General features: G+C 40.6%; 59 protein-coding genes, 3 tRNA genes and 2 pseudogenes (2 of these 64 running past the window's edge). 39 read left to right on the top strand and 25 right to left on the bottom strand.

What is annotated here, in order from left to right; all coding sequences use genetic code 11:
- The 3 genes and pseudogenes from secA to CVS89_RS04395 form a co-directional block, all read left to right on the top strand.
- A pseudogene (gene secA / locus CVS89_RS04390) lies at positions 1-353 on the top strand (preprotein translocase subunit SecA); its annotated part reaches 2044 nt to the left of the window's first position; the annotation flags it as partial.
- Positions 354-461: 108 nt separating this feature from the next.
- A pseudogene (locus CVS89_RS10295) lies at positions 462-563 on the top strand (SEC-C metal-binding domain-containing protein); the annotation flags it as partial.
- A 51-nt stretch (positions 564-614) separates the two neighbouring features.
- Positions 615-1814, top strand: a complete 1200-nt coding sequence (locus tag CVS89_RS04395; protein ID WP_107847806.1) for an ABC transporter permease — start codon at positions 615-617, stop codon at positions 1812-1814.
- A gap of 269 nt (positions 1815-2083) precedes the next feature.
- Here CVS89_RS04395 and CVS89_RS04400 read toward each other — a convergent pair whose 3' ends face one another.
- Genes CVS89_RS04400 through CVS89_RS04410 form a run of 3 tightly spaced genes read right to left on the bottom strand, consistent with a single transcriptional unit; the run spans position 2084 to position 4987 of the window.
- Positions 2084-3709, bottom strand: a complete 1626-nt coding sequence (locus CVS89_RS04400; RefSeq protein ID WP_103643176.1) for a cation:proton antiporter — start codon at positions 3707-3709, stop codon at positions 2084-2086.
- Positions 3710-3712: 3 nt separating this feature from the next.
- A complete protein-coding gene (locus CVS89_RS04405) occupies positions 3713-4087 on the bottom strand; it encodes a heat shock protein transcriptional repressor HspR (RefSeq protein ID WP_009293705.1) in 375 nt (124 codons plus the stop codon).
- 3 nt (positions 4088-4090) lie between these two features.
- The gene (locus tag CVS89_RS04410; RefSeq protein WP_107847807.1) at positions 4091-4987 is read right to left on the bottom strand and encodes a DnaJ C-terminal domain-containing protein; all 897 of its coding nucleotides are present in this window, start codon (positions 4985-4987) and stop codon (positions 4091-4093) included.
- Positions 4988-5142: 155 nt separating this feature from the next.
- On the opposite strand from CVS89_RS04410, the gene CVS89_RS04415 reads away from it, so the two are divergent.
- From CVS89_RS04415 to CVS89_RS04430, 4 genes are all read left to right on the top strand, one after another.
- Complete coding sequence (locus CVS89_RS04415; RefSeq protein WP_107847808.1) at positions 5143-6546, top strand: Do family serine endopeptidase; 1404 nt, start codon at positions 5143-5145, stop codon at positions 6544-6546.
- Positions 6547-6643: 97 nt separating this feature from the next.
- Positions 6644-7321: a response regulator transcription factor gene (locus CVS89_RS04420; RefSeq protein ID WP_107847809.1), complete on the top strand. Its 678-nt coding sequence runs from the start codon at positions 6644-6646 to the stop codon at positions 7319-7321.
- On the top strand, positions 7321-8562 hold the full coding sequence (locus CVS89_RS04425; protein WP_103575996.1) for an ArsS family sensor histidine kinase: 1242 nt from the start codon (positions 7321-7323) through the stop codon (positions 8560-8562). The genes CVS89_RS04420 and CVS89_RS04425 overlap by 1 nt, the downstream gene beginning before the upstream one ends.
- 30 nt (positions 8563-8592) lie before the next feature.
- Positions 8593-9030 carry a hypothetical protein gene (locus CVS89_RS04430; protein WP_021085477.1) on the top strand — a complete coding sequence of 146 codons (438 nt, stop codon included), beginning with the start codon at positions 8593-8595 and terminating at the stop codon, positions 9028-9030.
- A 221-nt stretch (positions 9031-9251) separates the two neighbouring features.
- Here the strand turns inward: CVS89_RS04430 and CVS89_RS04435 are convergent, their stop codons facing one another.
- Entirely contained in the window at positions 9252-9443 is a 192-nt protein-coding gene (locus tag CVS89_RS04435) for a hypothetical protein (RefSeq protein WP_107847810.1), read from the bottom strand.
- 383 nt (positions 9444-9826) lie between these two features.
- Here CVS89_RS04435 and CVS89_RS04440 point away from each other — a divergent pair, with 383 nt between their 5' ends.
- A complete protein-coding gene (locus CVS89_RS04440) occupies positions 9827-10018 on the top strand; it encodes a hypothetical protein (RefSeq protein WP_199907213.1) in 192 nt (63 codons plus the stop codon).
- 38 nt (positions 10019-10056) lie between these two features.
- Here CVS89_RS04440 and CVS89_RS04445 read toward each other — a convergent pair whose 3' ends face one another.
- Positions 10057-11328: an O-acetylhomoserine aminocarboxypropyltransferase/cysteine synthase family protein gene (locus CVS89_RS04445; protein WP_103602449.1), complete on the bottom strand. Its 1272-nt coding sequence runs from the start codon at positions 11326-11328 to the stop codon at positions 10057-10059.
- 108 nt (positions 11329-11436) lie between these two features.
- Here CVS89_RS04445 and CVS89_RS04450 point away from each other — a divergent pair, with 108 nt between their 5' ends.
- From CVS89_RS04450 to CVS89_RS04495, 10 genes are read left to right on the top strand one after another with little or no spacing between them, the layout of a single operon-like run.
- Positions 11437-11769, top strand: a complete 333-nt coding sequence (locus CVS89_RS04450; protein WP_087581825.1) for a hypothetical protein — start codon at positions 11437-11439, stop codon at positions 11767-11769.
- Positions 11766-12389, top strand: a complete 624-nt coding sequence (locus tag CVS89_RS04455) for an HAD family hydrolase (protein ID WP_107847811.1) — start codon at positions 11766-11768, stop codon at positions 12387-12389. The genes CVS89_RS04450 and CVS89_RS04455 overlap by 4 nt, the downstream gene beginning before the upstream one ends.
- 48 nt (positions 12390-12437) lie before the next feature.
- Entirely contained in the window at positions 12438-12692 is a 255-nt protein-coding gene (locus CVS89_RS04460) for a DUF2018 family protein (RefSeq protein ID WP_103637946.1), read from the top strand.
- Entirely contained in the window at positions 12685-13116 is a 432-nt protein-coding gene (locus tag CVS89_RS04465; RefSeq protein WP_107847812.1) for a hypothetical protein, read from the top strand. Before CVS89_RS04460 ends, CVS89_RS04465 begins: the two co-directional genes overlap by 8 nt.
- Positions 13117-13126: 10 nt before the next feature.
- Entirely contained in the window at positions 13127-14020 is an 894-nt protein-coding gene (locus CVS89_RS04470) for a polyprenyl synthetase family protein (protein WP_107847813.1), read from the top strand.
- The gene (hemA, locus tag CVS89_RS04475) at positions 14020-15303 is read left to right on the top strand and encodes a glutamyl-tRNA reductase (protein ID WP_002940193.1); all 1284 of its coding nucleotides are present in this window, start codon (positions 14020-14022) and stop codon (positions 15301-15303) included. Before CVS89_RS04470 ends, hemA begins: the two co-directional genes overlap by 1 nt.
- Positions 15293-16993, top strand: coding sequence for a proline--tRNA ligase (locus tag CVS89_RS04480; RefSeq protein WP_107847814.1), 1701 nt, complete (start codon positions 15293-15295; stop codon positions 16991-16993). The genes hemA and CVS89_RS04480 overlap by 11 nt, the downstream gene beginning before the upstream one ends.
- Positions 16990-17421 (top strand): FxsA family protein, encoded by a 432-nt coding sequence (locus CVS89_RS04485; protein ID WP_021089852.1) that lies wholly within the window; start codon positions 16990-16992, stop codon positions 17419-17421. The genes CVS89_RS04480 and CVS89_RS04485 overlap by 4 nt, the downstream gene beginning before the upstream one ends.
- An 8-nt stretch (positions 17422-17429) precedes the next feature.
- Entirely contained in the window at positions 17430-18359 is a 930-nt protein-coding gene (gene hemC / locus CVS89_RS04490) for a hydroxymethylbilane synthase (RefSeq protein WP_107847815.1), read from the top strand.
- Positions 18360-18361: 2 nt separating this feature from the next.
- Positions 18362-18727, top strand: a complete 366-nt coding sequence (locus CVS89_RS04495; protein WP_107847816.1) for an Imm10 family immunity protein — start codon at positions 18362-18364, stop codon at positions 18725-18727.
- 180 nt (positions 18728-18907) lie between these two features.
- Here CVS89_RS04495 and CVS89_RS04500 read toward each other — a convergent pair whose 3' ends face one another.
- Complete coding sequence (locus tag CVS89_RS04500) at positions 18908-19630, bottom strand: lecithin retinol acyltransferase family protein (RefSeq protein ID WP_021085578.1); 723 nt, start codon at positions 19628-19630, stop codon at positions 18908-18910.
- A 116-nt stretch (positions 19631-19746) separates the two neighbouring features.
- On the opposite strand from CVS89_RS04500, the gene CVS89_RS04505 reads away from it, so the two are divergent.
- A complete protein-coding gene (locus tag CVS89_RS04505) occupies positions 19747-21555 on the top strand; it encodes a menaquinone biosynthesis decarboxylase (protein ID WP_107847817.1) in 1809 nt (602 codons plus the stop codon).
- 59 nt (positions 21556-21614) lie between these two features.
- Here the strand turns inward: CVS89_RS04505 and CVS89_RS04510 are convergent, their stop codons facing one another.
- From CVS89_RS04510 to CVS89_RS04540, 7 genes are all read right to left on the bottom strand, one after another.
- Entirely contained in the window at positions 21615-22733 is a 1119-nt protein-coding gene (locus CVS89_RS04510; protein ID WP_107847818.1) for a M20/M25/M40 family metallo-hydrolase, read from the bottom strand.
- Positions 22734-22742: 9 nt separating this feature from the next.
- Entirely contained in the window at positions 22743-23198 is a 456-nt protein-coding gene (locus CVS89_RS04515; RefSeq protein ID WP_002942766.1) for a YjiG family protein, read from the bottom strand.
- A 3-nt stretch (positions 23199-23201) separates the two neighbouring features.
- Positions 23202-23834, bottom strand: coding sequence for a nucleoside recognition domain-containing protein (locus tag CVS89_RS04520; protein ID WP_103558114.1), 633 nt, complete (start codon positions 23832-23834; stop codon positions 23202-23204).
- 257 nt (positions 23835-24091) lie between these two features.
- Positions 24092-26209: an RNA degradosome polyphosphate kinase gene (locus CVS89_RS04525; protein ID WP_256372124.1), complete on the bottom strand. Its 2118-nt coding sequence runs from the start codon at positions 26207-26209 to the stop codon at positions 24092-24094.
- 163 nt (positions 26210-26372) lie between these two features.
- Complete coding sequence (locus CVS89_RS04530; RefSeq protein WP_107847819.1) at positions 26373-26957, bottom strand: NUDIX domain-containing protein; 585 nt, start codon at positions 26955-26957, stop codon at positions 26373-26375.
- On the bottom strand, positions 26942-28309 hold the full coding sequence (gene mgtE / locus CVS89_RS04535; RefSeq protein WP_103578624.1) for a magnesium transporter: 1368 nt from the start codon (positions 28307-28309) through the stop codon (positions 26942-26944). The genes CVS89_RS04530 and mgtE overlap by 16 nt, the downstream gene beginning before the upstream one ends.
- A gap of 9 nt (positions 28310-28318) precedes the next feature.
- Positions 28319-29488 carry a peptidoglycan DD-metalloendopeptidase family protein gene (locus CVS89_RS04540; protein ID WP_107847820.1) on the bottom strand — a complete coding sequence of 390 codons (1170 nt, stop codon included), beginning with the start codon at positions 29486-29488 and terminating at the stop codon, positions 28319-28321.
- Positions 29489-29602: 114 nt separating this feature from the next.
- On the opposite strand from CVS89_RS04540, the gene CVS89_RS04545 reads away from it, so the two are divergent.
- Both CVS89_RS04545 and CVS89_RS04550 read left to right on the top strand, forming a co-directional pair.
- A complete protein-coding gene (locus CVS89_RS04545; RefSeq protein ID WP_002942758.1) occupies positions 29603-30325 on the top strand; it encodes a plasminogen-binding N-terminal domain-containing protein in 723 nt (240 codons plus the stop codon).
- A gap of 3 nt (positions 30326-30328) precedes the next feature.
- Positions 30329-31150: a YihY family inner membrane protein gene (locus CVS89_RS04550; protein ID WP_035142438.1), complete on the top strand. Its 822-nt coding sequence runs from the start codon at positions 30329-30331 to the stop codon at positions 31148-31150.
- 77 nt (positions 31151-31227) lie between these two features.
- Here CVS89_RS04550 and CVS89_RS04555 read toward each other — a convergent pair whose 3' ends face one another.
- From CVS89_RS04555 to CVS89_RS04605, 11 genes are all read right to left on the bottom strand, one after another.
- Positions 31228-32253 carry a hypothetical protein gene (locus CVS89_RS04555; protein ID WP_107847821.1) on the bottom strand — a complete coding sequence of 342 codons (1026 nt, stop codon included), beginning with the start codon at positions 32251-32253 and terminating at the stop codon, positions 31228-31230.
- A complete protein-coding gene (locus CVS89_RS04560) occupies positions 32240-32956 on the bottom strand; it encodes a metallophosphoesterase (RefSeq protein ID WP_107847822.1) in 717 nt (238 codons plus the stop codon). The genes CVS89_RS04555 and CVS89_RS04560 overlap by 14 nt, the downstream gene beginning before the upstream one ends.
- A gap of 127 nt (positions 32957-33083) precedes the next feature.
- Entirely contained in the window at positions 33084-34559 is a 1476-nt protein-coding gene (locus CVS89_RS04565; RefSeq protein ID WP_107847823.1) for an aldehyde dehydrogenase family protein, read from the bottom strand.
- Between the two features lie 126 nt (positions 34560-34685).
- Complete coding sequence (locus CVS89_RS04570) at positions 34686-35855, bottom strand: sensor histidine kinase (RefSeq protein WP_107847824.1); 1170 nt, start codon at positions 35853-35855, stop codon at positions 34686-34688.
- Entirely contained in the window at positions 35848-36510 is a 663-nt protein-coding gene (locus CVS89_RS04575; protein WP_002940533.1) for a response regulator transcription factor, read from the bottom strand. Before CVS89_RS04575 ends, CVS89_RS04570 begins: the two co-directional genes overlap by 8 nt.
- A 9-nt stretch (positions 36511-36519) precedes the next feature.
- A complete protein-coding gene (locus tag CVS89_RS04580) occupies positions 36520-36846 on the bottom strand; it encodes a hypothetical protein (RefSeq protein WP_021085558.1) in 327 nt (108 codons plus the stop codon).
- A gap of 63 nt (positions 36847-36909) precedes the next feature.
- Complete coding sequence (locus CVS89_RS04585) at positions 36910-37815, bottom strand: AEC family transporter (protein ID WP_103610693.1); 906 nt, start codon at positions 37813-37815, stop codon at positions 36910-36912.
- A gap of 94 nt (positions 37816-37909) precedes the next feature.
- A complete protein-coding gene (locus tag CVS89_RS04590) occupies positions 37910-39670 on the bottom strand; it encodes a response regulator (RefSeq protein ID WP_107847825.1) in 1761 nt (586 codons plus the stop codon).
- Positions 39671-39735: 65 nt separating this feature from the next.
- Positions 39736-39822 (bottom strand) — tRNA-Leu (locus tag CVS89_RS04595).
- Positions 39823-39893: 71 nt separating this feature from the next.
- A complete protein-coding gene (locus CVS89_RS04600; protein ID WP_012001719.1) occupies positions 39894-40196 on the bottom strand; it encodes an HU family DNA-binding protein in 303 nt (100 codons plus the stop codon).
- A 124-nt stretch (positions 40197-40320) separates the two neighbouring features.
- A complete protein-coding gene (locus CVS89_RS04605; protein ID WP_107847826.1) occupies positions 40321-41067 on the bottom strand; it encodes a YaaA family protein in 747 nt (248 codons plus the stop codon).
- A 141-nt stretch (positions 41068-41208) separates the two neighbouring features.
- Here CVS89_RS04605 and CVS89_RS04610 point away from each other — a divergent pair, with 141 nt between their 5' ends.
- The 6 genes from CVS89_RS04610 to CVS89_RS10140 all read left to right on the top strand — a co-directional run bounded on the left by CVS89_RS04610 (position 41209) and on the right by CVS89_RS10140 (position 46471).
- The gene (locus CVS89_RS04610) at positions 41209-43524 is read left to right on the top strand and encodes a flagellin (protein WP_107847827.1); all 2316 of its coding nucleotides are present in this window, start codon (positions 41209-41211) and stop codon (positions 43522-43524) included.
- Between the two features lie 143 nt (positions 43525-43667).
- A complete protein-coding gene (locus CVS89_RS04615; protein ID WP_429827712.1) occupies positions 43668-45770 on the top strand; it encodes a DNA translocase FtsK 4TM domain-containing protein in 2103 nt (700 codons plus the stop codon).
- 119 nt (positions 45771-45889) lie between these two features.
- A tRNA-Gln gene (locus CVS89_RS04620) sits at positions 45890-45964 on the top strand.
- A gap of 27 nt (positions 45965-45991) precedes the next feature.
- Positions 45992-46066, top strand: a tRNA-Met gene (locus CVS89_RS04625).
- A gap of 59 nt (positions 46067-46125) precedes the next feature.
- The gene (locus CVS89_RS04630) at positions 46126-46320 is read left to right on the top strand and encodes a hypothetical protein (RefSeq protein ID WP_103613974.1); all 195 of its coding nucleotides are present in this window, start codon (positions 46126-46128) and stop codon (positions 46318-46320) included.
- Positions 46321-46348: 28 nt separating this feature from the next.
- Positions 46349-46471, top strand: a complete 123-nt coding sequence (locus CVS89_RS10140; RefSeq protein ID WP_258030881.1) for a hypothetical protein — start codon at positions 46349-46351, stop codon at positions 46469-46471.
- 130 nt (positions 46472-46601) lie between these two features.
- Here the strand turns inward: CVS89_RS10140 and CVS89_RS04640 are convergent, their stop codons facing one another.
- Positions 46602-46904, bottom strand: a complete 303-nt coding sequence (locus CVS89_RS04640; RefSeq protein ID WP_087582377.1) for a c-type cytochrome — start codon at positions 46902-46904, stop codon at positions 46602-46604.
- Between the two features lie 35 nt (positions 46905-46939).
- Here CVS89_RS04640 and gmhB point away from each other — a divergent pair, with 35 nt between their 5' ends.
- The 12 genes from gmhB to hemE form a co-directional block, all read left to right on the top strand.
- Entirely contained in the window at positions 46940-47512 is a 573-nt protein-coding gene (gene gmhB / locus CVS89_RS04645; RefSeq protein WP_343218509.1) for a D-glycero-beta-D-manno-heptose 1,7-bisphosphate 7-phosphatase, read from the top strand.
- Positions 47509-48498, top strand: a complete 990-nt coding sequence (gene rfaD, locus CVS89_RS04650) for an ADP-glyceromanno-heptose 6-epimerase (protein ID WP_103589400.1) — start codon at positions 47509-47511, stop codon at positions 48496-48498. The genes gmhB and rfaD overlap by 4 nt, the downstream gene beginning before the upstream one ends.
- Positions 48491-49909 (top strand): D-glycero-beta-D-manno-heptose-7-phosphate kinase, encoded by a 1419-nt coding sequence (gene rfaE1 / locus CVS89_RS04655; RefSeq protein ID WP_107847828.1) that lies wholly within the window; start codon positions 48491-48493, stop codon positions 49907-49909. The genes rfaD and rfaE1 overlap by 8 nt, the downstream gene beginning before the upstream one ends.
- Positions 49884-50453 (top strand): D-sedoheptulose 7-phosphate isomerase, encoded by a 570-nt coding sequence (gmhA, locus tag CVS89_RS04660; RefSeq protein ID WP_103639896.1) that lies wholly within the window; start codon positions 49884-49886, stop codon positions 50451-50453. Before rfaE1 ends, gmhA begins: the two co-directional genes overlap by 26 nt.
- 1 nt (position 50454) lies before the next feature.
- Positions 50455-50850 (top strand): SseB family protein, encoded by a 396-nt coding sequence (locus CVS89_RS04665; protein WP_107847829.1) that lies wholly within the window; start codon positions 50455-50457, stop codon positions 50848-50850.
- Positions 50851-50947: 97 nt separating this feature from the next.
- The gene (gene gyrA, locus CVS89_RS04670) at positions 50948-53569 is read left to right on the top strand and encodes a DNA gyrase subunit A (protein ID WP_107804905.1); all 2622 of its coding nucleotides are present in this window, start codon (positions 50948-50950) and stop codon (positions 53567-53569) included.
- Positions 53570-53613: 44 nt separating this feature from the next.
- Positions 53614-54114 carry an LPP20 family lipoprotein gene (locus CVS89_RS04675; protein WP_002939671.1) on the top strand — a complete coding sequence of 167 codons (501 nt, stop codon included), beginning with the start codon at positions 53614-53616 and terminating at the stop codon, positions 54112-54114.
- Complete coding sequence (locus CVS89_RS04680) at positions 54090-54482, top strand: hypothetical protein (protein ID WP_021083593.1); 393 nt, start codon at positions 54090-54092, stop codon at positions 54480-54482. The genes CVS89_RS04675 and CVS89_RS04680 overlap by 25 nt, the downstream gene beginning before the upstream one ends.
- 12 nt (positions 54483-54494) lie before the next feature.
- Complete coding sequence (locus CVS89_RS04685) at positions 54495-55649, top strand: sigma-54-dependent transcriptional regulator (protein ID WP_107847830.1); 1155 nt, start codon at positions 54495-54497, stop codon at positions 55647-55649.
- 70 nt (positions 55650-55719) lie between these two features.
- Positions 55720-56745: an aspartate-semialdehyde dehydrogenase gene (locus CVS89_RS04690; RefSeq protein WP_107847831.1), complete on the top strand. Its 1026-nt coding sequence runs from the start codon at positions 55720-55722 to the stop codon at positions 56743-56745.
- Between the two features lie 100 nt (positions 56746-56845).
- Positions 56846-57352: a YqhA family protein gene (locus CVS89_RS04695; RefSeq protein ID WP_021087398.1), complete on the top strand. Its 507-nt coding sequence runs from the start codon at positions 56846-56848 to the stop codon at positions 57350-57352.
- A 92-nt stretch (positions 57353-57444) separates the two neighbouring features.
- On the top strand, positions 57445-57671 hold the start of the coding sequence (hemE, locus tag CVS89_RS04700) for a uroporphyrinogen decarboxylase (protein WP_107847832.1). The gene runs 796 nt beyond the window's last position; 227 of the gene's 1023 nt are visible here — the first part of the coding sequence; it begins with the start codon at positions 57445-57447; its stop codon lies off the right edge, out of view.

The raw sequence follows: 57671 nt of genomic DNA on the forward strand, positions 1-57671 counted from the left end.
CAGACTGTGGCGAAGAGATCGACGAGAGCGAGCTAAAAGGACTAGAGTATAATGAACTAGTAGAAAAAATAGCGCAAATTTTAGAGGTTAGATATAACGAAAAAATGAGCGTGCTAAATGAAGAGCAAAGAAAAGATATAGAGAAAATTTTATACCTTCAAGTGCTTGATAATGCGTGGAGAGAGCACCTTTATCAGATGGATATCCTAAAAACTGGTATAGGTCTAAGAGGGTATAACCAAAAAGATCCGCTAGTTGAATATAAAAAAGAGAGCTACAACCTCTTTATGGAGCTAGTTGGCAGACTAAAAACTGAGAGCGTTAAAACGCTTCAAATCGTTAGATTTAAGAGCCGTGAGGAGCAAGAAGAGCAAGCTAGGATGATGCTTGAAGCTAGTCAAAATGCTGAAAATGAGCCTCTAAACTACAACAACCAAGGCGAAGATGAAAATTTCACGTCAGAAAAAAAGATACCAAGAAACGCTCCATGCCCTTGCGGAAGCGGTAAAAAATATAAAGATTGCCACGGCAAAAGTGGCCCTAAAAAAGGCATATTTGCTTAAAATTTCTACTTTTAAGGCGCCAAAGCGCCTTAATCTTTTAAAGGCTATTTGATGACAAGCTTACCAAAGTATCTACTTTTTAAATATTTAAGATTTGATAAAACTCAGCCATTTATCGCTCTAAGCGCCTTGCTCGCCTTTCTTGGTGTTAGCATTGGTCTTATGGTTTTAATAGTTGCTATGGCTATCATGAATGGGTTTGATAAAGAATTTGAGCGCAAACTTTTTACTATGAACTACCCTATAACCGTTCAAAGCGCCTTTAAGGGCTCGATCGATGATAACTTTGTGGATGAGCTAAAGGCTAAATTTAGTGACCTTAAATTTAGCCCATTTATTAGCACGCAGGTCATTTACCGCTCGCCAAATGCGCTTGAGGGCGGGCTGGTTTATGGCGTAAATTTTAAAGATGAAAAGCAGATAAACTCAGTCGTAAATGAAGCTTTAAAAGACAAAGAGTTAGAGGGCTTTGAGATACTTGTGGGAAGCGGCATAACGAGTGAGTTTAGACTAAGAGATGATGAAAAACTAACGCTTATCTTTACAAAGGCTGATCCAGCTGGCTTTTCACTAACACCAAAGATGAAGCGCTTTGACATAGGCGGCTCATTTACATCTGGACTAATCGCCTACGATAAGGCGTTTTCATATACTTCAGTTGATGCATTAAGGAAAATTTTGGACTATCCAAAGGGCGTTTATGATGGAATTCACATCTTTTCAAGTAAGCCATTTGATGATATAAAAAGAGTGCGCGAGGGGCTTCCAGCAGGCACGGTTGCCATTGGCTGGTGGGAGCAAAATGGCAACTTTTTCTCAGCGCTTGCACTTGAAAAAAGAGCACTTTTTATCGTTTTGATGCTCATTATCCTTGTGGCGTCGCTAAATATCATAAGCTCACTGCTAATGACTGTAATGAACCGCAGGCAGGAGATCGCCTTGCTTCTAGCACTTGGAGCTAGCAAAGGCGAGATAAAAAGAAGCTTTTTTTATCAAGGGCTAGTAATAGGTGGTGGCGGCATTATATTTGGCCTAGTGCTTGGCTTTTTGGGGCTATTTTTACTTGGAAATTTCAACATCATAGACCTGCCAGCTGACGTCTATGGCTCAAGCAAACTACCGCTTGAACTCTCAACTCTTGATCTTGTGCTTATCGTAGTTGGAGCTGTGTTTATCGTGGCTATCTCGTCTTACTATCCAGCTAAAAAAGCCACAGAGGTAAATGTCCTTCAAACTTTAAGAAATGAGTAAAAGCCTGGCAAAGCTAGGCTTTAAATTTAGTTTTTAAAAGCATATTATTTTCTAATATGCTTTTATTTTAATTTGCAATAAATTCTATTTTTTATCTTTTAATAGTTCTTCAATTTTTACTTCTTTGCCATTTATATCTAAATGATACTGCGGCTAGACAAATTTTTAGCTTCTTATTGTTTCTTATATAATCAAAAATATTGCTAATAGTTTTATCAATTTATTTAAACGAACTTAACAAAAAAGCGTGTTTTAAGAAGTTAAATTTACTACGCTCTTACGTCGTGGTCGATCTTGCACTGAAGGGCTTCATGAACAAGGGTTTTTGCCATGACGCGCTCCTCACTTATAAGGTGGAAATTCTCGCCTAGCTCGCCAAAGATATCTTTGTTGCCCTCGCCATTTGCTTTGATGATCGTTTGGATATTTGCTCCGTAGTCTTTGATCTTTTGCGCGATTAGCTCAACTCTTTGCTCGTTATTTACAGTTATGATGACAGCGGCTGCATCGTCTAAGCAAGCATTTTCAAGAGTGTTGCTTTGAAGCACGTTTCCTAAAAATACATTTTCCCCGCGGCTCCTACCAAGCTCAACTAGGCTGATGTCGTTATCAAGCACGATGTATAAAAGCTTTGTCTCCTTTAGCCTTAAAACCACCTCTTGACCAAGCCTATCATAGCCAAAGACTACGATGTGATTTTTTAGTTTTTGTGGCTTTAATGTCTCATTTGACTCGACTACCACCTCACGCTCTACAAGATCAGCTAAGACATCAAGCTTTTTAAGTATAAAAGGTGTTGCAAACATCGATATAACAGAGGCTGCGATGAAAATTTGAGCAGTTTGGACATCAAGTAAATTTCTAGTAGTCATCAGCCCAAATACAGCCAGTGCAAATTCTCCGATCTGGCAGACGCTAAGTGCGGTCTTAGCAGCTACCCTGCGTTTTAAGTAGATATTTAAAACGGCAAAAACGACGATGGCTTTTACGACCATTATGCTAAAGACTAGACCTAGAACTAGCCAGATGTTTGAGAGTACGACTACAAAATTTATCTGCATGCCAACGGTTATGAAAAATAGTCCAAGAAGCAGATCTCTAAAAGGTATGAGATCGACCTCGATCTGGTGCTTGTACTGCGTCTCTGCCATCATCATACCAGCTAAGAATGCGCCAAGCGAGTATGAAAAGCCAAAGAGGTGAGCCAGTGTACTAGAGCCAACAACCATGAAGAGAATGGTAGCTATGAAAACCTCTTGCGAATTTGTCTGAACGACCTTATAAAATATCCAGTTGATGACATATTTGCCGAGCAAAAATAGCACAACTATAAGTATAACCGCACTCGTAAATGTCTTTAGTAAAAGCTCATTTATCGAGGCATCTTGCGAGCTAAACATATCTATCATAAGCAAAATAGGGATGACGGCGATATCTTGAAATAGCAAAATTCCAAGCGCTTTTCTACCATAAATTTTACTCACATCGCCGTTGTCATTTAGGGTTTTTAGCACGATCGCAGTTGAAGATAGAGCAAAGGCAAGACCTGCAATAAGCGCTGTCTCGTCCTTTAGATGAAGCGCGTAGTAAAGCATCACGCCCATCACAAAGCCGCTTAAGCAAACTTGCAGACCGCCATTTAGAAAGACCTCTTTTTTCATGCTCATCAGGTGCTTAAAGCTAAACTCAAGTCCGATCGTAAACATCAAAAATGCAATACCAAACTCAGCTATATGAGAAATTTCATCGTTGCTTTTTAGGTTGAAAAATTCTGATATAAGCGTGCCTGTTACGATGTAGCCGATGATAGTTGGTATCTGAAATTTCTTAAAAATAACATTTAGCGCAACTGAGATCGCAGCTACAAGCAAGAAGCCTTCTAAAATTTGTTCCATAAATTATTTTTTGCCTTCGTAAAATACAAGATCAAAGCTACTTTTTCTCTTCACAAGCGATCTTTTGGTGCTAGTTTGACTGGTAGCTTCGTGTAATTTTTTATTTAACTCATCAATAGTTGCTTCTAAATCGTCAATTTTTTCTTTTAGCTGAAGTATCACATCAACACCTGCTAAATTTACACCAAGTTCTCGGGTTAAATTTAGTATCGTTTTGACGCGATCAACGTCTTTTTGTGAGTAGAGCCTCATCTTGCCATCTGTTCTTGATGGCTCTACTAGCCCCTCTCTCTCGTATTGTCTTAAAGTTTGTGGATGTATGCTTAAAACCTTTGCTACAACGCTTATTAAAAAAAGTGGTTCTTCATAATTTTGCATTTTTTACTCCGGTAATTTTTCTTTTAACTCTTTGACTAAGCCCTCGTCAAGCTCACTGATATTTGGAAGTTTTACCCTGGCTTTTAAGTAAAGATCGCCATAAATTCTGCTCTTTCTGTTTTGTACGCCATATCCTTTCAAGCGGATCTTCGTGCCTGTTTTTGAGTTTTCAGCGATCTTGATGGTTACATCTTTTTTATATGTATGCACCTCGATCTTACCGCCAAAGAGCATAGTTTTTAGTGGAATTTCTATATCTTTATAAAGATCGTCGCCAACTCTTTCATATTCGTCGCTTGGCTCAACGCTAATGGCAAGTATAAGATCGCCAGTTTGACCGCCAGCACTCTTGCCTTTGCCTTTTATGCGAAGTTTTTCGCCGCCTTCTATGCCGCTTGGGATCTTTATCTTGATGCTTTCGCCATTAAAATTTATCTTGTGTTCGCCGCCAGTTACAGCCACGTCAAATGGTATAGAAATTTTAGCATTTACATCTAGATCAGCTCCTCCAAAGCCAAATCCGCCTCCGCCAAAGCCTTCAAATCCTTCAAAACCTCCACTAAAGCCACCGCTAAATTTAGCGCCGCCTCCACCAAATCCGCCTGAGAAGATATTTTTCAAGATATCGTTTAGATCGCCCATATCGGCTGAACCTCTGGCAAAGTCGTGGAAATTTTGACCGCCAAACATATTATCGCCGTATTGATCATACTGGGCACGTTTTTTCTCGTCACTTAAAATTTCATAAGCAGCGTTTATCTCTTTAAATTTATCCTCTGCTCCAGGGTCTTTGTTGATGTCTGGGTGGTACTTTCTAGCAAGTTTTCTATAAGCTTTTTTTATCTCGTCGCTTGATGCGCCTTTTGAAACTCCTAAAGTTTCATATAAGCTTTCGCTCATATATTCTCCTTATGTTTTTTGACACGGATTATATCACAAAACTTTAGTCTATGCAAGTCAAGTTTATTTTTATTTACAAAGGAGAAAAAAGCGTTAAGATTTTATTTTTAAGCTCTATTTATAATTTCAAGACATTTTCAATTTAAAGGAAAAAAATGAAAAAATTTATGCTAATTTCATTAGCGGCGGCTTCTTTGCTAATGGGAGCTGATATTAAATTTAACGAAGCAAACCAAGATGTAACTAGAGTTTCGCCGTTAAGTGATAAAAATAGTGTGCTTTCATACTATGACTCTATCGCTCAGGCAAAACTTTCAGTTGTAAATATCTCAACTACAAAAACAGTAAGCAACGCTGGCATTGAGCAGATGTTTAATGACCCGTTTTTTAATGAATTTTTTGGATTTAACTTTGCAAAACCAAAAGAGAAAGAAAAGACAACCTCTCTTGGCTCTGGCGTCATCATCTCAAATGACGGCTACATCGTTACAAACAACCACGTCATCGAAGATAGCGACCAGATCGTTGTGACATTGGCAAAGGGCGGTAAGGAGTATAAAGCAAAGCTAATAGGTAGCGATCCAAAAACCGATCTAGCCGTTATAAAGATAGAGGCAAATGGGCTAAATGCGATAACATTTGCCGACTCATCAAAGCTGCTTGACGCGGACGTAGTCTTTGCCATAGGCAATCCTTTTGGCGTAGGCGAGAGCATTACTCAAGGCATCGTTTCAGGGCTAAACAAAGATGATATCGGACTTAATCAATATGAAAATTTCATCCAAACAGACGCCTCTATAAACCCTGGCAACTCAGGTGGCGCTTTGGTTGATAGCAGAGGCTATTTAGTCGGTATAAACTCAGCCATACTTTCAAAAAGTGGTGGCAACAACGGCATAGGTTTTGCGATCCCATCAAATATGGTAAAAGATATCGCTAAAAAGCTGATAACTGACGGCAAGATCGAGCGTGGATTTATCGGCGTAACGATAGCAAATTTAACTGATGAGCAAAAAGAGCTTTATACAAATAAAGAGGGTGCTTTAATAAGCGGCGTAGAGCAGGGCATGCCAGCAGATGAAGCGGGACTAAAAAGAGGCGACTTGGTTATCTCAGCAAACGGCAAAGCTATCAAAAATGCAAATGATCTTAAAAATTTCATCGGCTCACTAACTCCAAATAGCAGCGTTGATATAACTTACGAGCGATCAAATAAAGTGATGAATACAAAAATCAAGCTTGTAAATATGGATCACAATGCAAAAGATGCGACAAAAAGCGTCATCATCGATGGTCTTAGCGTTAGCAATCTAAGCGATGAGATAAGATTTAAGTATAAGATCAGCCCAGATACTCAAGGCGTGCTTGTAACTGACGTAAAATCTGGCTCAAAAGCTGAAGACTTTGGCTTTGAAAGAGGCGATGTGATCGTTCAAGTTGGCGAAGAGAGCATAAAAGATATTCAAACATTTGCAAGCACTGTTAAAAATGCAAAAGGCAAAAAGACGCTAGTGTGGATAAACCGCGGTGGCATCATGCAAGGCCTTGTTATAAAATAACCACTTAAGAGCTGAAATTTCAGCTCTTAACTCTTTTAAATTTTTAAAACCTTTATCTGCTATAATCCTTAAAAATAAATTTACATCAGGAAAGATCATGACTAGAATTTTAATGATAGAAGATGATATGGAGCTTGCTGAAATTTTAACTGAATACCTAGAAAACTACGACATAAAAGTAACGACGGCCGAGGAGCCATATATCGGACTATCTACTTTAAACACAAGCGAATTTGACCTAGTTATCCTTGATCTTACGCTCCCTGGCATGGACGGACTAGAGGTGTGCAAAGAGATAAGAAAAAAGCACAATATCCCTATAATCATCTCAAGCGCAAGGCACGATATAACAGACAAAGTAAATGCCCTAGATAATGGCGCGGACGACTATCTACCAAAGCCTTATGACCCACAAGAGCTGCTGGCTCGTATCAAAAGCCATCTAAGAAGGCAGAGTATCGCTCCTGCAAATGACGCGAGAAATTTAAATAAAGACTTGGTTTTAAAAGACTTTGAGCGTGAAATTTTATTTAAAGGCAGCGTGCTAAATTTAACCGCAGCAGAGTATGACATCTTAAAATATCTGCTTCAAAAAGAGGGCGGAGCGGTCACTAGAGAGGAGCTCATCTACAACTGCGAGAGCATAAATGAAGATAGCTCAAACAAAAGTATCGACGTCATCATCGGCAGAATTCGCCAAAAACTAAATGAAAATCCAAAAGAGCCAAAATACATCCACGCTATCCGCGGCATCGGCTACAAGTTGGTCCTTTGATGCCAAGATCTTCTATATTTATCACGATAACATTTATCTTTGGGCTCGCGCTCGTTTCGATATTTCTAGCCTTTTTATGGCTCATGGGCTTTGACAAGCAAAACTACACAAGAGAGCTAAATAACAAATACTCAAACGTCGCAAGGACAAATTTGCTCTACATGGGTGGCATCATAAACAAAGCTCAGTACGACCGCCAGCTCTCAAACATCGACATGCCAGAGATCACAGCTAAAAATGAAAAAGAAGAAATTTTAAAAAATGCAGCCGTTTTAGAAGAAATTTCAAGTGATCTAGGATCAAGTGCGATCTTGCTTTATGATAAGCATCACTACCTAAAGATCGAGCATTTAGATGAGCTAAAGCTTTTGATGGATAAAGAATTTCAGCCTTATAGATATGAGGTGATAAAGGCTGTGTTTTTGGTAGTTGCGGTCATTTTGCTCGCTGCTTATATCTTTGTCATCTATAAGATAAAGCCGCTTAGAAAGCTAAAGCGTCAGATCGTGAAATTTGCAAATGGCGAGCTTGACGGTGTGCAAAATGTCGGCAACGGTAAGGATGAAATTTCTGAAGTTTCAGAGGCATTTTATGAGGCTGTTTGTCAGATCAAAGCACTAAATGACTCAAGGCATCTTTTCTTAAGAAATATCATGCACGAGCTAAAAACGCCTATCACAAAGGGGCTGATCGCTGCTCAAATGATAGAAAAAAGCAAAAATCAAGAGAGGCTAATCTCCGTCTTTCACAAGCTTGAAAATTTAATAAACGAGCTTGCAGCGATCGAGCAGATCACTTCAAAGATAGGACTTACCAATAAAACGCCTTGCCTTATGAGGGATCTCATCGATGAGGCTATCGATATAGCGATGGTTGAAAAGGAGCATGTTGGTATCAGCGAGCTTGATGAGGTTAGGGTGATGGTTGATTTTAAGCTATTTTCAGTAGCTATAAAAAATATGATAGATAATGGTATAAAGTATTCAACCGATAAGCACGTAAATATCATGGTTAGCAAGGATCATATGAAATTTATAACCCAAGGCGAGAAGCTAAAAAATGACCTTGACTTTTACATCCAGCCATTTATCAAAGGCGAGGATGCGCAAAAGAGCTTTGGTCTAGGTTTATATATAGTTAGCAACATCCTTGAGGCTCATGGACTAAAATTTGGCTATGAATACAAAAATGGAATGAATGTCTTTATTTTTGAAAATTTACAAGATATAATAGCGGCGTAAAATCAAAACCGCAAAAAAAGGAGTGTAAAAATGGCGGCAAAAATCTTCTCGGCAGTTGATATTTTATCAATAATCGATCTTGAGATAGCTTTTATAAAGCGATACAAAAACGTAAAGGACTATGCGAAAAATTTATCTTTGATATATTTTTCTTTGCCAAATAGTAAAGAATATGGCGAAATTTTTGAAAAAATCCTAAGACAAACAGACGTTGTCATAAGAGAAAACGAACACTACGTAGTCGTGCTTCACGGCACAAACGAAAGAGGCGCTAGCGAGCTACTAACTGGCATACAAGAGTTTTTAAACGCTGAGCCGATCGATCTAGTAGTTACCTATCCAAAAGACGGAAAAGACGCAAAAGAGCTTGCTATAAAACTTCAAGATGAGATAAAAGATAACTACGGTGTCTTGCTTGAGATGCTTGTAAATCAAGATAAATTTGAAGTTTTTGAAGACATCGTTTGAGATAAATTTAATAAAATAATTTATTAGAAAATCCAATAAAAAGCAGGTAGTGTGTTAGCACTATCTGCACCCATAACGTTATACTAGCTAAGAGGATTTTTAATTTAAGCCTTTCTCTCTTAACAAAGAAACAAACATTTAAATTTGATTAGATTGCCTGCAAATTTTAACTTTCATTCACCCCTAAGAATTACCTACTAAAATTTGGCTTCGCTTACAGCTTAGCTCAAATTTACATCTTGGGGCAAATTTAAAACTTTACTCACTCGCCTTAGCAACTTACTAAATTTAGGGCTCATAAGGTATTCGCCACTAAATTTAGAAGCGTGATATGCTCGCTCATAAAATTTTAAAATTTGCCAGATGCTTATCTGGCGTGATAAATAAAATTTGCCGTAGTTTTTTAACTGCATGCAGTGCGAAGCGCTGGAGCATGCACCTCTAACGTGCGAGGGGTTTTACTCGGCTTCGTCTCGCAACTGCAAGCAGACCGTAACTCGAGTCTCCTTGTCTCCCTTTTGAATAAAAAAACTGACAAATTTAATCAAGCTGTCTTTGTAAATTTTAAAATTCCGCTCACTCGCAAGAATTGACTACTGATTTTAGGTCTCGCAAAGCTTGCCACTAAAATCAGAGCCGAAATTACTCGCTCATGAAATTTTAAAATTTGCCAGAGCTTCATATATGCAAAATTACCTACTAAAATTTAACTTCACTAACCGCTTAGCTTACCAAAACAAATCCGTTCAGTCTCGTTTTATTTTGCTTTTTATAAAATCACCAAAACACTAGCAAAATGGTAGGCAAAATGCTTGATAGTATCATCCTTGCTGTCTTAGTATATTTCGCAACATTCTTATTTATGCTTTTTATACTCGCCTTTTTTGCATTTTGGTATATAAGCGTGCCGCTACTTGTCATCTACATCGTTATAAAATTTATAAGGCATGCAAAAGAGTGCGAGAGGATATGCGGCAAGCTTGAGTAAATTTTAAATTTCTAGCCCAAAATGAGCTAGAAATTTGTTTATTCTAAGGCTTGAGCCAGATCAGCTATCAGATCTTCAGCATTTTCAAGGCCTATGCTAACTCTTATCAGCTCTTTTGTGATGCCAGCTTTGATGAGCTCTTCACTGCTTAGCTGCTGGTGCGTAGTCGATGCTGGGTGCGTGATGAGCGACTTTGTATCGCCGATATTTACCACGATCTTAAAGAGTTTTACGCGCTCTAGCATCTTTTTTGCGCGCTCAAAGCTATCAGTCTCAAAGCAAAATAGTCCATTTGCCATGCCATCTTTAAAGTATTTTTGCGCCTTTGCGTGATCTACGTTGTCGGCAAGCCCTGGGTATGCTACGCTTTTTATATGCTTGTGAGAGTTTAGAAATTTAGCCACTTTTAGCGCGTTTTGCGAGTGTCTCTCAACCCTAACAGCAAGCGTTTCAAGCCCTTGTATGAGCTGCCAAGAGTTAAACGGAGATATCACAGCGCCGATGTCGCGCACGATAGCAAGCCTCATTCTTAGCGTGTAGATATCAAAACGATCCGTCATATCAGCATAAACGATGTCGTGATAGCTCGCATCTGGCACGTTAAAGTGCTCATATCTCTTGTTGCCTTTTAGCTTCTCGTTTAGGTGATTTGCACTTACAACAACACCTGCTAGGCTAAGGCCCTGACCGCTCATATATTTGCTAGCGCTATGCACGCATACATCGACGCCGTGGCGAAGTGGCTGAAAGATGATAGGCGTTGGCACGGTGTTATCAGTGATGCTGATGATGCCATATTTGTTTGCGATTTCTACGATTTTTTCGATATTTGGGATAGAAATTTGCGGATTTGAAAGCGTTTCAAAAAATATAGCCCTAGTTTTTTCGTCTATCAAACTCTCCAGATCATCAGCTGTGTCGCTGTCAAAGACTCTAGCCTCTATGCCAAATCTTTTCAGCGTGTGCGTAAAAAGCACTGTCGTGCCGCCATAAATTTTCTTAGCGATGATGATATTATCGCCTGCTTGGGCTAAATTTATGATGCTGTAAAACAAAGCTGACTGACCGCTTGCCGTCGCTATCGCAGCGGCTCCGCCCTCAAGTGCGGCGACCCTTTTTTCAAAGATATCTGTCGTTGGGTTGCTAAGTCTTGTGTAGATGTAGCCGTTATCTTTTAGATCAAACCTAGCAGCTGCTGTCTCGGCACTTCCAAAGTCATAAGCTGTGCTTTGAAAAATAGGCACAGCCATCGTGCCAAAGCCCTCGTTTGTGTCGTAGCCTACGTGGATCGCAGCGGTTTCTTGCCTCATTTTTGCTCCTTGTTTAAGTAATTTTGGCGTAAATTATACATTAGCAAAGCCAAAATTTAGGGGATAAAATCAAATTTTGATATAATTTGCCAAAAAAAAAGGAAAAATTTGAACCAAGTCACGGACAAATTTAAACGTGTAAAATATCTTCGTGCGCTAGAAAAATTTGCAAAATCAGCGATAAATGGGCTAAAAAGAGATGACTTTGACGAGACTGAGTTTCGCCAAAGAGTTGAGAAAAACGCGAAAGTCATCGAAAAAGTAGAGGCCGTTTATCTTGATCAGCCATACTCAAAGGCGCTAGAAAATTTTATAAATTTACTTATCAAAAATGCCTCAAAAGAGGAGCTTTTAAAGGCGGCAAATCTACTTGATAAGCTAAAAAATCAAAAGACATATAAAAAAGAAAAGCATAAAAATAAATTTAAGGATGAGGATTGAAAGTAGTTATTTTTGATATGGATGGCACTGTGATCGATAGCGGCGAGGCGATATATAAAACGGTAAATGAAGTAAGAGGTGAGCTAAATTTGCCGCCACTTGAAAAAGAATTTATCATAAAAGCGATCAATGAGCCAGGTAGAAATTTAGCCCTTGAGTTTTACGGCATCGACACGCCAAGCAGGAGCTTAAAAGAGGGTTTTGAAGAGAAATTTAAGAAATTTTACGATGAGTGTGCGACTACCTATGAGGGCGTAAAAGAGCTTTTGCAAAAGTGCAAAGAGGCTCACTATAAGGTCGTTTTGGCAAGCAACGCACCACACGATACGCTAGAGAAAATTTTAAAGAAAAATGAAATTTATGAGCTATTTGACGAGGTCATCGGCGCTAGCAAGGAGATACCGCAAAAGCCAGATCCTGCGATGCTTCACCTAGCTGTTAGTAAAACTGGGGCTAACAAGGCGATCTTTATAGGAGATAGCCTAAAAGACGAGCTAGCCGCTAAAAACGCAAATATGCCTTACGTGCAAGTTTGTTGGGGATTTGGCGAGGAGAGCAAAAGTGCCACGTATAACGCCAAAAATGTTGGCGAGGCTTGGGAGATAATATTAAATTTTTAACTTAGTTTTAATTGGCTATAATCTTAAGAAATTTTCAAAGAAACAGCGATGATAGATATATTTGAGGGCAGTGCGAGGGATAAATTTTATGACATTTTGTTTAACGCAAATGCCGTTTTAGTTAAAAACGAGATAGATAAAATTTTTGAGAAATTTGTGGCTATGAGCGAGCTTTGCGAAAAGCATGGCATTAGTGAAGATGAGATCAGAAATTTTATACTCTCAGAGCAAGATAAAGTTTATAACGGAGTAAATGACCTGTATATCGAGCTTAGCGGAGAAATTTTAAGCCAAAATGAGTAGAATTTTTGCGCTCATAGCCTTGTTGTCCGCTCTTATCTTTGCAAAAGAGCCAAATTTTGACCCAAATTCGGTCCATACGTTTGAGCTTAAAAAAGATGAGTGGGCGCGGGTCTTTATAACCGAGAAAAAAACTCAAAGGGTTGAGACTTTTGACTTTCGTTGGACGCTATTTGATAGCACAAATATCACTGTGCAAAGCTTTTTTAGGCGCTATCCAAGGCAGATGGTCTTTTCGCTAAGACAAGGACAAAACACCTACATGCAGCGAGTTTTGCCTGATTTTATGATGCCGCCAAACGAGAGCGTGAGCCTTTACATATCATTTGTTGATTTTAGGGACAAAAAGGCGCATTTTAGGGTGGCGCTGCTAGATGAGAGCAAGCGTGTGGATGTGGGTTTTAGAGATCCGCACGAGGATAAATAGAAGGATAAAAATGGATAAAATCGATGAAATAATGAGCAAATTTATAAGCGAGCTTGGCTATAAAGAGGCGTTTGAGATGTTTTTAAAGATAAGCTCAGGCAAAAAGCTACGCTCAAAACTTCTTTTAAAGATCGCAGGAGAGAGTGAAATTTCTCTTAAGCTTTGCGCTATCATCGAGCTCATCCACCTTGCAAGCTTATTGCACGACGACGTCATAGACGAGGCAAATATAAGACGCGGCAAACCAAGCATAAACGCACTTTTTGGTAGTAAAAACTCAGTCATGCTAGGCGACATCCTCTATTCAAAGGCTTATTTCGAGCTTACAAAATTTGATCCAAGCATCGCAGCTGTCATCTCAGACGCGGTCAGTAAGTTAAGCATCGGCGAGATGATGGATGTGAAAATGGCTGAAAATTTTAATGAAAACGAGCAAGAATATTTAAAAATGATCTACTATAAAACAGCTGTTTTGATAGAAGCCACGGCTATTTGTGGGGCAAAGCTAGCTGGCAAAGATAGTGAGAAATTTGGCATTTATGGCAAAAATTTAGGTCTTGCATTTCAGATCGTTGATGATATCTTAGACATCACTCAAGATGAAAAAACGCTTGGCAAACCAGCGCTTAACGACTTTGTCGAGGGCAAAACGACACTTCCTTACATTTATCTTTATAAGAGCCTGGACGAGGCTGGTAAAACAAAGCTTAGATCGCTTTGGGCAAAGAAGTTAAACGCGGACGAAATTTCATGGCTAAAAGAAAATTTTGATAAAACTAGCTCGCTTAACAAGGCTATAAATGAAGCCAAAAGGCTTGGAAGTGAGGCGATAGAAGCGATAAAAGAGTATAAAAACGCCGAGCTTGAAGGGATCATAAAAAGCATGATAGATAGGGAATTTTGATGCACTATTTAGACATAAGTTTTACATATAAAAACACTGATATTTCGGTTAGAGAAAAGCTTGCCTTTGATAGTGACGATAAAAAAGAACAAATTTTAAAGCTGATAAACTCAAACAAAAACATAAAAGAGAGTATGGTGCTAAACACCTGCAACCGCGTCGAGATCATAGCAAGTGTAGAGGATGTAAAGGCCGCTACTGCTCATATCATCAGGTGTATGTCGATATTTTCAGGCGTTTTTGAAGATGAGCTTTATGAGAGAGCTGACATCTATGAAAACAGCGGTGCAGCCCACCACCTATTTGCCGTGGCAAGCTCGCTTGATAGCCTAGTCGTTGGCGAAACGCAGATCGTTGGCCAGCTAAAAAATGCCTTTAAATTTGCCTATGACAACAACTCATGTGGCGAAGATATCAGCAAGATCATACACTACGCATGTAAGTGTGCTGCTAAGGTTAGAAACGAAACTCAAATTTCTAAAAACCCGATCTCAGTTTCAAGCGTCGCCGTGGCAAAGGCAAAAGAAATTTTTGGCACGCTTGAAGGTAAAACGGCTATCGTCGTGGGCGCTGGCGAGATGGGTGAGCTAGCAGCAAAGCACCTCATATCAAGCGGTGCAGAAGTGATCATCATAAACAGAAGCTCCGAGCGCGTCGAGCAGCTAGTTGATAGCCTAGGAGATAACGCGAGCTGGGATAGCATATTAAAACTAAAAGAATACGTAAATAACTACGATCTCATCTTTTCAAGCACCGCAGCCCCACACGCCATCATCACAGGCGAGATCATCGAGCCAAGAGAATTTCACAGATACTTTTTTGATATCGCCGTGCCAAGAGATATCGATCTTTTAAACACAGAGCTTATCAGCGTCTATACGGTCGATAGCTTAGAGGAGATCGTGCGTAAAAATTTAGCTCTCAGAGAGGAACAGGCGCAAAAGGCCTACTCGATCGTCGGTCAAGATACGAGCGAGTTTTTAAAGACTTTAAAAGAAGATATGAGCGTGCCTCTTATAAAATCTATCCGCAAGCAGGCTGAAATTTGCGCTAAAAATGAGCTAGAAAAGGCGATGAAAAAGGGCTATTTAAAACATAGCGATTACGATGAAGCGCAAAAGCTCATCCATCAGGTCTTTAAAGCCTTTTTGCACCAGCCAACGATGAAGCTAAAAGGGCTTGCAGACGAGGAGAGAGCTAGCGAGCTTTCAAACGGAGTTAAATTTTTATTTGACATAAAAGATGAACAAAATTTTCAAGCAGGAGATATAGATGAAATTTAGTGAATTTTACGCCCCAACGACCAAAGAAGCGCCAAAAGATGCATCTTTGCCAAGTCATCAGTTTTTGATAAGAGGTGGCTTTGTCGAGCAGATTGGCTCTGGGCTTTATAACTATCTGCCGCTTGGAAAGATCATGCACGATAAAATTTCACGCGTGGTAAAAGAGGAGATGAACGAGGCTGGCGCGCTAGAGGTGAGCTTTAGCGTGGTCACTTCAGGCGAGCTTTGGAAGCAAAGTGGTCGCTACAACGTCTTTGGCAAGGAGCTTTTGCGCTTTAAAGATAGAAAGGATAATGACTTTGTCATAAGCCCTACAAATGAAGAGGCAGCCGTTGCTTTGGTGCGTGGCAAGGTGACCAGCTACAAGCAGCTACCACTAAATTTATACCAGATAAACACCAAATTTCGTGACGAGGCAAGACCACGCTTTGGCTTGCTAAGAGGGCGCGAATTTACGATGAAAGATGGTTATAGCTTTCACTCTAGCAAAGAGGATCTTAAGCGTGAGTTTGACCTTATGGAGGCAACTTATAGTAAGATTTTTACCCGTTTGGGGCTAAATTTTAGAGCTGTTGAGGCTGATAGTGGAGCCATTGGTGGTAGCGGCAGTAAAGAATTTATGGTGCTTGCAAGTAATGGCGAGGACGACATACTTTGCTGTGAGGCTTGCAGATACGCTGCAAACGTTGAGGCTGCAAGACGCGAGCCAAGAGTTAGCGAGGCTGAGGCACCAGAGGCGGATGCGGCTAAATTTCTAACGCCAAATGCAAAAACGATAAAAGATGTGGCGGAGTTTTTCAAAGTTAGCGAGTTTTACTGCATAAAAGCTGTTATGAAAAAGGCGATTTATGAGGATAAAGAAGAGGTCGTGGTCTTTTTTGTAAGGGGTGATGATGAGCTTCAAGAAACAAAGGCGCAAAATGCTTGCAAGGCGCTAGAGCTTGTCGATGCTAGCGAGGCTGACGTGGCTAAAACTGAGCTTGTGGCTGGATTTTGCGGGCCAGTTGGGCTAAAGGATATTAAATTTTTCATAGATAACGAGCTAAAAGGCGCAAACAACATGATATGCGGCGCTAACGAAAAAGACTATCACTTTGTTGGCGTTAGTGTTAGCGGATTTAACGAAGAGAGATTTAAAGACCTTGTAAAGGTAAAAGAGGGCGATAAATGCCCAGTTTGTGGCGGAAATTTAAAACTTAGCAAAGGCATAGAAGTCGGTCATATCTTTCAGCTAGGCGATAAATATTCAGCTGCGATGAACGCGACATATCTTGACGAAAATGGCAAGGCAAAGCCATTTTTGATGGGCTGCTACGGCATTGGCATAAGCAGGCTGATTGCCGTAATGATAGAGGCTAGCCACGATGAGAAGGGCTGCATCTGGAAAAAAGAGTGCGCGCCGTTTGACGTGGAGATCATCATCTCAAATTTAAAAGATGAAGCGGGCGCGAAATTTGCATTTGAGCTTTACGAGAGCCTTAAAAAAGCTGGCGTTAGCGTCATAATAGACGATAGAAACGAGAGATTTGGCGTTAAGATGAATGATTTTGAACTTATCGGCTTCCCTTACGCGCTGCTCGTGGGCAAAGAATTTGCAAATGGCAAGGTTGAGTTTATCACAAGAGATGGGCTAAGCAAAGAGGCGATAGAGGCAAACGACGCCTTTAGAAAGATAAAAGAAAGCTTATGAGATTTTTTGCATTTTTGTTTTTTTTGATAGAAGCTGTGTTTATCTATCTTTTTGTTGATAAATTTGGCTTTTTAAACTACTTTCTTGAGGTATTGGTTTCTGGATTTGTTGGCATCGCACTTCTTTTTAATGCTGGATTTTCTAGTTTAAATTCGCCTCAAGTGGCGTTTAAGAGCTTTCTTGGTGGAAATTTATTTAGCCAGCTAGGGCTTAGTTTTGGCGGAGCGCTGCTATTTTTGCCAGGGATTTTGACAGATATTTTTGGTATCGCCGTGGTCGTTTTTTCTTTAGTGTTTAAGAAAAATGCAGCGAAAAATGAGAGCTATCAGGAGTTTAAATTTCAAAACTTTAGCGAGCAGGGCAGTAAAAAAGATGATGGCGAGATCATCGACGTTGAGGTCATCGAAGAGCCAAAAAGAGTAAATTAGGAGAGATGATGAAAGAGATAAAAATAGCAACTAGAAAGAGCATCTTAGCACTTTGGCAAAGCGAGCATATCAAGGCTAGGATCGAGGCGCAGCACAAGGGCGTGAAGGTCGTGCTTGAGGGTATGAAGACAAAGGGTGACGTGATCCTTGACACGCCACTTGCAAAGATCGGCGGCAAAGGGCTTTTTACAAAAGAGCTTGAAGATAGCATGCTAAAAGGCGAGACTGATATTGCCGTGCATAGCCTAAAAGACGTGCCAGTAGTCTTTCCAGAAGGGCTTAAACTAGCGGCTATTTGCTCACGTGAGGACACTAGAGATGCGATGATAAGTGAGAAATTTGCTAAATTTAGCGACCTACCACATGGCGCAAAGGTTGGCACAACGAGCCTGCGCCGTAAGATGCAGCTGCTTATCATGAGGCCTGATCTTGAGATCATCTCGCTTCGTGGAAACGTGCAAACTAGACTTAGAAAGCTAAAAGAGGGCGAATTTGACGCGATCATTTTGGCGATGGCTGGCATAAACCGCCTAAATTTAAAGGCTGAAGTGGCGCACATCTACACATTTGGCTTTGACGAGATGATACCTGCGATGGGTCAGGGCGCTCTTGGCGTCGAGGCTAGAGATGAGAAGCAAATTTTAGATGAGATCTCTTTTTTAAATGATGAAAATGCGGTCATCGAAACGACCATAGAGCGTGACTTCGTAAGCGTTTTAGAGGGTGGCTGCCAAGTGCCAATAGGCATAAGCGCAAGGCTAAAAGGCGATGAAATTTCTATCGATGCGATCGTTGGTCTACCTGATGGGAGCGAGTTTATAAAAGATAGTTTAAAGAGTAGCAAAGATAAATTTCAAAGCATCGGCAAGGAGCTAGCGCATAAATTTATAGAAAAAGGGGCGAAAGAGCTTTTAAGGCGCGCTGAAGAGATGGCGTAAGCGTGTTTGAGCTAAAATTTAAAGCAAAAGTCATAAGTGCTACCAAAAATAGCAAAGACAACTACTATATGATCGGTCTTGCAGACGACAAATATAACTACAAAAACTACATAATCTTTCAAAGACCGATCACGCTAAAAAAAGGTGACGACGAAAACGCCGATATAAACGGCCTATATGCCGAGTGCAATGGCGACATTTGCTACAACGCTTGCAAAAGGGTGAAGATCACTGATAAGAGCATCATTTTTGAGGTGCAAGATAGTCTCATTTGCGTAGATACCGAGGGTGTAAAGCTTAATGAGCGCTTTATGAAATATAGCAAAGAGATATTTGGCGAGCTGCTAGAGTGTAGCGTACCAAAATAATTTGTTTAAATTTAGAGATAAAAAGACGAAATTTTCTAAAATTTGCCGCCGTTTCAGGAGACGTGACGCTACCTAGCGTGCTAAATGCTGCAAGCCAAAACGCGGATAAGATATCGAGAAATAAAGCCGCGATTTAAAAGCGCCTTTTAAATTTGACCAAGCGTCAAAACCGTAGTCGGACTAAATTTTTATATTAAAATCCTTTGCGATCTTTGTTTTTAAGTCCGCACCGATCTTTTTAAACATAGCGTTCATTTTGGCATTTTTGTCCATAAATTTCTCTATTTGCAAATTTGCCTTGTCGCTGTTTTCTTTTATCATCTCGCGAGCTTTTTTCTCCGCGCTATCTTTCGTAAATTGTGCAAGCGCGGTAAATGATTTTACGAGAGTTTCTTTGATCTCATCTTTGGTCTGTGCACTAAAAAGCTCACCTATGATCTGCCCCAAATATGGCTCTATCTCGCTAAAAATGGCGGAATTTTGCTTCGCATTTTGCACCTGTTCGCTCACATGCTCGCCAAATATGCACTCGCTGCAAAAATGCTCGCAGTTGTTGATGAGTAGGTTGTATTTTTGCTCGCCTATGCGCTCTTTAGCCCGAAGCGCCACCTCCTGACCGCTAAATGGCGCATTTGCATACTCTTTTATCTGCCAAGTATCGCCGCTAGCAAACTCCTCGAGGCTAGTCATCTCTACCTTTGCGATGTTGCGTTTATCTAGCGGCACGACGTTGCTTAAGATCTCCTCAAAACAGCTTTTTTCAAGCACGATCCCACGCGCCAAGCCGTTATAATGCACGACCTTATCATCTCCGACGTAGATGCCGTGATGCTCGTAAAGCTTTACGCCAAGCACACTTCTGTCTACGAAGATGTGATCGCCTATTTTTGGTAAATTTTGCATATCTATCTCTATAAAATTTATTAAAAATCGTAATAAAACGACAAATTTAGCCCAAATTTGCTAAATTTAACTTTATTAAAATTTGGATAACTAAGTATAAATTTATAAGGAAAAATATGGACTACATCAAGCTTTTAAAAGATAATGGCCTACTTAGGGTGATCGAGGAGCCAGTAGATATCGACCTAGAGATCGCGCACGCTAGCTACATAGAGGTCAAGCGCGAGGGCTCACAAGCACTACTTTTTACAAACCCAGTCTGCAAAAAAACTGGGCGTAAATTTGCCCCAGTACTTACAAATATCTATGGCTCAAAAAGGGCGCTTGAGCTGATATTTGGCGTGCAGCCTGATGAGATCGCAGCTGAGATAGAGAAGCTTTTAAAGCCTAAAAAACCTGAGAATTTCAAAGAGAAGCTTGACTTTTTGGCCTATCTTTTTAGCATGAGAAAGATTTTTACCAAAAGGCTAAAGGGCGATGGCGAGTGCCAGCAGGTCAAATTTATAGGCGAACAGGCCGATCTTTTGAGCCTGCCTGCGCTAAAGACCTGGCCGCATGACGGAGGTGCTTTTATCACGATGGGGCAGGTCTATACGCAAAGTCTTGATGGTGCGCTGCAAAATTTAGGCATGTATAGACTGCAAATTTATGATAAAAATCGCCTTGGCATGCACTGGCAGATTCACAAAGACGGCGCAAATTTCTTTCACGAGTATAAGCGTGCTGGCCGTAAGATGCCAGTCTCTGTGGCAATAGGCGGCGATCCACTCTACATCTGGTGCGGCCAAGCGCCGCTGCCAAAGGGCGTCTTTGAGCTGCTGCTTTACGGCTTCATCCGCAAAGAGCCAGCCAAGCTTGTAAAGTCGCTAACCAATGAAATTTACGTCCCGCACGACGCTGACTACGTGATAGAGGGCTTTGTCGATACTGCTAAGAGCGAGCTTGAGGGGCCATTTGGCGATCACACTGGTTTTTACACGCCAGTTGAACCGTTTCCAGTGATGGAGGTCACGGCGATAACTAGCAAGCAAGACCCCGTATTTCACGCGACCGTGGTTGGCAAGCCGCCGCTTGAGGATAAGTATATGGGCTGGGCGACCGAGCGCATTTTCTTGCCGCTTTTGCGAACGACCGTGCCAGAGCTACTTGACTACAATATGCCTGAAAATGGCGTCTTTCACAACCTTATCTTAGCCAAGATAAATGCCCTTTATCCAGCTCATGCAAAGCAGGCGATGCACGCATTTTGGGGAGTTGGACAGATGAGCTTTGTAAAGCACGCGATCTTTGTGGGCAACGATGCACCAGAGCTAGCAGAATACGACAAATTTGCGGACTTTGTGCTTGATAAATTTGGCAGTGAGAGTGTGCTGATAAGCCAAGGTGTGTGCGATCAGCTCGATCACGCCAGTCCAAACTCGTGCTTTGGCGGCAAGCTTGGCATCGATGCGACGCAGGACTTTTGTAAATTTAGCCCTGCGGTCTTAAGTGATGATGAACTTTTGGCTAAATTTCAAAGCATTGCGTCAAATGTTAAAGAGCTTCGGCAGTTTAAAAAAGAGAGTAAAACGCCTATTTGTGTGATTAAATTTGAAAAAGATCGCCCTGCAAAAGAGCTATTTTCTAAGCTTTTGGAATTTAAGGAATTTTTCAAGCTTCTAGTCGTCGTGGATATGCAAAACTACCTAGAAAATCCATATATGCTGCTTTGGCGCGTGACAAATAACATAGATGCCTTGCGTGATATCTACATAGATGGCGAAAATTTCTGCGTGGATGCGACGAGCAAGAGTGAGCTGGAGGGATATACTCGTGGCTGGCCTATGCAAACTGACTGCAAGCGCGAAGTGGTGGCAGATCTTATTAGGCGTGGCGTGGTAAAAGATGAGCCAGAGCTATTTCATAAATTTGAGATATTTGGGTAGATTTTGATCGCTGTAATGTTATAAATTTAAAAATTAGGCAAGCATATAGCTTGCCTAAACTACGAAAGTTTTTTGATCGCTTCAACTATGAGGTTGCACTTTTTGACTACCGAGTTTATCTCTAGATACTCGTTTTTTGTGTGCATGTTGCCACCAGTTGGACCAAGGCCGTCTATCGTAGGACATCCTGCTGATGCGCTGATGTTGCCATCACTTAGTCCGCCAGCATCGACCCAAGTGACCCTTGTGCCAGTGGCCTTCGCAGCCTCGTCAAAGACTTTTTTGATATTTGGTAAATTTACCTCGTCTATCATCGGTCCTTCTTCGTTTATGAGGATGCGCTCACAGCTCACTTCTGGCACTATCGGATGAGATAGAATTTCATCCATCTTCTTGTGTAAAAACTCCACCGAGCTAGCGTGGCGATATCTCATCTCAAATGTCACGCTGGCAAAGTCTGGCACGACGTTTTGGGCGTCGCCACCTTTTGTCATTATGCTATTAAATGTATGACCTGCCTTAAAATCAGTGAGTTTTGAGAGCTCAACGATGAAATTTGCAGCCTCCACGACAGCTGAACGACCGCGCTCTGGGTGGTTGCCAGCGTGCGCGCTAACGCCACGGAAATTTAATACATAAGAGATCACGCCTTTTCTAGTAGCCACCATCGAGCCATCTTCTCTTGCAGGCTCGACGACTAGGGCGTAGCGAGACTTTTTGGCTAGCTCTCTTATGGCGTCTTTGGCGAAATTTGAGCCAGTCTCTTCGTGAGAGTTTAAAAAGAGGCCGATCTTTAGTTTGCTAAGATCAAGCTCTTTGATGACGTAAAGCGAGAGCAAGCTGCCGCCTTTATCGTCGATCGCGCCAAGTGCGTTTATGCGCTCATCCATCTTGCTAAATGGCACTTCAGCCTTTGTGCCCACAGGAAAAACGGTGTCCATGTGACCGATGAATAAAAAGTCGTAGCTTTTTGCCTCAAGGTCGTTTGAGATGAAAAGGCAAGGAGCGACCTTGTCGGTGCCAAGCTCTATGCTCCTACTTTTTAGGCCTAAAATTTCGGCTCTTTTTTTAAACCAAGCTGCAACTTCATTTACGCCGTCGATGCTTGAAGTCGGGCTTTCGATGTCGGTTAGCTCCTTTAGATCGGCCAAATATTTGTCTATTTCACTATCTTTCATCTTTTATCCTTATACGAGCAAGCTCATCACAAACATCGCCAAATAGGCATTTAGGATGCAAATTCCAAAAAGTACGAGATAGTGTCTGCCTGGTACTTCAAGCACGCCTAAAACTCGTCCCATGTACTGCACAGTCGAGCCAACTAGCGCCATGCCAGGAAGCAAGACAGCGATATCGTTTGCATTTAGCGTACCATCTCCCACAAGCGCTACTAGCACGCCTGCTGAGCCGCCCCAGCTCAAAAATGCAGCCATGAAAACGGCTATGGACTCACCTGGAAGACCAAGTGGGAGCATAATAAATCCTAGAAATTTGCCTATCACGCTAAGCGCGCCAGATACTTTTAGGATGTGGATGATGACAAATGCCATAAGCACGTTTGGGATGGTGTTTTTTACGGCGATGTCCCAGCCTTTTCTAGCGCCCTCTACAAATACGTCGGTTATTAGTTTATTTTCAGTCATCTCTTACTCCTCATCATCTTTGACAAATTTTTTGACATAAAGTCTCATCAAATTTGCTCCTAAAATTTTAAAGACAAAGACTATGCCAAGCACCATGGCTATGGTAGCAGGGGCTGTGTTGCCAGCTTTGTCAGTCACTAGTAAAACCGGAGCAAATGAAGATAAGAAATTTGTGATCATCGCACCAGCGCTAAACTGAAACGCTGCAAAGATGAGAAGCTCTTTGTGTGAGATGAGGCCATCTTGACGCAAAAATTTAGCCGTTGAGCTGCCTGCGTCGGTGCTTTGTGTGCTTGCTATCAAAGAGATAGAGCAACATCCTGGTATGCCAATAAGTGGCTTTAAAACAGGTGTTAGCAGTCTTGAAGCTGCGTAAAGTGCATGGTATTTCTCAAAAATAGCAACAAAGCCAAGTGCGAGCATAACGGCAGGGGCAAGACTAAGGGCAAATAAAAATCCACCTTTTGCGCTAGTGCCACTTCCTGTTTTAAACCATTCTGGAAATTGACCTGCTAGCTTGCTAAAATCAAAGATACCACCATAGGTGTTTTGTAAAAAACCTCCAAAGAAAACGATCGCAATTGCAAGAGTGATCGTACCGATGATGAGTTTTTTAGTATCACTACTCTCTTTCATAAAGCCTCCTTTGATTTGGAATTTGTTTAAATATTATAACGCCTATGCTTATGTAATATTTAAAATATAAAATTCGATAATTAATTATGAAATTTTATGAGTAATTTATATATAAAAATTATTATGCGATAAAAGTTAGCATTATAGAGACTTAGAATGTAAATTTAAAGTATATAAAAATTTAGAAATTTGGATTTAAGATTTAGGATTTAAGGTAAAAATGGCTTTTAAACTTAAATTTAAAAGCCATTTATCTTTTAGCTCTCTTTTAAAAGCTTGCTTGCAAGCATATCTGCTTTTGCTTTGTCGGTGTCTTTTTTGACTGATTTATAAATTTTAGAGATATAGTTTTCTAAAACTTCGTGGCAAGAGATCACTTTTTCACCCTCGCGTCTAGCTACTTTTGTGTATTCGCCGTTATTTTGTAGCTCAAATGCTAGGTCGTTATCGCTTAGCTGAAGCTCTAAAATTTCAAGCAGTCTCTCTTGAAGCCTTGGCTCAAAGATAGGTGTCATAAGCTCCAAGCGGCGCTCTAAATTTCGTGGCATCCAGTCAGCGCTTGAGATGTAAATTTTTGGATTAGCGTGCTTGAAATATAAAATTCTAGCGTGCTCCAAGTATTTACCGATGATCGAGCGAACTCTGATGTTTTCGCTTTTACCTTTTACGCCAGGCCTTAGTCCGCACACACCTCGGACGATTAAGTCGATCTTCACGCCTGCATTTGAGGCGCGGCTAAGCTCATTTATCACATCTTCGTCTATTAGCGCGTTCATCTTAGCGATGATCCTGCCCTCGCTGCCTTTGCTAGCCTCCACTCTTATCTTTTCGATGATGCGCTCTTTTATCTGAAAGGGCGACATGCTAAGGGCGTTTAGACGGCGGTTTTTGTTATATCCTGATAGGATGTGAAAAAACGAGGTCGTATCTTGGCTAAATTCCTCTTTACTGGTAAATAGGCTAACGTCGGTGTAAATTTTAGCCGAACTGCCGTTGTAGTTGCCAGTGCCAAAGTGCATGTAAAATTTGAGTTTATCGCCGATCTGGCGGATCACTTGGCTAACTTTTGCATGCACTTTAAAGCCTGTGATGCCATATATCACGTGTGCGCCAGCATCTTCAAGTGCCTTTGCCCAGTGAAGGTTATTTTCTTCGTCAAACCTTGCTTTTAGCTCAACCATCACGGTTACTTGCTTGCCGTCGCTTGCAGCGTCTATCAGGCTTTGGATGATCGGTGAGTTTTTATCGACCCTGTAAAGTGTCATGCGTATCGAGATCACCTTTGGATCTTTGCTCGCTTCTCTTATAAAGCTAACGACTGGATCAAAGCTCTCAAATGGATGAACCAGTAGCACATCCTCTTTGTCTATGGCGTCAAAGATCGAGACGCCGTTGCCAAATGGAGGCAGGGTTTTTGGGGCGTAGGGCGGGTTTGCTAGGTGGCTGAAGTTCTTGCTCCCAGCTATCTCCCAAAGAGAGCTAAGTGTGAGTGGGATGCTTGAAAAATAGATATCTTTGTGAAAAATTTTCATGTGAAAATTTAAAAACTCTAAGATATCAGCGTCTGCATCTTTATCTATCTGCATACGCACAAAAGCCCCTTTTCTGCGAAGCTTTAGCCCTTGCTCAAGTATCATCATAAAGTCATCCGCCTCTTCTTCTTCGATGACGATATCAGCATTTCTTGTCACTCTAAAAGCAGCCGAGCTAATAAGCTTATACCCTGGGAAAATTTCTTCTGCGTGGCGGTGCACGATCGTCTCAATCGGCACAAAAACGTTGCTACTTGGCTGAGTAAATCTTGGCAAAACTCGTGAAATTCTTATCATGCCGTATTTTAAAATTTCAGGATGCTCGATGTCAGCTAGCTTAACGGCAAGCGAGAAGCTAAGGTTGTTTAGGTGCGGAAATGGATGTGTCGCATCAACAGCGATAGGCACGATGACTGGCAGGATGTTTGAGAAAAAGTATTCGTCGCATTTTTGCTTTAAGCTATCATCAAGCTCGTCATAGTTTTTGATAAAAAGACCCTCTTTGCTAAGCGCATCAACGGTGCTTTTGTAGTGAGCCTCGACTAAATTTTGCTCATCTTGCAGATACTTTCTGATCTCTCTTAGCTGATCGAGCGGGCTCATGCCATCGCTACTACTTGTCGTCACTCCAGCTGCAAAAAGCTGCTTTAGACCAGCCACTCTTATCATATAAAATTCATCAAGATTTGTCATATAAATGGCTATAAATTTTAGTTTTTCAAGTAAAGGTATATCCTTTTCACACTGAGCGAGCACCCTTGAGTTGAAGCGTAGCCAGCTTAATTCGCGGTTGATAAAAAGAGTTTCATTTTCGCTCATCATTTTCTCCTTATAATTTTTGATTATTTTATGATATGTGCGGTTATAAAGTTCTTATTTTGTTAAAAATTTAGTTACAATAGTGCAAATTTTAAACATAAAGGTTTCTTATGTCGGATTATATTATTTTAGTTGGCATTTTTATTGTGGCGGTTGTTATCTTTGCGCTTATCAAAAAGGTCTCTTTTTAGCCTTTAAATTTCTCCCACCACAAGTAGGCAAAGATGAGCCCAAAGCCCTTAACCTTGCCCTCGTCAAAGGCAAATTTCATCATATCTTCTCGTTTTATAAAAACTAGCTCGATATCCTCGCCATCGACGCCACCGCCTGCATTTACCTTCATGCTCTCATCGATCTTTGCGTAAAACATCGTTTGCATGTTGCCGCCAAAGCCAAAAGCGCCATACGTCATCGTGATGCGCTCCATCTCTTTTAGCTCGTATCCTACCTCTTCGACTGCCTCTTCTCTAGCGGTTTGCTCTTCGCTTAGCCCCTTATCCATAAGCCCTGCGCAAAGCTCATAAGTAAAGCCTTGCTCGTTTGTTTTGATGCCTTCTTTTTCTTGCGAGTACCAAACAGCTGGGCGAAACTGCTTGACAAACAAAAATGCATCTTTTTGCTCGTGATATAAAAATATGCTAACGCTGTTCATCACCTTGACGCAGTCCCAGTCTCTTTGCAAGCCATTTTGTTTAAATTTCATCTTAAATGGCTTTAGGTATTTTGACTCACCAAGAGGTAAAATTTCTAAATTTGTTATAGTAGTATCCATTTTGCAAGTCCTAAAAAGCTAAAAAATCCTATCGCGTCTGTAAAAGTTGTAAGAATGACCGCTGAGCCAACGGCAGGATCGATGTTAAAGCGCCTTAGCGTCAAAGGTATGATCGTGCCAAAAAAACCAGCAAAGAATAAATTTGTAACCATACTAAGGCTAATAACCACGCCAAGCATGCCTTTGTCAAACCAAACAGCGGCGATGACGCCCATGATAGCGCCAAAGATGAGGCCATTTACGAGTGAGATAGTCACCTCACGCTTTAAAACGCTCTTTGCATCTTTAAATTCTATCTCGCCAAGTGCCAAACGACGAACCGTAACAGCAAGTGCTTGCGTGCCAGTGTTGCCACCCATTGAAGCAACTATTGGCATAAGCACGGCAAGTGCGACGTAAGCTGCGATCGTCTCATCAAAAAGTCCGATGATAGATGAGCTAAAAAGTGCTGTTAGTAAATTTATACCAAGCCAAACCGCACGACCACGACCAGCTTTAAATAGCGTATCATCCTCTTCTGACTCGTCATCAACGCCAGCTAGGTTATAAATTTGCTCTGTTGCGCTCTCTTGGATGTAGTCGTGGATATCATCATACGTGATACGACCTAGCAAAATTCCAGTGCTACTTGTAACTGCGATAACGTTTAGATCGTACTCTTGAAACATATCAGCGACATCTTGCATGAGATCCATATCGTTTGCCATGTGAGGCTTGTAGTGGTCGATCTGGGTTGATTCGATATTTTGTTTTAGCGTCTTTGTAAAGTCAAAAAGGATGAGATCTTCAAGCGGGATGGCGTATTGTAAGACGCTATTTTTATCGATGATGAAAAGCTGTGAGACGTTTTCTAGTTTGCCTTCTTGCTTCTCTTGTCTTAGTCTTGCAACTGCGCTGCCAAGCTTCTCTTCAAGATGAGCTGAAAATAGCTCTGTTTGCATGTGCGCACCAGCTCTATCTTCGTCGTAGCTTCTAAGTCTTAAAATTTCGTTTTGATTTTCTTTATCTAGCTCGTTAAAAAGCTCTCTAGCCTTGTCCTCATCGATATCTTCGATGTATTGAAGCAGGTCAGTCGCATCGTCACTCTCTAGCTCTTCAAGCGCTTCTACGATCTTTTCAGCTGGGAGCGTGTCGATCACGTCTTTTAGCATGTGATCAGGAAGCTCGATCGCCACATCACCCAAAATTTCAGGATCTAGCTTTTCAAGGTACTTGGCAAAAAGCTCTTCATCGTGCTTTTTAAGTGTTTTAAGATGCTGGGCTAGCTCGTATGCGGAGAGCTCACCGTCTTCTAAATTTTCATCTAAGTGCTGATCTATCAGCTCTTTTGCTTCTTCTAGTTCTTGGCTCAAGTTTTACCTTTAAAAATCTATTACGTTAGGGAAAAATTCCACCTTATGATACTCTTTGTCGTTGCTTAGAGCTTGTCTTATCAGCTCATCATTTCTATTTATGACTGCTTTAAATTTAGCAGACTCTTTTTTATCTTCTATATTTTTTACGACTTTGATGGCGCTTTCTGGATTGATCGGCTTGCCGCCTAGATAGAGGCCAAAGTGCAAGTGTGGGCCAGTGCTCATGCCGCTTGTGCCAACGTATGCTATTAGCGTGCCTTGTTTTACTTTAAGACCGCTTCTTATGCCCTTTGCAAAGCCGTTTAGGTGTGCGTAAAGTGTCTCGTAGCCACCAGCGTGAGAGATGATGACGGTTCTGCCATAACCGCTCTTTTGTCCGACAAATTTGACCGTGCCATCGCCTGCAGCCTTGATCGGTGTGCCTTTTGGAGCACCGTAATCAACTCCAAGGTGCGCTCTATATCTTTGAAGGATCGGATGCCATCTTTTTAGAGTGAAATTTGATGTGATCCTAGCGTTTGCAAGAGGGCGAACGAGCAAAAATTTATCGTTTTTTTTGCCATTTTTATCATAAAATTTATCTTCAAATTTATACATCACGTAGCGTTTGTTTTTAGTCTCTATCATCGCTGCGTAAATTTCAGGCGTGCCAAAAGAGCGCCCCATGCGTAGCTTTTGGTTATATACAATAGCGATCGTATCGCCTTTGTTTATCTTTTTAAAATCGATCCCGCTACCGCTAAAAACCTCTTTAAAACCAAGCGCTAGCGTGCCAGAGCCAGTGTAGTCAAAGATATCTTCAGAGACTGACTTATCTACTTTTAGGGCTAAAACTTTATCTTCGCTTTGGTATAAGATCGGGATAAACTCAAGCTGAAATTTGCCCTTGTCATCTCTATAAATATGTATCTGAAGCTCGTCGCTAACGGGGATGAGAGCTTGTTTAACCTCGCCGTTATCGTTTTTGTAAATTTGATATTTTGTGCCAGCGATGATCTCTTCTGTTAGCTCTTGATCTTCGCTTGCTAGGTTGTAGTAAAGTGAAAGTGGGATTTTATTTGTCTCTAAGAAATTTAAAAAGCTGCTGCCATTTGGCCAACTAAGCTCATCAACAGTTGGTTTTATGGCATATAAATTTATACATAATATTGCAAAAATCACAAATATACGAGGCATCGATATCCTTTTAAAAAGCTGGGAGGGATTTTAACTAAAACTTGCTTTAATTTTGCAAAAGATAAAGCATTTTAGGCTATAATCGCTCTAAAAATTTAAACTTAGGAGATATTTTTGAAACGTATAATCGTGATTTTATCACTGTTTTTTGGCTTTGCTTTTGGGGCTGATTTTTCTTTAAATGAGTATAGAACTCCTCTTATTAGCGTCGAGAGTGACGGCACAGCAACGATAGTTGATAGTCCTGAAATTTTGATCGGATCAAGCGGCGTCGTGCTCCATAAATTTGACACTGATAGCTCTATCATCGCAAGAGTGAGCGTTGTCTCAAAAAATGCTGGCTTTGCGAAGGTTAGATTTGAGGTGTTTGACCTACTTGAGCAAAAGGCTCTCCCTCTCCCTGGCATCGCACCTGCAAGTGGCGATATAGTCGTGCTAAACTACCTTTATAACCGCTCGCTAATCGTCGTGCCAAATAAAGAAATTTATGAAGAGGTTTTGGGCGCATTTCCTAATATGATATTTATCCACCCAGACCTTGTCGGAGCATACTTAAGCTACGAATACAAGCCAAACCCAAGCAGAGATGACTTTAGAAAAATGTGCGCTCAAAGTGCAGCTGGTCTTATCTTTGTTGCAATGGATGGCAGAAGCGTTTTTGCTGATTGCCAAAGCTTTAAGGTGCTAAAAGAGTTTAAAACTGGCGAGGTTGAGTACTATCAACTACCATTTTACACAAGAGTTAGCGACATAGACACTGTATTTTGGAAGCTAAATAGCGAGCACATCAATAACTACGACGCTCACTACGAAAAACTTTTTGAAGAAGATAACTGATAAATGAGCCGTTTGTCCTTAAGCAAGAGCGATTTAAAGAGTGGTTTAAATTTGCTAGCTGCTCTTAAGGACAAAGAGCTCTTTCACTACGCAGCAAGCCTTAGTTTTCACACGATCTTATCGATCATACCGATACTTCTTATATCGTTTTCTATCTTTACAAAACTGCCTAGCTTTGAGGATTATTACGCCAAAATTCAAGACTTTGTCTTCTCAGCTCTTTTGCCAAGCAATCAAGAGATCATCTCAAACTACTTGCAGAATTTTCTCCAAAATAGCGGAAATTTAGGCATGGTTGGCTTTGTGGCGATGATATTTACTTCGGCTATGTTTTTTAGCGATTATGAATACGTAGTCTTAAAAGTGACAAGAGCTAGCAAGGCTAGGGGATTTTGGTCGGCACTTAGCTCGTACTGGACGCTCATCACGCTTGCGCCACTCGGACTTGCTGGCAGTTTTTACCTCTCAAGCCTTGTGCAAGAGATGCTAAACTCGACTAAATTTACAAGCTGGATAAATTTCTTAAGCATCGTGCCATATCTCATCATCTGGGTGATATTTTGCGTCACCTATCTCATCTCAGTAAATGACGAGATAAAATTTAAAAGCGCGTTTTTTAGCTCGTTTGCCGCCTCGCTTGTTTGGTATCTTGGCAAGTCAGCCTTTGTCTATTACGTCCTTTACAACAAGACCTATCTAAGCGTCTATGGCTCGTTTTCAGCCGTGCTTTTCTTCTTTGTCTGGATCTACATCTCGTGGATCATCTTTTTATATGGGCTTAAGTTTTGCGCCTATCTCTCAAATAGCTCTAAATTTAAAGGATAAATTTATTGCCAGCTGGCTATTTTTGTAAATTTACCAGCTAGCAGGATATGTATTATTTTACGTGAAATTTTATGTATCTAGCGTTTAAACTCGCAAATTTCTATCTTAATATCAAGCTCTTTGCTAAATTTACTAACAGCCTTTTCAAGCTCGTCTTTATCAAAGCATATAAGATCAACATAAGAGTGCTTAGTGCCAGTAGCTGCGCCCATGCCCTCGCAAAAGCTGCTCCCTTCTAGCTCATCTTCTATCTTGTTTTTGCTATCAACACCAAACTGCACGTCGCCGTCGTGATACAATACTAAAAAGCAGAAATTTATACCAAGCTCGTAAGCTTCGTTATAGATATCGCTTTTGCCGTCATAGTACTCATTTAGAAGTGAGATTAGGCTTGTATATCCCATAAAAACATCATCTCTTAGCGCATCTGAGCGAGGTTCTAGCTCGTAAAAGCTAAACTGCTTAAGCGGTTCGCTTGATGCCTCTTTGCCAAATTTATCATCTATAAGATCGGCAAAGTCGGTAAGTGCGACGCCTTTTTCTCTTGGCTCATCTACGATCTCAAACTCCCCAAGCGTGTTTATCATCGCCGTCTCGCCAACAACGTTGTCGCAAAGTATAAAAGCTAGTGTGTAGGCTTTATTTTCATCTTCGCTTTTTAGCTTGCTTAAAGTCTCGTTGTATAGGCACATATCCACGCTTTTTTCTTCAAAATTTGCATAGACCATGACCTCGTTTGCATCAACACTCACGCCATACATCTGTATAGTTGCTACTTCGCGTGGTGCACGTGGTTTGCCAAGCGTGCAAGTAAGTTTTGCTTCATACTCTTTTGGCATGCGTGATTTGATAAATTTAAGCCAAAAAAGCCTATATTTCATCCCTTCTGGGGTGAGCACTAGATCGATCTTGTCATTAACAAGACCTATCATAAAGGTTGGATCTACTAAACATAAATTTAGTGCCTCTTCGGTCATTTTGCTCGCTGTTTCGTACTCTTTATCCTCTAAATTACGCTTGATGGCGTCTAAATTTTTACCAAATTCGCTCCAAAATTTATCAACTCTGCTAGCAAAGCTAGAACTCTTTTTAGAAAACCACATCTTTATCCTTTTTATTAAAATTTTCTACATTTCTTTGCGTATAAATTTTCATCGATGGAAACTCTAACGCACTTAGTTTATCAAAACCAACTTCGTTAAAAACACAGCCTGTATCGATATCTGCGCTATTTTTATAAAATTTTACCTCTTTTACTGGCGTGTGCCCATAGACGTTAAATATGCCCTCTACTTGCATCTCGTCGCCTCTGCCTGAGAGCAGGTGCCTTTTAAACTCTTCGCTAGCATATTTGTCATTTCTTAGCTCCCACATATTGCCAACGGCTGAGTGAGAGACGACTAGATGCTCGCCATTTTGAGTTTTGCAATCTTTAAATTCCAGATAAACTGGCCTGCTTTCTAAAAAATCCACATGCCTTTGCTTAAACTCTACGCTTTGTCCAAGATATGATCTATACGTCGCTTCGCCGCCGTTTCCAAAAAACCAGCTCCTGTCAAATGGCACTTTGTTGTTTAGAAATTCAAATTTATTGCTAAGTAGCCTTCGCTCGTGATTTCCCATTACCATTTTATAGTCATTTTGCATGATAAGCTCGACCACGTCGCAGCTAAAAAGCCCCCGATCTATCACGTCGCCAACAAAGCAAATTTGAGATTTTTCTTTGTTTGGAAACTGCTTTATAAGCTCTAAAAGTGTGTTAAAACAGCCGTGAACATCGCCGATAATGTAAATTTGCTCGCTCAAATTTTCTCCTTTGGCGCAAATTTTAGTCTATTAAACTTAAAAATAAAGATTGTTATTTGTTGATAAATTTAGAATGAAATTTTATTTATGAAATTTAAAGCAGTAGGGGGGGCAAAACCCCCTAAAATCATTGTGCGTAAAAGCCGCTTACTTTGCCAGTGAGATCTATCATGATGTTTTTCATCTGAGTGTAGTGCTCAAGGATGATCTTGTGCGTCTCACGGCCGATACCTGAGTTTTTATATCCGCCAAATGGGCTTCCTGCTGGGATTTGGTTATAGGTGTTGATCCAGACCCTGCCAGTCTCCATAGACCTTGCTACACGGAGCGCTTTTGTGATGTCTTGCGTGAAAATTCCGCCACCAAGGCCGTATTCGCTATCATTTACCATTTTGATAAGCTCGGCTTCATCTTTAAATTTGATGACGACGCCAACTGGTCCAAAAATTTCTTCCTGAGACACTCTCATATCGTTTGTCACATCAACTAGCAGCGTTGGCTCGACAAATGCGCCATTGTCGCAACCATTTGCAGTGTAGGCCTTGCCTCCGACTGCTACTTTTGCACCTTCTTTTTTGCCGATCTCGACATATTCTAGAATTTGCTCGGCTTGTTTTTTATTGATCTGAGAGCCCATTTGAGTCTTAGGATCAAGCGGATCGCCAACTTTTATAGTGCTAAATTTCTTAACCGCAGCCTCGATAAATTTGTCATAAAAGCTCTCTTCTACGAAAATTCTAGACCCTGCGCAGCAAACTTGACCTTGGTTAAACAAAATTCCAAGCTGAAGTCCGTCAAGCGCCTTGTCTAAATTTGCGTCGCTAAAGAAGATATTTGCGCTCTTGCCGCCAAGCTCAAGTGTGGCTGGGATGATACGGCGAGCCGCAGCTATGGCGATATCACGGCCAATCTCGGTTGAGCCAGTAAATGCTAGCTTGTCAAGGCCTGGGTGGTTTTTGATCCACTCGCCGCTCTTGCTGCCTCTGCCTGTTACTATATTTATAAGGCCTTTTGGCAAAATTTTATCTATCAGTCTAAATAGCTCAAGCACGCTTAGGCTTGTCTCGCTTGAAGGCTTAAATACGCTAGCATCGCCTGCTGCGATAACTGGAGCTAGCTTCCAAGCTGCCATTAGAAATGGAAAATTCCAAGGCACGATCTGACCCACAACGCCTATTGGCTCGCGCAAAACGATAGAGAGTTGCTTCTCATCAAGCACATTTGCGCTGCCTTCTTCGCCCATGATAACGCCAGCAAAGTACCTAAAATGCTCGGCTGCAAAAGGAATATCGACATTTAGTGTCTCACGGATCGGCTTGCCGTTGTCCATGCTTTCAACTTTTGCTAAGTGTTCTTTGTGCTCGTCGATGATATCAGCGATCTTGTTTAGCAGCTTTGCGCGCTCGCTAACTGTGGTGTGTTTAAATTTATTAAAAGCCTCACGTGCAGCACGAACTGCGTCATTTACATCTTCTTCGGTAGCGTCAGCGATCTTTGCAAGGTGCTCGCCGTTTGCTGGATTTTTGGCATCAAGTGTAGCGCCGTCTTTTGCGTCACGCCACTCACCATCTATGAAAAGCCCGTATTTTTCAAGTAGTTTCATACTTTTCTCCTTGATTAAGATTTTGTAAAAGGATTATAATATTAATAAAATTTATCAAAAATAAATTTTGGATATAAATTCTCTTTTTTAATAAATTTTATTATTTAGAGTAGGGTGGTTTTAAATTTAACTCTGCCAAGAGAGTGAAAACGTAGTCTCGCCATCAAGCTCGCTTTGGCATTTTACGGTGATGTTATTTTTCTTGCAGCACTCTTTGACTAAATTTAACCCTATGCCAAAGCCGCCTTGATCGTCGTTAAATCTCGTGTAGCGATCAAAAATTTTCATCTGGTCCTCTTTACTGATGCCGCGTCCAGTGTTGCTTATGCTAAAGAAATTTGGCTCTAAAACGATGCTAACCTTTGAATTTGGCGCTGCGTATTTGGAGGCGTTGCTAAGGAGATTATCTAAAATTTTACTCACATCCTCAAGGTCTGCGTTTATGAAGCTTGGCTTTAGGCTAGCCTCTATCTTAAGTCCGCGTTTAGCAAAAAATGGCGAGAAGTAGCTAAGCCTTTGCGTGGTTAGTAAATTTAGATCGATTAGCTCTTTTTTGCTTGGTTTATCTAGGTTAAAGCTTAGATGAACGAGCGCGTCATAGATGCTGCCTAGGCTCTTTGCAGCAAGACTGATGTTGTTAAAACGCTTTAAATTTCGCTCATTTAGGTTTTCAAGATCAGCCGTTTCTATGCTCATCGAGATGACGCTTAGGGGCGTGTTTATCTCGTGAGTTGAGTCTTTTATGAAGTGATTTAGCGTATCTATCTTTTCATAAAGCGGTCTTAGGCTTAGTTTTGCGAGGTAAAAGGCGATGAAGAGCAGGGCGAAAAGGAAAAAGAGCGCCTTTAGTGTGGTCGAAATTTGCAAGGATAAAATTTCGCCGTTGATATTTTTGCCAACTAGAAAGATGTCTGCGCGTGCGAGCTCGTCTGTGGCGTTGTCCTCCATATACTGGATCTTTTCAAAGATCGCTACCTTGCCGTCTATCAAATTTACATTTTTGCCTTTGTTGATATTTTTGCACTCAAAATCTTTATAAATTTTCTCACCATTCTCCAGCACGATACAAGCATGTACGCCCTTTTCGTTTGTGAGGCTTGAGACCGAGTCTAGGCCATTCATCCTGGCTTTCATATATATGCCCATCTTGATCTCTTTTAGGCTTTTTACCTCGTTTAAGATGAGTGCATTTTTTTTATTTTGGTAGTCGTGTATAAAAAAATAGCTCAAAAATAGCACAGAGCTAACAAGATAGAGGGATAAAATTTTAAATAAAATTTGCGTCTTTTCAGACATAGATGTAGCCGTCTCCACGCTTGTTTAAAATGGCATCTTTGCCTAAAATTTGGCGTAAATTTTTGATATATACACGAAGGCTAAGCTCGCTTGGCTCCTCGTCAAATTTCCAAATTTTATTAAAAATTTCATCTTTGGTTAAAATTTTGCCCTTGTTTTGCAAAAATAGGGCGAGCAGGTCGCTCTCTTTGCTCGAGATATTTACATTTTCGCCGTTTTTACTTAGAGTTTTGCTCTGTGGGTGAAAGCAAAGATCATCTAAAATTTTGATATCTTCGCCGTTTTGGTGTGAGAAATTTCTTTTTATGAGAGCTTGCATGCGGATAAGTAGCTCTTTTAGCTCAAATGGCTTTTTTAGATAGTCATCGCAGCCGCTTTTGTAGCCTTTTTCAAGGTCGTCTATGGTGTTTAGCGAGGTGGTAAATATGCTAGGTGTTGTGACGCCAAGCTCACGTAGCGATGAAAGTAGGGAGAAGCCGTCGCCTTGCGGGAGTTTGACGTCTAGTATAAGTAGGTCAAAATTTCGCTCGTATGCAAGATCTAGTGCGTCTTTGGCATTGTTTGTAGTGGTGACATCGTAACCATTTTCGCCCAGATACTCGCTTATTAGATCAAGTAATGTTTCATCATCTTCAACAAGCAAAATTCTGACCATCAAGTGCCTTTACATGCCTTTTTTCATTTCGTCTTTCATGCCCATGTCGTCTTTTTTCATACCCATGTCATCTTTTTTCATTTCGTCTTTCATGCCCATGTCGTCTTTTTTCATACCCATGTCGTCTTTTTTCATTTCGTCTTTCATGCCCATGTCTTCTTTTTTAGCTTCGTGTTTTTTGACAGGATGTTTTTTAGACATATCATCTTTCATCATCTGCTCTTTCTTCATCATCTCATCTTTGCCCATCTTGTCCTTTTGCATCATTTCAGTAGCATTTGCAAGACCGCCAAACATAAACATAGCACCAAGTGCAACTAAGATTAACTTTTTCATAAAGTCTCCTTTAAATTAAATTATGTTGCAATTGTAGTCACTTAGTGTGAAATAAGTGTGAATTTACGCAAATACAAAATAGATAACTGGAAGCGTGATAAATGAAAAAAGCACGCCAATAGCAACTGATGAGATGGCTAGTGAGCTATCAAGTCCAGCTTTTATGACCATCGCACTTGCAAGAGCTGATGTTGGCATCGCACATTGAAAGAGACCAACGACCCAAGTTTTGCTCATCTGGATGCCTGAGACTTTTAATATGATGAAAAATACGATAGCTGGCAATATCATCTTACACAAAAGCACGACGCTAACGCCTTTATATGAGCTTGTGATACTGCTAAAGTTAAGACCAACGCCGATCGCAAAAAGTGCCACTGGGGTGACGCTACCTTCAAACATCCTAAGTGGCGCAAAGATAAAATCTGGAAGCGGGACTTCTTTTAAGACAAGACCCATAATGAGCGCGATAAATGGTGGAAATTTTAAAATTTTCATCGTATTTTGAAAGAGCGAGACCTTCTCAGGTGCGGCAAAAGATAGGATGAGTGGTCCAAGGATCGAAAGTGGGATACCAGTGGCTATTTGATCGTAAAAGATGACCTCATTTACCATCGCATCGCCAAAGAAGCCCTGAATGACAGGCATACCGACAAATAGTGTGTTACCAAAAAGGCTTAGCATGACCATACTGACGGTTGTTATTTTGGTAAATTTAAAAACCTTACCTATGACAAATGCCAAAGCAGCGCTAATGGCGGTTGAGGCAAAGCCGATTAAGATCGTATTTATAAGCGAGGCATCGACATTTACGTGGTAAATTTTATCAAAGATTAGCGCAGGCATTGCAAAACAAAGGACAAAATCCACAAATGGGATCGAGTGCTTTTGCTCAACAATGCCGACTTTTTTAGCAAAAAAACCAGTTGCGATTATGAAAAATATTGCAAAAAGTGGTGTGAAATTCATAGCAGTCTCTTTTAAGTTTGGAATTTACAAAGAATTGATTATATGCCCCAAAAGATTAAATTACAATAAACTTTTTTGGATTTTACCCTTAAATTTAAACCCTAGTATCAACCTTTTTGTAAAATTTATCTCTTTCATCTATCTTTTCTTTATTTTTTAGATCGTTTTCAAGATAGCTAATATTATAAATTTCTCTTGCAGATATACTTTTGCCGCTATTTAGGCTGATTAAAAATTTACTCTCAAATTTATTTGATAGGTTGATGATAGCTATTGCTCCAGCATCTTTTAGACTTGTGATCTTGCCATTTTGCATGACGCCGATATCATTGAAATTTAGGCTATTTAGATGCGCATTGTCCATCTTTTTTGCATCTAAATTTACGCTAGTTTTTAGCTCGCTTGGAGTATTTAGTTTGCCAGTGTCATTGTAAAGCTCATTTACGTCTAGCTCTCTGCCGCTATCAAATTTTAGTCTTATCGTGCCATCTTGATTTAGCTTCATAGCTATGACGCTATCGCTATCTCGCAGTGCAGTGGCAGCTGTGGCTTCATTTGTAGTAAAAGCCTTTTTTACCTTTTTTAAATTTGAGATGCTAAAATCAAGCCCAGTTACTTGCTTAAATTCATTTTCCATTGCGATCATCTTAGCGGATCTTGTATCTTCAAGCTTTGATATGTAAGCATCCGCATTTTCGTCAAATTTCTTTAAATTAGCGCTAAGATTTTCTATCATCTTTTCATGCGCATCAAGCTCAGTGTTGTAGTCACTATAAAATTTCATAAAACTATCTTTTTGAAATTTTGTATATGAGAAATTTTCATCTTTTTTGTGCTCTTTGCTTGGCTCAACAATAGGATTAAACTCGCTTAGTCTTGCAGTGTCATCAAAGCCTATTTTTGTGTAAGCGAAATTTTTAAAAGAGCTATCCTTGCCAAAGATATTATTGTGCCTTAGATCGACCCAGCCGTCATTTTGAGCATATTTTTTAAAGAAATTATTTATATCATTTTTGCCTATCTTTTCATATCTATTCTCAGCAGCAAACAAGGTATTTGGATCTGAGGCGTAGTAGGAGTGCCTGTGATCGATCTCTTTTGTATCTACGTAAAGATCGGAACTATTTGTGATTATTGCTTTATGGTTTAGCTCTTCTCTTGTTATTTGATTGTGATTTATAACATTTGTGCTGATAAACTGCCTAAGATCAACTCTAGCCGTGACGTCACTTAAATTTGCTATTTTTTCATTTCCGTCTTTGTCGTATCCTCTTACTTTTAGCTTGTCAAAGAGCATATCTTTTTGATCTAGTGTGCCGTCATTATTGCTATCGAAGCTAAAAAGTGCGCTGTTATTTTCTAGCTTTCCAACGCCTAGCTCTTCTTTATCGCCATAAATGTCTAAAAAGACTTCCACTTCACCATAATTTGTCTTTAGAGTGTTTGATTGGGCGTAGTCGTTTAAGTTTTTAAATTTTGTATTTTCTAAGTAGCCACTTTTTAAGACAGGTAGCATGGCGGCATCATCTGTGGCATTTATATTTTTAAAGTAGGCGTTTTTGCTAAAGCCATTAGAAGGTTCGTCTGAATAAATTTTATTGTTGCTATCTATTAGATTTTGCGAGTAATCTTTTAAAATTTCTTCTGCTTTTTGTATTGCTAGATGTTTGTTGTATTCTTTGATATCAGCTTCAGTTATGTAGATGGTATCTGTTTTATTTGCTTCATAAAGCTCGTTAAACTGGCTTAAATTTACTTTTGAGCTATTTTGATTGCCATGATTTAAAAATCTTTTAGAGAGATTTTGCAAATCATTTAAATTTATAAAATCATACTTTTGCAGTGCAACATTCATCTAAAATCCTTTTAAAGATGTTGCACTTAATATCGGTTAAATTTATAAAATGTTTAAGCTTATAATGGTGCCCGAGGTCGGACTCGAACCGACACAAGGTTGCCCTTATCAGATTTTGAGTCTGACGCGTCTACCAGTTTCACCACTCGGGCTAAGTTAAGATTGAATTTTTAAGTTTGTGAGAAGAAAGAAAAAGGGGAGACTTGCTCCCCGAAAAAGAAAATTATTTCTTTTTACCTTTTTTAGCAGCACCAGCAGCAACTGCTTCTTTAAGTTTTTTGCCAACTTTGAATTTGACTGCTTTGCTAGCAGGAACGTCGATTACTTTCTTAGTTCCAGGAACTCTAGCTTTCCTTGCAGCTCTGTCAGCAGTACCGAAAGTACCAAAGCCTATAAAGCTAATTGTATCGCCTTTTTCAAGAACCGCTTGGATTGTCTCCAAAGTAGCATCAACAACTTTTAGAGTATCTTTTTTTGAAAGACCAGCCTTGTCGGCAACCGCTTGAATAAATTCAGCTTTTTTCATGAACCATCCTTTTAAGAAGTTATGCGGCAATTCTACACTCTTTTAAAAAAAAATACAATACTTTTTCCCTAAATTTAGCTCTTTTTTTGCATTTTTTTAGTAAAAAAGACCAAATTTTGAACTTTCACTCACAAATTTCAAACGTAAGCTCGTTTTTTAGCCCTATCTTTTTCATATCTACAAGCTTTAAATTTTCAAAATTTAGAGCCATTAGCTCATCTTTGTTTGTCACTTTAGCATTTGCGATCTGGCGCAAAACCTCACCTCTATAAGCTTTTGCATGGTGGCTTAATATCTTTTTGTTTTTCAAAAAGCAAAATGTCGTAAATTCTTTTTTTACCACATAAAATTTCTCATAAAATTTAGCTCTAAGATCTAAAATTTCATCATTTTCTAAAAAGCTATCGACTGCCTTGCTAAAATTTTGCTCATAAAATTTACAAATATCAAAGCCAGCTAGCTTTTCGCCTTGCTTTAGTTTGTATTCAGCTATCTCATCTTTTGCCAAAATTGGCCCAAATAAATTTGAAAATATTAAAACATTATTATCTATATATTTTTGAGCCTCAAAGCTTAGCCCGCGGTAGTTTAGGTGTTTGTAGGCAACTCCGTCATATCTTAAGATAGCTTTTATACTACCTTTTTTAGATAGACTTTCTCGCAGTTGCTCGCTATCCTCAAGCTCTTTTAGTCCAAAAAGTTTTTTTATCTCGTCTAAATTTGCGCTTTTTAAAAACTCATCATATCTTTTTAAAATTTCAGCCCTTTTGCTAAAAAGCTCAGAAAATATCAATTTTTTACTATCAAATTTATCATTTGTATTTAGAGAAATTTTGCTTTCGCTTGGTGAGAAGAGGATTTTTAACGCCATTTTCTTTCCTATTTTATATATGTAAATTTTGGCAGATTATACAATAAAACTTTTTTGCACTAAAAAAAATCAAATTTTCACCGATATATCACAAAGCGGAATTATTCTTGCTTAGAGTGAATAAAAATTTAGGGAAAAATTATGAGAATTACAAATCAACTACGTTTTAGTCAGACTTTGCACGACTATCAAAAAAATATGGTTGGCGTAAATAAAAGCTACCAGCAGCTCTCAAATGGACTTAAAATCCAAGATCCATACGACGGTGCTGCAGTTTATAACGATGCGATGAGGCTTGATTATGAAGCGACCACTCTCACTCAAGTGGCAGATGCTACCGGTAAGTCAGTAAATTTTGCAAAAAACACGGACAATGCGCTGCAAGAATTTGAAAAACAGCTTGAAAATTTTAAAACAAAAGTCGTTCAAGCAGCCAGCGACGTGCATAGCACAACGTCTCTTGAAGCTTTGGCAAACGACCTTCAGGGCATCAAAAACCACCTTGTAAATATCGCAAATACCTCTATAAATGGTCAGTTTTTATTCTCAGGTAGTGCTGTGGATACTAAGCCGATCGATGGCTCAGGTAAATATCAAGGCAACCGCGACTATATGAAAACTTCAGCCGGTGCGCAGGTTGAGCTACCTTACAATATCCCAGGATTTGATCTATTTTTAGGAAAAGATGGCGACTACAACAAAATTTTAACAACAAACGTGATGCTAGCTGATCAAACTAGAACTGACATCTCTTATGCGCCAAAATATCTTGATGAAAATAGCAAGATAAAAAATATGATCGGTCTAAACTACGCAAGCGACTCAGTCGTGGGCAGTGATGGCTCTTATAAAGGCACGATCGAGCCAGATTTCGACTTTTTGGATACTTCAAATGTAAATTTCCCTGACACATACTTTTTCATGCAAGGCAAAAAGCCAGATGGCACGACATTTACAAGTAAATTTAAGATGAGTGCTGATACGTCAATGGCTGGTTTGATGGAGAAGATCGGTATGGAATTTGGCAACACAAAGACGACAAAAGTTGTCGATGTGAGCATAAATAACGACGGACAATTTAATATAAAAGACCTTACTAAAGGTAATCAAACGATAGACTTTCACATGGTTGCAGCTACTTCTGTGGCGGCAAATCGTGGTGCGATAGCTCCAAACAATACACTTGATACGGTAAATTCGCTACAAAGCCTTGAAAATATGGCAAATGCTGTGCCAAAAACGGTTCATATAACTGAATTTACAAAGAGCAAATACCTTGATAAAGATGGAAATTTAACAAACGCATTTGACTATGACAAAGTTAGATTTGAGCGAAAAGACAATGAATTAATCGCAAATTTGCCTCAAGTTGCTAGAAGAACAGGCGAGTTTGCAACTGATCAGACAAAGCTAAGCGAGGTCTCTGGCACAAAAGAGAGCTACAATAGAAATTTATACCCAAAAGATGTCGATGCTAGAAAGAGGGAGCTTTACAACATAGATAATCAAGAGATAGGTCTTCAAGTAAAATCAATCACTGGCACAATGTATGACATCAAAGTAAAAATGGGCGAAGCAGGTGGCGTAAATACCCCAGTGCAGTTTCAAATAACATCAACAACTGCTGCTGGCGTGGTATCTCCAACTAGAAATTTGACCGTCTATAACTCAGATGAATTTGGCAGTTACAGAACCTATGCAAGCGACTTTACATATCGTCAGCTAATGGATATCGTAGCGATGGCTGCAAGCGATAATATCCCAAATCCTCCACACGCAGAAAATGCAAACTTTGATACAGATATCGAAAAGGTAAGAAGAGATCAAAACTATAACGCCTATAAAGACGCTTTGTCAAAGACTAAAGGCGCAGTAGAGGTAAATTTAGATGATAAAGGCAGGATGGTTTTAACTGACAAGACAAAATCTGTCACAAATATAGAGCTAACCATGTATGATGCAAAAAATGGAGATATATTTGACGGAGATAGCACTGGCATGAACACAGCTGGTGCTGCAAGCCATCCTCAAGGCAAGGGCTCAGTATTTAGCTTTAATGAAAATAACGCTTTAACTATCGATGAGCCAAGCACAAGTGTCTTTCAAGACCTTGATGATATGATATTTGCCGTTAGAAATGGCTACTATAGAGCAGATGCTAACAATCACGATCCGCGAAATACCGGCATGCAAGGCGCTCTAAAAAGGCTAGATCACTTGATAGATCACGCAAATAAAGAGCTTACAAAGATAGGCTCTCAAACAAAGCTTCTAACTGCGACAAATCAGCGTGCAGAGGTCATGAAAGTAAATGTGTTAACTGTTAAAAATGACGTCATAGACGCAGACTATGCAGAGTCGTATCTTAAATTTACACAGCTTTCACTCTCATATCAAGCTACTCTTCAAGCAAGCGCTAAAATAAATCAACTAAGCTTGCTAAACTACCTAAACTAAAATGATAAATCAGCAGGCCTAGCTTGCTGATTTTTTAAAAATTAAACTCAAGCGTGCTATAATAAGCCTTTTTAACAAAAGGATCTAAAATTTTAAGACATATATTATTTACTATTTTTGTTTGTTTTTTTATATATTTTGGCATCGCTACGGCTGCTCCGACTGCTGATTTTGTAGGCTCACTTGGGCAAAGCCTTGGCGTTTTTAATATTAAATATTTTGGACTTATAGCCTATGTTTATCCATTTTTACTTATCGTTTTAGGCTATTTTGTATATAAAAATTTTAAGAAATTTGACTTTGATTTTGCCCAGTTTGTAGTTGGGATTTTTCTATTTTTTATCGCATTTTTGATGTTTCAAGCGCTAAGTACTTCTGGAGCAAATAGCGGCGTTATAGGCGGCTTTATAGTCTCAGCGCTAAAAGAAGTCATCGGTGCTATCGGCACTGCGGTTGCTATACTTATGATATTTATCATCTCACTTGGACTTGCTTTTAGAGAAAATTTTATCATCGTTTTAAGAAAGGCTTTTGTAGATAAAGAGCCAAATGGCTATGAAGAAAAAAGCAGAAGCGTAAAAGAGGTAAGGGCAAGGCAGATACCAAAGATAGAGCGCAAAAAGCCAAAAGCCGACGAGATAAAAGAAGAAGAGCTTATAGATGCTCAGGTGCTAAATGATGATGAGCCAAATTTAGAGAGCGAGCCAGAATTTGAGCCAGAGCCAGAGATGGAGCCGGCACAAGAGAGCAGACCTGCAACTATAGGCGGGGTTGAAATTTTAAATGAAGTGGCTGAAAACAAAAAACTTCTTGATCAGATAGAGCGCGGCAAGGTCGAAAAACCAAAAGACTTTGTCTTGCCACCGCTTAAATTTCTAAACGACCCTCCAAAGCGCTCGCACAATATAAATGAAGCCGAGATCGATCAGCAAATTTCAAATTTACTCGATAAACTGCGTAAATTTAAGATAGATGGCGACGTGGTGCGAACTTATACTGGCCCTATCGTCACGACATTTGAGTTTCGCCCAGCCCCACACATCAAGGTGAGTAAAATTCTCACTTTGCAAGATGACCTAGCGATGGCGCTAAAGGCTCAAACTATCCGTATCCAAGCGCCGATCCCTGGCAAAGACGTCGTTGGTATCGAGGTACCAAATCAAAATTTAGAGACGATCTATCTAAAAGAAATTTTAGAAAGTGAAGTCTTTAAAAACGCGAGCAGTCCGCTAACCATGGCTCTTGGCAAAGATATAGTGGGCGCTCCTTTTGTGACTGACCTCAAAAAGCTCCCACATTTACTAATCGCAGGTACAACGGGATCGGGCAAGAGTGTGGGTATAAATGCGATGCTTTTAAGCTTGCTTTATAGAAATAGCCCACAAACTTTGCGCCTAATGATGATTGATCCAAAGATGCTTGAATTTAGCATATATAACGACATCCCACACCTTTTGACGCCTGTTATCACAGAGGCTAAAAAGGCGATCACAGCACTTTCAAACATGGTCGCTGAGATGGAGCGAAGATATAAGATAATGAGCCAAACTCGCACAAAAAATATAGAGAGCTACAACGAAAAGATGAAGAGTGAGGGCGGCGAGCAATTCCCATACATCGTCGTGATCATCGATGAGCTAGCCGATCTTATGATGACTAGCGGCAAGGACGTGGAGCTTTACATAGGCCGTCTAGCACAGATGGCAAGGGCTAGTGGCATACACTTGATAGTTGCCACTCAGCGCCCAAGTGTCGATGTCGTGACTGGCCTTATAAAGGCAAATTTACCAAGCAGGATAAGCTATAGAGTAGGGCAAAGGATCGATAGTAAGGTCATCCTTGATCAAATGGGTGCTGAGAGCTTGCTAGGACGCGGGGACATGCTATTTACACCTCCTGGAAGCCCTGGCGTGATCAGGCTTCATGCGCCATTTGCGAGCGAAAAAGAGATCGAAACGATCGTAAATTTCTTAAAAGAGCAACAAGACGTGATCTATGACGAGAAATTTCTAGCAGAAGAGGGCTCTAGCGCAGGCTCAGCTGCTGGCACACTAGGCGAAGAAGAGCTTGATGAGCTTTATGAAGAGGCAAAAGAGATCATCTTAAGCGAGCAAAAAACTTCGATCAGCTACCTACAAAGACGCTTAAAAATAGGCTACAACAAAGCTGCAAATATAATCGAACAGATGGAAAAAATGGGCGTGTTAAGCCCTGTAAATGCAAAAGGCCAGAGGGAAATTTTGTAGCTGATTTTTGTGTATTTGTTTTAAATATATACCAAATTTTAAATTTTTGTGTTTTTAAATTTTTGAAAAGTCTTGACAAAGCGCATTAAAATCTATATAATTACAACTCTTAAAAACATTGGGGTATCGCCAAGCGGTAAGGCAACTGGTTTTGGTCCAGTCATTCAGAGGTTCGAATCCTCTTACCCCATCCACTTTTAAAAATCCCAAACAACTCTTATCGCGGAGTAGAGCAGTGGTAGCTCGTCGGGCTCATAACCCGAAGGTCGGCGGTTCAAATCCGTCCTCCGCAACCAATTTTTACTAATAAATAGCTAAATTATCATAAGCACACTAAAAAATAAAGAAAGTTAAAATGCAAATTTTTGATACGGCAAATTTACTATCCACTATGTTGCTAGCGTTTTTTAGCTTTGCGCTGCCTATTATAATATTTGTCATTTTGATAAATTTAATGGCGAAATTTATAAGACGAAAGCTGCATCAAAAATCTTACGTAAAATTTAACCAAAGAAATATAGCTGATACGTTTAGCGCAAACTTTTGCTGAGGGCATAGCTTACGCTTATGAAAAAAGAGTGCCGATAAAAGAAGATGTCTATTGTGATTTTTACATACCAAAAGGCAAGATTTATATAGAGTTTTGGGGCTTAAAAGATGATGAGGCATATCTAGAAAGAGAAAAAGATAGAGCTTTATAAAAAATATAATTTAAATTTAATAGAGATAGATAACGACAAGATCGGCAATTTAGACGATCATCTGCCAAGAGAGCTTTTGAAATTTGGTGTGAGTTTAAATTTATAGAAAAAGGGGCAAGCGCCCCTATGATTATTTTAGTGTTTGGATGTATTCTGCAACTGCTTTGATGTCGTCGTCGCTCATTGGAGTAGCGATAGGCTTCATCATAGCGCCAAGACCAAATTTATTTGCTCCTGTTTTGTAGCCTTTTAGAGCTGCTTCGATAGCTGCTGCATCAAGTGATGTTAAAGCTGGAACTTTGTTATTGAAAACTTTTTCAGCTTTAGCGCCATGACAGGCGACGCATTTTTTATAGATAGTAGCGCCATCTGCAGCGAAAGCAGCAGTTGAAAGTAGTGCTGCAACACTTGAAACGATTAGTAGTTTTTTCATTTGTCATCCTTTTTAAAAAACGTGCCGGCATTATAATACAAAAATGTAAATTTGCAAGGGGCGGGTTAAAATATTTTGGCTATAATCACCAAATGATAAAAGAAACAGCCAACAAAGCACTTTTTTTAGACCGAGACGGCGTCATAAACGAAGACGCTGGATATGTTTGCGAGATCGAAGATTTCAAATTTATTGATGGCATTTTTGATGCGTTAAGAGAATTTGCTGGAGCTGGCTACAAGCTCTTTGTCGTGACAAATCAATCAGGCATCGGCAGGGGCTATTACACGCAGGAGCAGTTTGACGCTCTAAATAAATTTATGCTTGAAAGCTTTAAAAAAGAGCAGATTTTTATCACCAAAGTCTATTTTTGCCCGCACGCTCCAGAGCAAAAATGCACCTGCAGAAAACCAAATCCAAAAATGATACTTGATGCTTGCAAAGAGTTTGACATAGACCTTGAAAGCTCGCTAATGATAGGTGACAAGCCAAGCGACGTCGAGGCTGGCAAAAGGGCTGGTGTGGGCAGAAATTTCTTGCTTGATGGCATAAATTTTAAAGATGTAAGAGATGTTTTAAATAAGCTAAAAAAGGAAAAATCACTATGAATTTAAACGGAAAAAAGATAGTTATAACTGGCGGCGCTGGCTTTATCGGCTCAGCTTTGGCGCACTATTTTGATGAAAACTATAAAGACGCTCACGTGCTTGTCGTGGATAAATTTAGAAACGACGAGACATTTAGCAACGGCAACTTAAAAAGCTTTGGCCATTTTAAAAATTTACTTGGCTTTAAAGGTGAAATTTACGCTGGCGACATCAACGACCCTAGCACGCTTGAGAAGATAAAAAGCTTTCGCCCAGACGTCATCTACCACGAAGCAGCGATCTCAGACACGACCGTAAAAGAGCAAGACGAGCTAATAAAAACAAATGTAAATGCCTTTGTAAATTTGCTCGATATCTGCGAGAGTCTGGGCGCAAAGATGATCTACGCTAGCTCAGGGGCGACTTACGGCAACGCAAAGAGCCCGCAAACCGTTGGCGAGTGCGAAGCGCCAAATAACGTTTACGGCTTTAGCAAACTAAGCATGGATAATATCAATAAAATTTACGCAAAGCGCGGCGTGAGCGTGGTTGGACTAAGATACTTTAACGTCTTTGGCAAGGGCGAGTTTTTCAAAAACAAAACTGCCTCGATGGTGCTTCAGTTTGGACTTCAAATTTTAGCTGGCAAGACCCCAAGGCTCTTTGAGGGCAGCGACCAGATCAAACGCGACTTTGTCTATATAAAAGATATCATTGACGCAAACATAAAAGCGCTTGATGCGCCAAGTGGCGTCTATAACGCAGCTACTGGCAAGGCTAGAAGCTTTCAAGATATCGCTGACATCTTACAACGCGAGATCGGCGTAAATTTAGGCAACGAATATATCAAAAACCCATTTATCGGCTCATACCAGTTTCACACAGAGGCCGACGTGGCCCCAGCTCGCGAGGCATTTGGTTTTAGTGCGACTTGGAGCTTAGAAGAGGCGATAAAAGACTACTTGCCAGAGATAAAGAGAATTTATAAGGAAGAGCTAAATGGCTAAGAGAGTTAAAATTTTAGTCGTCGGTGACCTCATGCTGGACCACTACATCTGGGGCAGCTGCGAGCGCATCTCGCCTGAAGCGCCTGTGCAGGTCGTAAAGATAAATAACGAAACCTACACGCTTGGTGGCGCTGGTAATGTGGTGAGAAATTTACTCTCTCTTGGCGCAAATGTGAGCGTAGCTAGCGTCTTAGGAGATGATGAGGCTGGTAAAAAGATAAAAGAGAAGCTTGCTGAGCTAAATGTAAAAGATGAGCTGATCCTCACTGAAAAAGGGCGTGAAAGCTCGATAAAAAGCCGCATCATGGCATCTCATCAGCAAGTTGTCAGGATCGATAAAGAGAGTGTTGTAAAGATAAATTTAGAAGATGAGCTTGTCTTGAAAGTCAAAGAAAATCTTGCAAATTTTAAGGCCGTCTTGCTAAGTGACTACGGCAAAGGCGTGCTTAGCGAGAAGGTTTGTCAAGAGATCATAAACGAGTGCGTGAAGCTAAAGATCCCAGTTCTTATCGATCCAAAAGGCAGCGACTACTCAAAGTATAAAAACGCAACTCTTCTAACGCCAAATAAAAAAGAGGCGAGCGAGGCTACAAATTTAAAGATAAAAGATAAGGCTGAGCTTGAAAAGGCGATAAAACAGCTAAAAGACGAGCTAAATTTAACCTATTCGATCATTACGATCTCAGAAGAGGGCATCGCGCTATATGACGACAGGCTGCACATCTTTGCTGCCAAGGCAAAAGAGGTCTTTGACGTCACTGGCGCTGGAGATACGGTGCTTGCCACACTTGGCTACATGCTAGCAAATGGGGCTGACATAAAAGAGGCGATAAAGATAGCAAACCTCGCAGCAGCCGTCGTCGTGGCAAAGATAGGTAGCGCAACGGCTAGCTTTAGCGAGATCGAGCAGCTGATAAATAGCTCATTTGGAGCAAATTTTGAGCACAAGCTTAAAAGTGTTGAAGAGTTAGAAGAAATTTTGAGCCAAAAGGGCAAGAAAAAGGTCGTTTTCACAAATGGCTGCTTTGATATCTTGCACGCTGGGCACGTAAAATACCTAGCGCGAGCAAGAGAGCTTGGCGATCTTTTGGTAGTTGGGCTAAACTCGGACGCTTCAGTTAAGAGGCTAAAAGGCGAGGCTAGGCCTATAAACTCGCAAGATGATAGAGCCTGCGTGCTAAGCGGGCTTGGATTTGTTGATTATGTCGTGATATTTGATGAGGATACACCTTTAAATTTGATAACAAAGATAAAGCCTGACGTGCTTGTAAAAGGGGCTGATTATAAAGACAAAGAGGTCGTTGGCAGCGAGATCGTAAAAGAGGTCAAGCTAATTGACTTTGTAGAGGGCAAAAGCACAACAGGGATAATAAAAAGGATAAAAGATGCTAAAAACGATGATAAAAAATGAGCTTGAGGCTCACCAAAAGACCTTTAGCGAGCATGTAAATTTGCTTGGTAGCTTGGAGCGTGCTTGCCAGATGGTGGCTGATACGCTAAAAAATGGCAAAAAGGTGCTCATTTGCGGTAACGGCGGCTCTGCGGCGGACGCTCAGCACTTTGCAGCCGAGCTAACTGGCAGATATAAAAGCGAGCGCCAGCCACTTCCTGGCATCGCGCTAACTACTGATACTTCGGCACTTACAGCCATTGGCAACGACTACGGCTTTGACTACGTTTTCTCACGCCAGTTTGAGGCCTTAGCTCAGTCAGGCGACTTGCTCGTGGCGATCTCAACTAGTGGCAACAGCAAAAATGTCCTTGAAGCTATAAAAAGTGCCAAGAAAATGGGCGTATCAGTGCTTGGACTTAGTGGCAAAGGAGGTGGTGCGATGAATGAAGGTTGCGATCTAAATTTAGTCGTTAGCTCAAGCGATACAGCAAGAATTCAAGAGTCGCACATCTTTTTCATACACACGATCTGCCAGGCTGTGGACGAGGCTTTTAGGGGCTAAAATGCAAGAAGCGATGGATAAATTTTTAAGTGATCCTAGCGAGAAAAATGAGGTAAATTTGATATCGGCTTTAAAAAAGGCTACTTTTTTTGCTCCGGTGCTTTTAAACCAAGCGCTCGCAAAGCCTGATGGCGGCGTAGTTTATGAGGAGGAGGGCTCAAATATCAAATTTATCCTACTTGAAGATGAGGGCGAGAAGCTTAGCTATTTTCCGGCATTTACTAGCAAAGAGGCGATGAAGCTTTGGCGAAACGACAGCGAGCAAGAGAGCATTGAGATAGGGTTAAAAGAGTATCTTGCGATGCTAAAAGAGAGCAGTTATGCTGGCGTCGTGGTGGATGCTTTTAGCTATGACTTTGTGCTAAAAAGAGAGCTTATAGAGAAAATTCTTGGCTGAAATTTTATAAAAACATTATAAACGTGCATTTATTTGCCCTTAGAAAGTTTTTATCAATTTTTAGCTAAAATCCCTCAAGCTAAATTTAAGGATAAAAATGAAAGACAATCTACTTGAATTAACTCAAGATATCGCTTCAGTTGATATCGAAGATTCTATAAAAAATAGCTATCTTGACTACTCTATGAGCGTCATCGTCGGACGTGCTTTGCCTGACGCTAGAGACGGACTAAAGCCAGTTCATAGAAGAATTTTATACGCTATGGATAACCTCGGCGTTGGCAGCAGAAGTGCCTATATGAAGTCAGCTCGTATCGTCGGTGAAGTCATCGGTAAGTACCACCCACACGGCGACACAGCGGTTTATGACGCACTTGTTCGTATGGCTCAGAAATTTTCTATGCGCTATCCAGTCGTTGATGGACAAGGAAACTTTGGCTCGATTGATGGCGACAGCGCAGCTGCGATGCGTTATACCGAAGCTAGAATGACCATGCTTACTGAAGAGCTTTTAAAAGATATTGACAAAGATACGGTTGATTTTGTACCAAACTACGATGATAGAGAGGTTGAGCCAGATGTTTTGCCTAGCCGTGTGCCAAATTTATTATTAAACGGCTCAAGCGGTATTGCTGTCGGTATGGCGACAAATATCCCACCACACAGCCTTGATGAGCTAATAGATGGTCTTTTGCTACTTCTTGAAAACAAAGAGGCGACACTTGAAGAGGTGATGGAATTTATAAAAGGTCCAGACTTCCCAACTGGCGGTATCATCTTTGGTAAAAAAGGCATCATAGAGGCCTACCGCACAGGTCGTGGCAGGGTCAAACTAAGAGCCAAAACTCACATAGAAAAAAAGCCAAACAAAGATGTCATCGTCATCGACGAGCTACCATATCAAACAAACAAAGCAAGGCTCATCGAGCAGATCGCCGAGCTTGTAAAAGATAAACAGATAGATGGCATCAGCGAGGTTAGAGATGAGTCTGACAAGGACGGTATCCGTGTAGTCATCGAGCTAAAACGCGACGCTATGAGCGACATCGTGCTAAATAACCTATTTAAATCAACCACGATGGAGAGCACTTTTGGCGTTATTATGCTTGCTATTAATAACAAAGAGCCAAAGGTATTTAACCTTATCGAGCTACTTAAGCTATTTTTAAATCACAGAAAAACCGTTATCATTAGAAGGACGATATTCGAGCTTGAAAAAGCGCGCGCAAGAGCCCACATCTTAGAGGGTCTAAAGATCGCACTTGATAACATCGACGAGGTGATCGAGCTTATTAGAAATAGTGCTGATACAGCCGTTGCTAGAGAAGGCTTGATGAGTAAATTTAACCTCTCAGAGCTTCAAGCAAATGCTATCCTTGATATGCGTCTAAGCAAGCTTACAGGCCTAGAGAGAGAAAAACTAGAGGCCGAGCTAGCCGAGCTTATGGCTGAGATTGCAAGACTTGATGAAATTTTAAAGAGCGAGACATTGCTTGAAAATTTGATCAAAGAAGAGCTTCTTGAGATCAAAAATAAATTTAAAGTGCCAAGAGTGACTGAGATTGTTGATGACTACGATGATATCGACATTGAAGACCTCATACCAAATGAAAATATGGTCGTAACCATAACTCACCGCGGCTACATCAAGCGTGTGCCAAGCAAGCAGTACGAGAAGCAAAAACGCGGTGGCAAGGGCAAAGTAGCGGTCACGACATACGATGATGATTTTATAGAGAGCTTCTTTACTTCAAATACTCACGATACGCTTATGTTTGTGACTGACCGCGGACAGCTCTACTGGCTAAAAGTCTATAAGATCCCAGAGGGAAGCCGCACAGCAAAGGGCAAAGCGGTTGTAAATTTGATCCAGTTGCAGCCTGATGAGAAGATCAAAGCGATCATCCCAACGACTGACTTTGACGAAAGTAAATCTCTGGCATTCTTCACTAAAAACGGCATCGTAAAACGCACAAATTTAAGTGAGTTTAAAAACATCCGCTCAGTTGGCGTAAGAGCGATAAGCCTTGATGAGAACGACGAGCTAGTAACTGCACTCATCGCTCAAACATACGATGATATGCCAGTAACTGACCCTGAAAATGAGCTAAGCGTAGAGACAGAGGTGCTTGAAGTTGAAGAGCTTCAAAACGAGATCGACGAAGATAATGTAAATGCCGAAGAGGACGCAAACTCAGGCGATGAGACAATGCTGTTTGTCGTTACTAAAAAGGGTATGTGCCTTAAATTTAAGATCAGCAAGGTTCGCCAAATGGGTAGAACTGCACGCGGCGTAACTGGTATTAAATTTAAAGAGCCAGGCGATGAGGTCGTAGGCGCAGCAGTCATCGAAAGCAATGATCAAGAAATTTTAAGCATATCTCAAAAAGGTATCGGCAAGCGCACAACAGCTGATGAGTACCGCTTGACAAACCGCGGCGGCAAAGGCGTCATCTGCATGAAGCTAACAAGCAGAACGGGCGATCTAGTGGGCGTTGTGATGGTTGATGAAGAGCAAGACCTCATGGCTCTAACATCAAGTGGCAAGATGATAAGAGTCGATATGCAAAGCATCCGCAAAGCAGGACGTAACACAAGTGGCGTGATCGTCGTAAATGTAGATGGCGATGATGTCGTAAGTATCGCAAGATGCCCTAAGGCAGATGATGGCGAAGATGAGGAAGAAGCACCAAGCGAAGATATGGGGCTTTTGGAATAAATTTTGCTATTAAATTTTAAATAAAAGCATAAAAAAGGTTGTTTATGAAGGTTAAAATTTTATCTTTTGCTTTGATGATTGCTATTTTTGGCGGCTGCTCATTTAACGGCTTTATGGGCGAGCCAACTAGCACATCAAACCGCAACGTAGTCATCCAAAAGGTCGATAAAGACGATCTTAGAGAGGTGATGAAAAAAGAGAAGATGATATATGATAGCGCTCCAAGAGAGACCACTTTTAGAGCCACAGGCGAGGGTATAGCTCCGCTAAATTCGCTCTCATATGCTCAGTCAGTCACTCTTGCAAAAAGAGCGGCGATGGCTGATGCTTATTCTCAGCTTGCAGGCAAGCTTTACGGCGTAAAGATCAATGCTGAAGACACCGTAAGAGATGCGATGCTAAACGACTCATCTATCACTTCAAAGGTTCAAGGTCTTGTCAAAAACGCAAGGATCGTGAATGAAAATTTCAAAGACGGGCTTTATAAGGTAAATATGGAGCTTAAGATAGACGAAGATAAGTGGCGAGAAGTCTTTTCTTACTAACGATACTTTTAAATTTCGCCTTTTGCCTGGAGGAGTTTATCTTCTGGGCGAAGGTCGATACGAAAAATCAAATAGTTGCCTTTGAAGAAATTTCATTTTCTAAGGCGATGACTTTAACACTAAATCCAAAACCAAAATTTCTTTGCCAGATAGACGCTTTTAAAGATGAAAATACCACAACTCTTGGCTTTTTAAATTTACACAAAGATGAAATTTTTGACTGCTTTGCCTTAAAAAAAGTGATGATAAAAAATGAGCTAAATGTCAAAAATGCGCAGGTCACAAATGCTTCAAATTTGAAAATTTTGCCAGTTAGATTTATGGTGGAATTTAAGCCAAAATCCGCTATCATCGGCACACTTCAATAAAAAAGAGATCAAATGAATATCGTCATAGTAGAAGATGACATCAATATGCGAAAGTCGCTTGAGATCGCGCTTGGCGAGTACGACGAGCTAAAGATCAAGAGCTATAAGAGCGCAGTTGAGGCTCTAAAAAAGATGAGCGACGACACTGATCTAATAATCACCGACATAAACATGCCACAAATGGACGGACTTGAGTTCATTAAAGAGCTAAACGGCAAATTTGACGTCATCATAATGACTGGAAACGCCACACTTAATAAGGCGATCGAGAGCGTTAGGCTCGGTGTGAAGGACTTTTTAACCAAGCCATTTGACGTCTCAACGCTATATGAGGCGATAAAAAGGGTAGAGGCGCTAAAACAAAAAACCCCAAAAAGCATAAAAAAAGTTGAAACTAAAAGCGAAAATAACGGCTTTTTAGCCACTTCAAAGGCGCTTGAAGCTACGCTAAATATCGCACTAAAAGCTGCAAGAACTGACGCCTCAGTCATGCTTAGTGGTGAAAGTGGCGTTGGTAAGGAGGTCTTTGCTAAATTTATCCACGCAAACTCACCTAGAAAAGATGCGGCATTTATCGCTTTAAATATGGCTGCGATACCTGAAAATTTGATAGAAAGTGAGCTTTTTGGCTTTGAAAAGGGCGCATTTACTGACGCAGCTACTACCAAAAAAGGGCAGTTTGAGCTGGCAAATGGCGGAACGCTATTTTTAGATGAGATCGGCGAGATGCCTATAAATTTACAGCCAAAATTGCTTCGTGCCCTGCAGGAGCGTGAGATAACAAGGCTTGGCGCTACAAAGAGCGAAAAGATAGACGTTCGCATCATCTGCGCTACAAATGCAAATTTAGAGCTTGCGATGAAAGAGGGCAGGTTTAGAGAGGATCTTTTCTACCGCCTAAACACGATCCCGCTTTTCATCCCGCCACTTCGCGAGCGAAAGGATGAAATTTTGCCTATCGCGCAGGATGCTTTGGACAAATGCTTCAAAGAGTATGGCTTTGAGGCTAAAAATTTCTCAAAAGCAGCCAAAGAGGAGCTTTTGGGCTATGACTATCCAGGCAACATAAGGGAGCTCATCTCGGTCGTGCAGCGTGCGGCGATACTAAGCGAGGGCGATGAAATTTTGCCAAAAGATCTATTTTTGCAAGCGAGAAGTAAAAAATAGGTAAAAATTTAAGTTTTTGGCTAGTAAAATTATGCAAATTAAGAAAATTAAAAGAAACCAAGGAGAGCAGATGAGAAAATTTAACGTAGCGGTCGTTGGTGCTACTGGTGCGGTCGGCGAAGAGCTTTTTAGAGTTATGGAGGAGGTTGATTTCCCAGTTGGTGAGCTTTTGCCACTTGCAAGCGCAAAGAGCGTTGGCATGGAGATCGAATTTAAGGGCAAACACTACAAAGTAAAAGAGCTAACCGAGAAAGTTTTTAGCGAGCACGAGATTGATATCGCATTTTTTAGTGCAGGCGGCTCAGTTTCAGAGAAATTTGCTAAATTTGCAGCTGACAGCGGCGCAGTTGTCATCGATAATACCAGCCATTTTAGGATGGATAAAGATATCCCGTTAGTCGTGCCTGAGTGCAACCCAAGTGACATTGCCATGTGGAAAAACCGCGGCATCATCGCTAATCCAAACTGCTCAACCATCCAAATGGTGCAAATTTTAAAGCCACTAAATGACGCTTTTGGCATCAATAGGGTCGATGTTTCTACCTATCAAGCAGCAAGTGGCGCTGGCAAAGAGGGCATGGAGGAGCTTGTTGTTCAGATGCAAAAGTTTTTTGAATTTAAGCTTGATGAGTGCGAGCCAAAGGTCTTTGCACACCGCCTAGCGTTAAACGTGATCCCACACATCGACGTTTTTTTGGATAACGACTATACAAAAGAAGAGATGAAAATGGTCAATGAAACGCAAAAGATTCTTCACAAAGATATCGAAGTGAGCGCGACATGTGTGCGTGTGCCAGTGCTTAGAAGCCACTCTGAGGCGATCACTATCCATTTTGACAAAGACGTGAGCGCAGATGCGGCAAGAGAGGTTTTAAGCAAAGCTCCAAGTGTCGTCGTAGTCGATAATCCGGCTAAAAAAGAGTATCCGATGCCTACTATCTCAAGCGATACAAACGAGACTTACGTTGGCAGGATCAGGGTTGATAACTTTAGATCAAATGTGCTTCACCTTTGGTGCAGTGCCGATCAGATCCGCGTTGGAGCTGCGACAAATGCCGTCAGGATCGCACAAAAATGGATATCGATGCAGGAGTAGTTTGCATTAAAATTAATTGCGATTTTGCACCTAAATTTTAAGGAAAAAACTATAAAATACCCCCCCCCTTTTTTTTTAAATTTCACAAAAAGGGTTTTTATTGCGTAAAATATTTGAGAGAATTTTGCTTGCAAGCAACAGTTTCACGCTTTTTCCGGTAGTCTTTGGACTTTTAGGTGCGATCGTGCTTTTTATCATCGCAAGTTATGATGTCGGCAAAGTGCTTTTAGAGGTTTATAAATATTTCTTTGCTGCAGATTTTCACGTTGAAAATTTCCACTCAGAGGTCGTTGGCGAGATAGTTGGAGCGATCGATCTTTACTTGATGGCGCTTGTTCTTTATATATTTAGCTTCGGAATTTACGAGCTTTTCATCTCAGAGATCACACAGCTAAAGCAGTCAAAGCAGAGCAAGGTGCTTGAAGTGCATTCGCTTGATGAGCTAAAAGACAAGCTTGGCAAAGTGATCGTCATGGTTTTAATCGTAAATTTCTTCCAAAGAGTGCTTCATGCAAACTTCACAACTCCGCTTGAGATGGCTTATCTTGCGGCTTCTATCCTCGCACTTTGCCTTGGACTTTACTTCCTTCACAAGGGAGATCACTAAAATTTTAAGCGTTTTTACGCTTAAAATTTCTTCTACATCTTTTCTTTAGCTATTTTTGGATAATATCCATTTAAAAATTTAAAGGAAATTTGATGATTTTCATAGACGCTTGCCTTAAAAAACCGACCCCATACACGCCTGTTTGGATGATGCGCCAAGCTGGTAGATATCTGCCAGAATATATGGCTGTAAGAGCTAAAGCAGGGGACTTTTTATCGCTTTGTAAAGACTATAAAAAGGCTAGCGAGGTCACGCTTCAGCCAGTTGAAATCCTGGGCGTTGATGCGGCGATTTTGTTTAGCGATATCCTTGTCGTGCC

The organism is Campylobacter concisus (assembly GCF_003048615.2).
In the GTDB taxonomy this organism is placed as follows: Bacteria; Campylobacterota; Campylobacteria; order Campylobacterales; family Campylobacteraceae; genus Campylobacter_A; species Campylobacter_A concisus_C.

Bases quoted from the DNA above. Each gene is read 5' to 3' on its own strand.
- CVS89_RS04540 (WP_107847820.1), bottom strand. From the start codon at position 29,488: ATGCCTCGTATATTTGTGATTTTTGCAATATTATGTATAAATTTATAT.
- CVS89_RS04515 (WP_002942766.1), bottom strand. From the start codon at position 23,198: ATGACTGAAAATAAACTAATAACCGACGTATTTGTAGAGGGCGCTAGA.
- CVS89_RS04470 (WP_107847813.1), top strand. From the start codon at position 13,127: ATGGATAAAATCGATGAAATAATGAGCAAATTTATAAGCGAGCTTGGC.
- CVS89_RS04465 (WP_107847812.1), top strand. From the start codon at position 12,685: ATGAGTAGAATTTTTGCGCTCATAGCCTTGTTGTCCGCTCTTATCTTT.
- CVS89_RS04600 (WP_012001719.1), bottom strand. From the start codon at position 40,196: ATGAAAAAAGCTGAATTTATTCAAGCGGTTGCCGACAAGGCTGGTCTT.
- CVS89_RS04410 (WP_107847807.1), bottom strand. From the start codon at position 4,987: ATGAGCGAAAGCTTATATGAAACTTTAGGAGTTTCAAAAGGCGCATCA.
- CVS89_RS04550 (WP_035142438.1), top strand. From the start codon at position 30,329: ATGAGCCGTTTGTCCTTAAGCAAGAGCGATTTAAAGAGTGGTTTAAAT.
- CVS89_RS04665 (WP_107847829.1), top strand. From the start codon at position 50,455: ATGCAAGAAGCGATGGATAAATTTTTAAGTGATCCTAGCGAGAAAAAT.
- CVS89_RS04510 (WP_107847818.1), bottom strand. From the start codon at position 22,733: ATGAAAGATAGTGAAATAGACAAATATTTGGCCGATCTAAAGGAGCTA.
- CVS89_RS04630 (WP_103613974.1), top strand. From the start codon at position 46,126: ATGCAAATTTTTGATACGGCAAATTTACTATCCACTATGTTGCTAGCG.
- CVS89_RS04565 (WP_107847823.1), bottom strand. From the start codon at position 34,559: ATGAAACTACTTGAAAAATACGGGCTTTTCATAGATGGTGAGTGGCGT.
- CVS89_RS04425 (WP_103575996.1), top strand. From the start codon at position 7,321: ATGCCAAGATCTTCTATATTTATCACGATAACATTTATCTTTGGGCTC.
- CVS89_RS04530 (WP_107847819.1), bottom strand. From the start codon at position 26,957: ATGGATACTACTATAACAAATTTAGAAATTTTACCTCTTGGTGAGTCA.
- CVS89_RS04435 (WP_107847810.1), bottom strand. From the start codon at position 9,443: ATGCAGTTAAAAAACTACGGCAAATTTTATTTATCACGCCAGATAAGC.
- CVS89_RS04395 (WP_107847806.1), top strand. From the start codon at position 615: ATGACAAGCTTACCAAAGTATCTACTTTTTAAATATTTAAGATTTGAT.
- CVS89_RS04415 (WP_107847808.1), top strand. From the start codon at position 5,143: ATGAAAAAATTTATGCTAATTTCATTAGCGGCGGCTTCTTTGCTAATG.
- CVS89_RS04585 (WP_103610693.1), bottom strand. From the start codon at position 37,815: ATGAATTTCACACCACTTTTTGCAATATTTTTCATAATCGCAACTGGT.
- CVS89_RS04605 (WP_107847826.1), bottom strand. From the start codon at position 41,067: ATGGCGTTAAAAATCCTCTTCTCACCAAGCGAAAGCAAAATTTCTCTA.
- gyrA (WP_107804905.1), top strand. From the start codon at position 50,948: ATGAAAGACAATCTACTTGAATTAACTCAAGATATCGCTTCAGTTGAT.
- CVS89_RS04520 (WP_103558114.1), bottom strand. From the start codon at position 23,834: ATGAAAGAGAGTAGTGATACTAAAAAACTCATCATCGGTACGATCACT.
- CVS89_RS04575 (WP_002940533.1), bottom strand. From the start codon at position 36,510: ATGGTCAGAATTTTGCTTGTTGAAGATGATGAAACATTACTTGATCTA.
- CVS89_RS04590 (WP_107847825.1), bottom strand. From the start codon at position 39,670: ATGAATGTTGCACTGCAAAAGTATGATTTTATAAATTTAAATGATTTG.
- CVS89_RS04445 (WP_103602449.1), bottom strand. From the start codon at position 11,328: ATGAGGCAAGAAACCGCTGCGATCCACGTAGGCTACGACACAAACGAG.
- CVS89_RS04500 (WP_021085578.1), bottom strand. From the start codon at position 19,630: ATGCAAAATTTACCAAAAATAGGCGATCACATCTTCGTAGACAGAAGT.
- CVS89_RS04420 (WP_107847809.1), top strand. From the start codon at position 6,644: ATGACTAGAATTTTAATGATAGAAGATGATATGGAGCTTGCTGAAATT.
- CVS89_RS04440 (WP_199907213.1), top strand. From the start codon at position 9,827: ATGGTAGGCAAAATGCTTGATAGTATCATCCTTGCTGTCTTAGTATAT.
- CVS89_RS04555 (WP_107847821.1), bottom strand. From the start codon at position 32,253: ATGTGGTTTTCTAAAAAGAGTTCTAGCTTTGCTAGCAGAGTTGATAAA.
- CVS89_RS04480 (WP_107847814.1), top strand. From the start codon at position 15,293: ATGAAATTTAGTGAATTTTACGCCCCAACGACCAAAGAAGCGCCAAAA.
- hemC (WP_107847815.1), top strand. From the start codon at position 17,430: ATGAAAGAGATAAAAATAGCAACTAGAAAGAGCATCTTAGCACTTTGG.
- CVS89_RS04460 (WP_103637946.1), top strand. From the start codon at position 12,438: ATGATAGATATATTTGAGGGCAGTGCGAGGGATAAATTTTATGACATT.
- CVS89_RS04405 (WP_009293705.1), bottom strand. From the start codon at position 4,087: ATGCAAAATTATGAAGAACCACTTTTTTTAATAAGCGTTGTAGCAAAG.
- CVS89_RS04580 (WP_021085558.1), bottom strand. From the start codon at position 36,846: ATGAAAAAGTTAATCTTAGTTGCACTTGGTGCTATGTTTATGTTTGGC.
- rfaD (WP_103589400.1), top strand. From the start codon at position 47,509: ATGAATTTAAACGGAAAAAAGATAGTTATAACTGGCGGCGCTGGCTTT.
- CVS89_RS04505 (WP_107847817.1), top strand. From the start codon at position 19,747: ATGGACTACATCAAGCTTTTAAAAGATAATGGCCTACTTAGGGTGATC.
- CVS89_RS04685 (WP_107847830.1), top strand. From the start codon at position 54,495: ATGAATATCGTCATAGTAGAAGATGACATCAATATGCGAAAGTCGCTT.
- CVS89_RS04690 (WP_107847831.1), top strand. From the start codon at position 55,720: ATGAGAAAATTTAACGTAGCGGTCGTTGGTGCTACTGGTGCGGTCGGC.
- CVS89_RS04610 (WP_107847827.1), top strand. From the start codon at position 41,209: ATGAGAATTACAAATCAACTACGTTTTAGTCAGACTTTGCACGACTAT.
- hemA (WP_002940193.1), top strand. From the start codon at position 14,020: ATGCACTATTTAGACATAAGTTTTACATATAAAAACACTGATATTTCG.
- CVS89_RS04430 (WP_021085477.1), top strand. From the start codon at position 8,593: ATGGCGGCAAAAATCTTCTCGGCAGTTGATATTTTATCAATAATCGAT.
- CVS89_RS04400 (WP_103643176.1), bottom strand. From the start codon at position 3,709: ATGGAACAAATTTTAGAAGGCTTCTTGCTTGTAGCTGCGATCTCAGTT.
- rfaE1 (WP_107847828.1), top strand. From the start codon at position 48,491: ATGGCTAAGAGAGTTAAAATTTTAGTCGTCGGTGACCTCATGCTGGAC.
- CVS89_RS04570 (WP_107847824.1), bottom strand. From the start codon at position 35,855: ATGTCTGAAAAGACGCAAATTTTATTTAAAATTTTATCCCTCTATCTT.
- CVS89_RS04675 (WP_002939671.1), top strand. From the start codon at position 53,614: ATGAAGGTTAAAATTTTATCTTTTGCTTTGATGATTGCTATTTTTGGC.
- CVS89_RS04485 (WP_021089852.1), top strand. From the start codon at position 16,990: ATGAGATTTTTTGCATTTTTGTTTTTTTTGATAGAAGCTGTGTTTATC.
- gmhA (WP_103639896.1), top strand. From the start codon at position 49,884: ATGCTAAAAACGATGATAAAAAATGAGCTTGAGGCTCACCAAAAGACC.
- CVS89_RS04640 (WP_087582377.1), bottom strand. From the start codon at position 46,904: ATGAAAAAACTACTAATCGTTTCAAGTGTTGCAGCACTACTTTCAACT.